Annotated in this window: 56 protein-coding genes and 1 pseudogene (1 of these 57 only partly in view); 9 read left to right on the top strand and 48 right to left on the bottom strand. The window is 68.2% G+C overall.

The window, feature by feature from the left end; translation table 11 throughout:
- The 4 genes from JOY88_RS02250 to JOY88_RS02235 form a co-directional block, all read left to right on the top strand.
- Positions 1–133 carry the 3' end of an Rne/Rng family ribonuclease gene (locus JOY88_RS02250; protein ID WP_293500024.1) on the top strand. Its footprint begins 2747 nt before the window's first position, so only the last 133 of its 2880 coding nucleotides appear in the window; its start codon lies off the left edge, out of view; the stop codon is at positions 131–133.
- Between the two features lie 80 nt (positions 134–213).
- Positions 214–1764: a POT-type proton-dependent oligopeptide transporter gene (locus tag JOY88_RS02245; RefSeq protein WP_293500022.1), complete on the top strand. Its 1551-nt coding sequence runs from the start codon at positions 214–216 to the stop codon at positions 1762–1764.
- Between the two features lie 124 nt (positions 1765–1888).
- Positions 1889–3556: a COG3904 family protein gene (locus tag JOY88_RS02240; RefSeq protein ID WP_293500020.1), complete on the top strand. Its 1668-nt coding sequence runs from the start codon at positions 1889–1891 to the stop codon at positions 3554–3556.
- Between the two features lie 36 nt (positions 3557–3592).
- Positions 3593–4567, top strand: a complete 975-nt coding sequence (locus JOY88_RS02235; RefSeq protein ID WP_293500018.1) for a hypothetical protein — start codon at positions 3593–3595, stop codon at positions 4565–4567.
- Here JOY88_RS02235 and acpS read toward each other — a convergent pair.
- From acpS to JOY88_RS02135, 20 genes are all read right to left on the bottom strand, one after another.
- Complete coding sequence (gene acpS, locus JOY88_RS02230; protein WP_293500016.1) at positions 4564–4956, bottom strand: holo-ACP synthase; 393 nt, start codon at positions 4954–4956, stop codon at positions 4564–4566. The two genes, JOY88_RS02235 and acpS, sit on opposite strands and share 4 nt — an antisense overlap.
- Positions 4953–5450: a GNAT family N-acetyltransferase gene (locus tag JOY88_RS02225; protein WP_293500014.1), complete on the bottom strand. Its 498-nt coding sequence runs from the start codon at positions 5448–5450 to the stop codon at positions 4953–4955. The genes acpS and JOY88_RS02225 overlap by 4 nt, the downstream gene beginning before the upstream one ends.
- On the bottom strand, positions 5447–6214 hold the full coding sequence (locus tag JOY88_RS02220; protein ID WP_293500012.1) for a pyridoxine 5'-phosphate synthase: 768 nt from the start codon (positions 6212–6214) through the stop codon (positions 5447–5449). The genes JOY88_RS02225 and JOY88_RS02220 overlap by 4 nt, the downstream gene beginning before the upstream one ends.
- A 4-nt stretch (positions 6215–6218) precedes the next feature.
- The gene (gene recO / locus JOY88_RS02215; protein WP_293500010.1) at positions 6219–6941 is read right to left on the bottom strand and encodes a DNA repair protein RecO; all 723 of its coding nucleotides are present in this window, start codon (positions 6939–6941) and stop codon (positions 6219–6221) included.
- Positions 6942–7053: 112 nt separating this feature from the next.
- Positions 7054–7962 (bottom strand): GTPase Era, encoded by a 909-nt coding sequence (gene era / locus JOY88_RS02210; protein ID WP_293500008.1) that lies wholly within the window; start codon positions 7960–7962, stop codon positions 7054–7056.
- Positions 7959–8651, bottom strand: a complete 693-nt coding sequence (gene rnc / locus JOY88_RS02205; protein WP_293500006.1) for a ribonuclease III — start codon at positions 8649–8651, stop codon at positions 7959–7961. The genes era and rnc overlap by 4 nt, the downstream gene beginning before the upstream one ends.
- A gap of 25 nt (positions 8652–8676) precedes the next feature.
- A complete protein-coding gene (locus JOY88_RS02200) occupies positions 8677–9069 on the bottom strand; it encodes a DUF4845 domain-containing protein (protein ID WP_293500004.1) in 393 nt (130 codons plus the stop codon).
- 5 nt (positions 9070–9074) lie between these two features.
- Positions 9075–10052, bottom strand: coding sequence for a signal peptidase I (gene lepB, locus JOY88_RS02195; protein WP_293500003.1), 978 nt, complete (start codon positions 10050–10052; stop codon positions 9075–9077).
- A 31-nt stretch (positions 10053–10083) separates the two neighbouring features.
- The gene (gene lepA, locus JOY88_RS02190; protein ID WP_293500002.1) at positions 10084–11892 is read right to left on the bottom strand and encodes a translation elongation factor 4; all 1809 of its coding nucleotides are present in this window, start codon (positions 11890–11892) and stop codon (positions 10084–10086) included.
- A 516-nt stretch (positions 11893–12408) separates the two neighbouring features.
- Positions 12409–13872 carry a DegQ family serine endoprotease gene (locus tag JOY88_RS02185; RefSeq protein ID WP_293500001.1) on the bottom strand — a complete coding sequence of 488 codons (1464 nt, stop codon included), beginning with the start codon at positions 13870–13872 and terminating at the stop codon, positions 12409–12411.
- 71 nt (positions 13873–13943) lie between these two features.
- Positions 13944–14456 (bottom strand): RseA family anti-sigma factor, encoded by a 513-nt coding sequence (locus JOY88_RS02180; RefSeq protein WP_293499999.1) that lies wholly within the window; start codon positions 14454–14456, stop codon positions 13944–13946.
- Positions 14450–15040 (bottom strand): sigma-70 family RNA polymerase sigma factor, encoded by a 591-nt coding sequence (locus tag JOY88_RS02175; protein ID WP_293499997.1) that lies wholly within the window; start codon positions 15038–15040, stop codon positions 14450–14452. Before JOY88_RS02175 ends, JOY88_RS02180 begins: the two co-directional genes overlap by 7 nt.
- A gap of 283 nt (positions 15041–15323) precedes the next feature.
- A complete protein-coding gene (gene fabF, locus JOY88_RS02170; RefSeq protein WP_293499995.1) occupies positions 15324–16568 on the bottom strand; it encodes a beta-ketoacyl-ACP synthase II in 1245 nt (414 codons plus the stop codon).
- Positions 16569–16610: 42 nt separating this feature from the next.
- Positions 16611–16850, bottom strand: a complete 240-nt coding sequence (gene acpP, locus JOY88_RS02165) for an acyl carrier protein (RefSeq protein WP_056204266.1) — start codon at positions 16848–16850, stop codon at positions 16611–16613.
- Between the two features lie 87 nt (positions 16851–16937).
- On the bottom strand, positions 16938–17681 hold the full coding sequence (fabG, locus tag JOY88_RS02160; RefSeq protein ID WP_293499992.1) for a 3-oxoacyl-ACP reductase FabG: 744 nt from the start codon (positions 17679–17681) through the stop codon (positions 16938–16940).
- A 1-nt stretch (position 17682) separates the two neighbouring features.
- Positions 17683–18630 (bottom strand): ACP S-malonyltransferase, encoded by a 948-nt coding sequence (fabD, locus tag JOY88_RS02155; protein ID WP_293499991.1) that lies wholly within the window; start codon positions 18628–18630, stop codon positions 17683–17685.
- Between the two features lie 57 nt (positions 18631–18687).
- Positions 18688–19686: a beta-ketoacyl-ACP synthase III gene (locus tag JOY88_RS02150; RefSeq protein ID WP_293499990.1), complete on the bottom strand. Its 999-nt coding sequence runs from the start codon at positions 19684–19686 to the stop codon at positions 18688–18690.
- Entirely contained in the window at positions 19683–20786 is a 1104-nt protein-coding gene (gene plsX / locus JOY88_RS02145; protein ID WP_293499989.1) for a phosphate acyltransferase PlsX, read from the bottom strand. The genes JOY88_RS02150 and plsX overlap by 4 nt, the downstream gene beginning before the upstream one ends.
- Positions 20787–20897: 111 nt before the next feature.
- Positions 20898–21083 carry a 50S ribosomal protein L32 gene (gene rpmF / locus JOY88_RS02140; RefSeq protein WP_056876082.1) on the bottom strand — a complete coding sequence of 62 codons (186 nt, stop codon included), beginning with the start codon at positions 21081–21083 and terminating at the stop codon, positions 20898–20900.
- Between the two features lie 173 nt (positions 21084–21256).
- Entirely contained in the window at positions 21257–21808 is a 552-nt protein-coding gene (locus JOY88_RS02135; protein ID WP_293499982.1) for a YceD family protein, read from the bottom strand.
- 32 nt (positions 21809–21840) lie between these two features.
- On the opposite strand from JOY88_RS02135, the gene JOY88_RS02130 reads away from it, so the two are divergent.
- Both JOY88_RS02130 and JOY88_RS02125 read left to right on the top strand, forming a co-directional pair.
- A complete protein-coding gene (locus JOY88_RS02130; protein ID WP_293499980.1) occupies positions 21841–22416 on the top strand; it encodes a Maf family nucleotide pyrophosphatase in 576 nt (191 codons plus the stop codon).
- Complete coding sequence (locus JOY88_RS02125) at positions 22413–23183, top strand: SAM-dependent methyltransferase (RefSeq protein ID WP_293499978.1); 771 nt, start codon at positions 22413–22415, stop codon at positions 23181–23183. Before JOY88_RS02130 ends, JOY88_RS02125 begins: the two co-directional genes overlap by 4 nt.
- On the opposite strand, the gene JOY88_RS02120 is transcribed toward JOY88_RS02125, so the two are convergent.
- The 15 genes from JOY88_RS02120 to JOY88_RS02050 all read right to left on the bottom strand — a co-directional run bounded on the left by JOY88_RS02120 (position 23180) and on the right by JOY88_RS02050 (position 41180).
- Complete coding sequence (locus JOY88_RS02120; protein ID WP_293499976.1) at positions 23180–24646, bottom strand: DEAD/DEAH box helicase; 1467 nt, start codon at positions 24644–24646, stop codon at positions 23180–23182. The two genes, JOY88_RS02125 and JOY88_RS02120, sit on opposite strands and share 4 nt — an antisense overlap.
- A 30-nt stretch (positions 24647–24676) precedes the next feature.
- Positions 24677–25759: an MraY family glycosyltransferase gene (locus tag JOY88_RS02115; RefSeq protein ID WP_293499975.1), complete on the bottom strand. Its 1083-nt coding sequence runs from the start codon at positions 25757–25759 to the stop codon at positions 24677–24679.
- 13 nt (positions 25760–25772) lie between these two features.
- Positions 25773–26924, bottom strand: a complete 1152-nt coding sequence (locus tag JOY88_RS02110) for a Wzz/FepE/Etk N-terminal domain-containing protein (RefSeq protein WP_293499974.1) — start codon at positions 26922–26924, stop codon at positions 25773–25775.
- Entirely contained in the window at positions 26924–28804 is a 1881-nt protein-coding gene (locus tag JOY88_RS02105) for an SLBB domain-containing protein (RefSeq protein WP_293499973.1), read from the bottom strand. Before JOY88_RS02105 ends, JOY88_RS02110 begins: the two co-directional genes overlap by 1 nt.
- Before the next feature lie 139 nt (positions 28805–28943).
- Positions 28944–30077 carry a non-hydrolyzing UDP-N-acetylglucosamine 2-epimerase gene (gene wecB, locus JOY88_RS02100; protein WP_293499972.1) on the bottom strand — a complete coding sequence of 378 codons (1134 nt, stop codon included), beginning with the start codon at positions 30075–30077 and terminating at the stop codon, positions 28944–28946.
- The gene (locus JOY88_RS02095; RefSeq protein ID WP_293499971.1) at positions 30070–31080 is read right to left on the bottom strand and encodes a polysaccharide biosynthesis protein; all 1011 of its coding nucleotides are present in this window, start codon (positions 31078–31080) and stop codon (positions 30070–30072) included. Before JOY88_RS02095 ends, wecB begins: the two co-directional genes overlap by 8 nt.
- Before the next feature lie 21 nt (positions 31081–31101).
- Positions 31102–31974, bottom strand: coding sequence for a dTDP-4-dehydrorhamnose reductase family protein (locus JOY88_RS02090; protein ID WP_293499969.1), 873 nt, complete (start codon positions 31972–31974; stop codon positions 31102–31104).
- Entirely contained in the window at positions 31971–33209 is a 1239-nt protein-coding gene (locus tag JOY88_RS02085) for a glycosyltransferase family 4 protein (RefSeq protein ID WP_293499967.1), read from the bottom strand. Before JOY88_RS02085 ends, JOY88_RS02090 begins: the two co-directional genes overlap by 4 nt.
- The gene (locus JOY88_RS02080; protein ID WP_293499965.1) at positions 33206–34246 is read right to left on the bottom strand and encodes a glycosyltransferase; all 1041 of its coding nucleotides are present in this window, start codon (positions 34244–34246) and stop codon (positions 33206–33208) included. The genes JOY88_RS02085 and JOY88_RS02080 overlap by 4 nt, the downstream gene beginning before the upstream one ends.
- Positions 34243–35061: a 2OG-Fe(II) oxygenase gene (locus JOY88_RS02075; RefSeq protein WP_293499963.1), complete on the bottom strand. Its 819-nt coding sequence runs from the start codon at positions 35059–35061 to the stop codon at positions 34243–34245. Before JOY88_RS02075 ends, JOY88_RS02080 begins: the two co-directional genes overlap by 4 nt.
- Positions 35062–35122: 61 nt before the next feature.
- Positions 35123–36322 (bottom strand): glycosyltransferase, encoded by a 1200-nt coding sequence (locus tag JOY88_RS02070; RefSeq protein WP_293499961.1) that lies wholly within the window; start codon positions 36320–36322, stop codon positions 35123–35125.
- Between the two features lie 11 nt (positions 36323–36333).
- Positions 36334–37593 carry an oligosaccharide flippase family protein gene (locus tag JOY88_RS02065; RefSeq protein ID WP_293499959.1) on the bottom strand — a complete coding sequence of 420 codons (1260 nt, stop codon included), beginning with the start codon at positions 37591–37593 and terminating at the stop codon, positions 36334–36336.
- A 14-nt stretch (positions 37594–37607) separates the two neighbouring features.
- Positions 37608–38885 carry a hypothetical protein gene (locus tag JOY88_RS02060; RefSeq protein ID WP_293499957.1) on the bottom strand — a complete coding sequence of 426 codons (1278 nt, stop codon included), beginning with the start codon at positions 38883–38885 and terminating at the stop codon, positions 37608–37610.
- Positions 38882–39811 (bottom strand): glycosyltransferase, encoded by a 930-nt coding sequence (locus JOY88_RS02055; protein ID WP_293499955.1) that lies wholly within the window; start codon positions 39809–39811, stop codon positions 38882–38884. The genes JOY88_RS02060 and JOY88_RS02055 overlap by 4 nt, the downstream gene beginning before the upstream one ends.
- 82 nt (positions 39812–39893) lie before the next feature.
- Positions 39894–41180, bottom strand: a complete 1287-nt coding sequence (locus JOY88_RS02050; RefSeq protein WP_293499953.1) for a flippase — start codon at positions 41178–41180, stop codon at positions 39894–39896.
- A gap of 139 nt (positions 41181–41319) precedes the next feature.
- Between JOY88_RS02050 and JOY88_RS02045 the strand changes: the two genes are divergently transcribed.
- From JOY88_RS02045 to JOY88_RS02035, 3 genes are read left to right on the top strand one after another with little or no spacing between them, the layout of a single operon-like run.
- Positions 41320–41523 (top strand): hypothetical protein, encoded by a 204-nt coding sequence (locus tag JOY88_RS02045; RefSeq protein ID WP_293499951.1) that lies wholly within the window; start codon positions 41320–41322, stop codon positions 41521–41523.
- Complete coding sequence (locus tag JOY88_RS02040) at positions 41523–42902, top strand: class I SAM-dependent methyltransferase (RefSeq protein WP_293499950.1); 1380 nt, start codon at positions 41523–41525, stop codon at positions 42900–42902. Before JOY88_RS02045 ends, JOY88_RS02040 begins: the two co-directional genes overlap by 1 nt.
- 6 nt (positions 42903–42908) lie before the next feature.
- A complete protein-coding gene (locus tag JOY88_RS02035) occupies positions 42909–44456 on the top strand; it encodes a sulfatase-like hydrolase/transferase (RefSeq protein WP_293499949.1) in 1548 nt (515 codons plus the stop codon).
- On the opposite strand, the gene JOY88_RS02030 is transcribed toward JOY88_RS02035, so the two are convergent.
- The 13 genes and pseudogenes from JOY88_RS02030 to JOY88_RS23165 form a co-directional block, all read right to left on the bottom strand.
- On the bottom strand, positions 44433–45647 hold the full coding sequence (locus JOY88_RS02030; protein ID WP_293499947.1) for a type II secretion system F family protein: 1215 nt from the start codon (positions 45645–45647) through the stop codon (positions 44433–44435). The genes JOY88_RS02035 and JOY88_RS02030 overlap by 24 nt on opposite strands.
- Positions 45647–47314, bottom strand: a complete 1668-nt coding sequence (locus JOY88_RS02025) for a GspE/PulE family protein (protein WP_293499946.1) — start codon at positions 47312–47314, stop codon at positions 45647–45649. The genes JOY88_RS02030 and JOY88_RS02025 overlap by 1 nt, the downstream gene beginning before the upstream one ends.
- Positions 47315–47318: 4 nt before the next feature.
- Positions 47319–49280 (bottom strand): secretin GspD/PilQ domain-containing protein, encoded by a 1962-nt coding sequence (locus JOY88_RS02020; protein WP_293499945.1) that lies wholly within the window; start codon positions 49278–49280, stop codon positions 47319–47321.
- A gap of 166 nt (positions 49281–49446) precedes the next feature.
- Positions 49447–49902, bottom strand: coding sequence for a hypothetical protein (locus JOY88_RS02015; protein WP_293499944.1), 456 nt, complete (start codon positions 49900–49902; stop codon positions 49447–49449).
- The gene (locus JOY88_RS02010) at positions 49899–50480 is read right to left on the bottom strand and encodes a GspMb/PilO family protein (protein ID WP_293499943.1); all 582 of its coding nucleotides are present in this window, start codon (positions 50478–50480) and stop codon (positions 49899–49901) included. The genes JOY88_RS02015 and JOY88_RS02010 overlap by 4 nt, the downstream gene beginning before the upstream one ends.
- On the bottom strand, positions 50477–51679 hold the full coding sequence (locus JOY88_RS02005; RefSeq protein WP_293499942.1) for a hypothetical protein: 1203 nt from the start codon (positions 51677–51679) through the stop codon (positions 50477–50479). The genes JOY88_RS02010 and JOY88_RS02005 overlap by 4 nt, the downstream gene beginning before the upstream one ends.
- Positions 51585–52607, bottom strand: coding sequence for a type II secretion system minor pseudopilin (locus JOY88_RS02000; protein WP_293499940.1), 1023 nt, complete (start codon positions 52605–52607; stop codon positions 51585–51587). The genes JOY88_RS02005 and JOY88_RS02000 overlap by 95 nt, the downstream gene beginning before the upstream one ends.
- A 56-nt stretch (positions 52608–52663) precedes the next feature.
- On the bottom strand, positions 52664–53260 hold the full coding sequence (locus JOY88_RS01995) for a prepilin-type N-terminal cleavage/methylation domain-containing protein (protein WP_293499938.1): 597 nt from the start codon (positions 53258–53260) through the stop codon (positions 52664–52666).
- Positions 53261–53277: 17 nt separating this feature from the next.
- Entirely contained in the window at positions 53278–53718 is a 441-nt protein-coding gene (locus JOY88_RS01990; protein ID WP_293499936.1) for a hypothetical protein, read from the bottom strand.
- A 14-nt stretch (positions 53719–53732) separates the two neighbouring features.
- Positions 53733–54122, bottom strand: coding sequence for a prepilin-type N-terminal cleavage/methylation domain-containing protein (locus JOY88_RS01985; RefSeq protein WP_293499934.1), 390 nt, complete (start codon positions 54120–54122; stop codon positions 53733–53735).
- Positions 54123–54159: 37 nt separating this feature from the next.
- Positions 54160–54657, bottom strand: a complete 498-nt coding sequence (gene gspG / locus JOY88_RS01980; RefSeq protein ID WP_367269779.1) for a type II secretion system major pseudopilin GspG — start codon at positions 54655–54657, stop codon at positions 54160–54162.
- Between the two features lie 102 nt (positions 54658–54759).
- Complete coding sequence (locus tag JOY88_RS01975; RefSeq protein ID WP_524539177.1) at positions 54760–55206, bottom strand: group II intron maturase-specific domain-containing protein; 447 nt, start codon at positions 55204–55206, stop codon at positions 54760–54762.
- A gap of 12 nt (positions 55207–55218) precedes the next feature.
- Positions 55219–55461: pseudogene (locus JOY88_RS23165) on the bottom strand (reverse transcriptase domain-containing protein); the annotation flags it as partial.
- Positions 55462–55653: the final 192 nt, after the last annotated feature.

The raw sequence follows: 55653 nt of genomic DNA, 5'->3' as shown, positions 1-55653 counted from the left end.
CATCGCCGCCGAGCCTGCGCCGGCCGCGCTGGGCCGCGAGCCGGCGCCGGTCGTCGTCGTCGACGAGGGCCCGCTGGTGCTCGTCGAGACCCGCAAGGATCTGAGCCAGGTCAAGCTGCCCTTCGAGGCATGACCCCTCAGGGTTGACCCCTAGAGCGCCGCCGGCCACAAGCCGGCGGCGTTTTGCTTTGTCGAGCTTCACCGAGGCCTTCCATGACCACGACTACCGCGAACCCCCACGCGAACACGGCGCCGGCCAAGATGCCGCCGCAGATCCCCTACATCATCGGCAACGAGGGGTGCGAGCGCTTCAGCTTCTACGGCATGCGCAACATCCTGACGGTGTTCATGATGACCAGCCTGCTGCTGGCCATCCCCGAGGAGATGCGCAAGGCCGAGGCCAAGGAGGTGTTCCACACCTTCGTCATCGGCGTCTACTTCTTCCCGCTGCTGGGCGGCTGGCTGGCCGACCGCTTCTTCGGCAAGTACCCCACCATCTTCTGGCTCAGCCTCGTCTACTGCGCAGGCCACGCCTGCCTGGCATTCTTCGAGAACAACATCCGCGGGTTCTACTTCGGCCTGTTCCTGATCTCGCTGGGCTCGGGCGGCATCAAGCCGCTGGTCAGCAGCTTCGTCGGCGACCAGTTCGACAAGGGCAACCGCTCGCTGGCGCAGAAGGTCTATGACGCGTTCTACTGGATCATCAACTTCGGCTCGTTCTTCGCGTCGCTGCTGATGCCCGTCATCCTCAAGACCTTCGGCGCCGGCGTGGCCTTCGGCCTGCCCGGCGTGCTGATGGGCCTGGCCACGCTGATCCTGTGGAGCGGCCGCAAGAAGTATGTGCACCAGCCGGCCCGCGGCGCCAACCCACACAGCTTCCTGAAGGTGGTGTGGACGGCGCTGAAGGGCGGCAGCCTGGGGCTGGGCGTCGCGGCGCTGGGCCTGGTCGGTGCGGCCTACAGCCTGAGCCAGATGGGCGGCCTGGGCTTTGTCGCCGCGGTCTGCCTGGCGCTGGTTCTGGTGATGGGCTTCGGTGGCGCGGGCGCCGCGCTGCAGCTGGAGCGCGCGCGCGGCATCCACTCCGACGAGGCCGTGGACGGCGCACGCGCCGTGCTGCGCGTGCTGGTGCTGTTCGCGCTGGTCACGCCGTTCTGGTCTCTGTTCGACCAGAAGGCCTCCACCTGGGTGCTGCAGGCCGACCAGATGGCCAAGCCCGAGTGGTTCCAGTCTTCCATGATGCAGGCACTGAATCCGGCGCTGGTGATGATCCTCATCCCCTTCAACAACATGGTGCTCTACCCGACGCTGGCACGCATGGGCCTGAAGGTGACGGCGCTGCGCCGCATGGGCGCGGGCATCGCGCTGGCCGGCGCGGCCTGGATCGTGGCCGGCGTGCTGCAGCTGTGGCTGGACGAGGGCGCCACCGTCAGCATCGTCTGGCAGATGCTGCCCTATGCGCTGCTGACGCTGGGCGAGGTGCTGGTCTCGGCCACCGGCCTGGAGTTCGCCTACAGCCAGGCCCCGCTGTCCATGAAAGGCACCATCATGAGCTTCTGGAGCCTGTCGGTGACGGTGGGCAACCTCTGGGTGCTGCTGTCCAACGTCAGCATCAAGAGCCCGGCGGCGCTGCAGGCCATCCATTCCACCGGCTACAGCGAGACGGCCTGCCTGATGTTCTTCTTCGCCGGCTTCGCACTGCTGGCCGCACTGCTGTTCGCGCTGGTGGCGCGGCGCTATCCGATGCAGAACAACTACCGCGGCTGACGCCCGCCCGCGGCGGCGGCCTGGGTGAAATTACCCGCGCCGCCCGCCGCATGGGGCCGCCCGCTACGCTCTACGATGCCGCCCGGTGCCCGCCGGGCGGCATTTCCTTTTTTGACGGCCCCTGATGACCCAGCGTCCCTACATCGACCCGACGTCTGCGGCGGCCGACGCGCGCACGCCCCCTCCGGAGGCTCAGGCGGCCTGGCAGCAGGCCTCGCATCGCCCGCGCCACGGGCCGGGCCGCCCGCCGCGAGCCGCCCCGGTGGACAGGCCGAGTTATTTCGCCAGCCATTGGCGCGGCGAGCAGAGCCTGCCGCGCAGCTACTGGCTGAACAACTTCCTCGTCGCCATGCCGCTGGCGCTGCTGCTGACCGGCCTGATGAGCTGGATCAGCGTCAAGGGCGATTCGCTGCAGGTCAGCGCCATCGTCTTGCTGCTGGGCTTCCCGCTGCTGGTGGCGCTGGACGTCTGGTGCCTGGTCGGCACCTGGCGCTCCGCCACGGCCTATCTGCACCGCCACGGCTCGCTGTTGTGGGGCTGGCTGGCCCGCATCACCCTGGTGGTGGGCAGCCTGCAACTGGCCGCCTCGGTGCTGTTCGGCTTCCTGCCCGGCCTGGGCGAGTTCTGGCAGATGGCGCGCGGCATCGACCCCATAGGCCAGGCCAGTTTCAGCTTCTCGGCCGATGGTCGCAGCCTGCGCCTGGATGGCGTCATCGGCATGGGCGACGGCGAGCGCCTGCGCACATTGCTGGACAGCGAGGCGGCGCGCGGTCTCAAGCGCGTGGAGCTCTCCTCCCCCGGCGGCCGCCTGCGCGAGGCCGAGCGCATGGCCGGCGCGCTGAAGGAGCACCGCCATGAGGCGCGTGCCGTGGGCACCTGCGCCAGCGCCTGCACGCTGGTCTTCCTCGCCGGCAACCCGCGCCACCTGGCGCCGGAGGGGCAGTTGGGTTTCCACCGCGCCTCGACCGGCACCTACAACCCGGTCTTCGAGGAACTGGCCAACCAGCAGTTGGCCAAGACCTACCGCGAGCTGGGCCTGCCGCAGAGCATGATCGAGAAGACGCTGCGCACCCCGTCGAACAGCATGTGGTTCGTATCACGCGACGAGTTGCAGGCCTATGCGCTGATCGCGCCCTCGCCGCGGACCCTGGCCATCCCGCTGCCACCTGCCGCGGCGCCCCTGGCCGACTACGACGACGCGCTGCGCTTGCACCCGGCCTGGGAGGCGCTCGAGAGGCGAGCGCCCGGCGCCATAGACGCCGTGGCCCGGCGCATGTCGGCAGCCCGCGCGGCTGGCGCCGCCGACGAGGATGTGCAGGCCACCGCACTGGCGCCGCTGGCGGAGCGCATGCCCGGCCTGGTCCACGGCGCGAGCACGGCGCTGCGCCGCCGCTATGTGCAGATCGTCGCCGATCAGCTGAAGGCGCTGCGCGCGCCGCCCCAGCCCGGCACCCGGCCGGCCTGCCGCGACCTGCTGGACGGCCGCCTCGGCGCGCGCCAGCAGATGCCGCAGGAGCTGCAGGTCCGCGAGACCAAGTGGCTGCTGGACGCGGCCAGCGACACGCCGCCACGCTGGCAGCCCAAGCCGCCCAGCGCCATCGAGATGGAGGTGCTGGCTCGCTCGGTGGGGTCGACCGCGCAGGGCATGCTGGCCCGGCTGTGGGCCGACACGCCCGACGGCCCCGGCGCCGGCACCGCCTGCGAGCCCGTCATTGCCATGCTGGACCGCCTGCCTGCCCAACCGCCGGCGCGACGCGAGCTGGCCGAGAGACTGCTGTTCCACGCCCGCTGAGAAGCGGCTAACTGTTTTCTGCATGGAGTTGCGCTGGTGACCCGCATTTGTCGTCTGCCCCTGCCCGGCGCCCTGCTGGCCCTGGGCCTCACGGCCCAAGCCGAGCCCACGGCCATCAGCTTCGACACCACGCCGAGCGCCGGCCAGCATCAGCGCCAGTTGATCGATCTGCAGGCCGTCATGCGCATGCGCGTCGAGGCCGGCCCCGATGCCACGGACGAACAACGCGCCAAGATCGCCAAGGCGGCCGAGCGCATGGGCCAGATGGGGTCGATGAAGATGGCCATGCAGATGGAGCAGACGCTGGAGGTCGGAGCGGCCGATGCCAGCGGCTGGCTGCCGTTGACCGTGACGGTCGCCGACAAGGGCGGCAACGTGGAGATGGGCGGCAAGACCATGCCACAGCCAAGGCCCCGGGCCGGGAACATGAGTTTCTCGGCCCGCTTCAATCCCAGGGACTTCGACTTCGAGATGCAGAAGCTCGAGGGCGGTTCGCCGGAGCTCAATGCGGCCGTGAAGCAGCAGGCCACGACCATGATCGGCGAGACGCTGCAGCTGCACAAGGCACTGAGCCAGCGGCCGCTGAAGGTCGGCGAGAGCGTGGAGGTGCCGTTCAGCATGCCCGTGCCCATGCCGAGCGGCGCGGGCCAGATGCAGAGCGCGCTGCGCTACACGCTCGTGCGTGTGACCCAGGGCGTGGCCCACTTCGACCTGAGCATGGACCTCAAGATGGACCTCAACGCCCCGCTGCCCCAGCCCGCGGCGTCCGCGGGCGGCACCGATGCGGCGGGCACCCCACCCAGGATGCTGCAGATGGTGGCCACCGGCCGCGGCAAGGGCACGAGCTCGCTGCGCCTGGCCGACCGGCTGCCGCTGGCCAGCCGCCTGGCAATGAACATGGAGATGACGATGAACGCCCCCGACAACGGCCTCATGCGCATCGCCATGGACATGGTCATGCAGTCCAAGGGCGAATCGCTGGCCGGGCCGGCGGCCCGGAACAAGCCTTAGAGCTTTTCGACGACGACGAAGCTGACTGCGTAGTCGCTCTCGTCGCTGAGCGTCACCTGCCCGCTCAGGCCGCGCGCGGCGAACCAGTCCGCCAGCGCGCCGGAGAGCCTCAGCACCGGCCGGCCGCTGGCCTCGTTGAGGATCTGGCAGTCGGGCAAGCGCATGGGCAGGTGCAGGCCCAGGCCGACGGCCTTGCTGAAGGCTTCCTTGGCGGAGAAGCGTGTCGCCAGGTAGCGCAGGCCCCGTGCCTCGGAGCGCGCGCGGCGGGCGCGGAAGACCTGCAGCTCGTCGGGCCCCAGCACCTTCTCGGCAAAGCGCTCGCCACGACGGGCCAGCGTGGCCTCGATGCGGCGGATATCGCAGATGTCGGTGCCAATGCCGTAGATCATGGGAAGGCGAACACCAGGTTGGGGATGGGCTGGCCGTCGAGCATGAAATCGGTCTCGCCGATGATGCGCCCGCCCTCTCGGCCGTAGAAGCGCCGGGCGCCCTCGTTGCCCGCCCAGACGCTGAGCCACAAGGCCTCGCCCGGCCAGGTGGCACGCGCGGCGGCCAGCAGCCGTGCGCCCAGGCCGCGCCCGGTACAGGGCGGAGCGACGTAGAGCCGCTCCAGCTCCACCCGAAGCGGCTCGGCCGCCGGTGCCGGCACGCCGTGCCTGAGCTGGGCAAAGCCTTGCAGGGCGCCCCCCTCGCCCTCCGTCAACCATAGGACCTGCAGCGGGTCGGCGATCAGTTGCTCGAACACGGCCGGCGTGAAGGACTCGGCCAGATAGGGCAGGAAGCGCGCCTCCACGCCGTCCGCGGCATAGCTGTCCAGCCACACCCATCGGGCCAGCGCCGCGAGGCGGGGCGCGTCGTCCGCGCGGGCACGGCGCGGGCTCACGCGTAGGCCGTCGCGATGACGCGCAGATAGGCCTTCACCGTCTCGGCGTAGCCCAGTTCAAGGGCGTCGGCGACGAGGGCGTGGCCGATGGAGGCCTCAAGCACGCCGGGCACATGGCGCAGGAAGACGCTAAGGTTGTCGCGATTCAGGTCGTGGCCGGCATTCAGCCCCAGGCCCACCTTCAGCGCGGCCGAAGCCGTGGCCGTGAAGCCGGCCAGCACCTCGGCCTGGCGCGGCGTACCGAAGGCGCTGGCGAAGGTCTCGGTGTAGAGCTCGATGCGGTCCGCGCCCAGCTCGGCCACGGCAGCCATCGCGGCGGGGTTGGGGTCCATGAACAGGCTGACGCGCACGCCCAGGTCCTGGGCCTCGCGGATCAGCGGCCGCAGGCGTTCGGCATCGGCCGGCAGCGTCCAGCCATGGTCGGACGTGAACTGGTCCTCGGCGTCTGGCACGAAGGTGACCTGATGCGGGCGGTGGCGACGCACGAAGTCCATCAGGTTCTGCGTCGGGTTGCCCTCGATGTTGAACTCGGCCTGCGGCCACTCGCGCAGGACGGCGGCCAGGTCGTCCACGTCGGCGCTGCGGATGTGGCGCGCATCGGGTCGCGGGTGCACCGTGATGCCTTGCGCGCCGGCCAGCAGGCACTGCTCGGCGGCGCGCAGCACGCTGGGGATGCCCAGGTGGCGGGTGTTGCGCAGCAGCGCGACCTTGTTGACGTTGACCGACAGGGCGCAACGGGCGCCGGCGTGGGCTAAGGGGTTCATGGCGTCACGAATCGAGCAGTTGTTGCACGTCCACCATCAGCGCACGGGTGCGCAGCGGCTGGTGGCCCAGATGGTAGTGAAGCAGGCCGCGCAGCGTGGTCTTCAAGGCCAGGGGCGCGGCGGCGCAGGCCTGGCGCAGCGCCGCCGGGCTGCCGTGCAGCAGCGCGGCCTGCAGCGAGATCAGCAGTGCGCCGGGCAGGCCGGCGTCGCCGGTGGGCGGGATCAGGCCTGACTCGGGCGAGAGCTGGTAGCGGCGCGCGGGGTCGACGGGCGCCTGGGTGGGCGTGACGACGCTGAGGTCGGGCAGCAGGCCCAGCTCGACCAGCAGCTTGAGCTCGAAGGCGCGCAGCGCGGTGTCGCCGTCGGCCAGGTGGGCCAGCGCGTCGGCGTAGGCGTCGAAGAGCTGCGGATGCGGGTCGTGGCGGGCCAGCAGCTTGAGCAGCAGTTCGTTCAGGTAGTAGCCGGAGAACAGCGCGGCGCCCGAAGGCAGCGTCGCTCCTCCGCCCCATTCGGCGCTGCGCAGCGTCTGCACCTCGCCGCCGTCGGCCGAAGCCGATTTCCCGGGCTTGCTCAGGCTGACGGTGATGCGCTGCAGGGGCAGCAGCACGGCGCGCAGCTGCGAGTAGGGTCGCTTGGCGCCCTTGGCCGCGACGGCGACGCGGCCGGACTCGCGCGTGAACAGGTCCAGGATCAGGCTGGACTCGCTCCAGTCGTGCTGGTGCAGCACATAGGCCGGCTGTCCTGGCGCCCCTCGCCCGACGGGTACGCCGGACGCCCCCCCCGGGGGACGCGGGCCGGCTTGGGAGCGGCCCGGCGCTCGGCCCGACGAAGCTGTCATGTCACTCGTAGCCGTAGCTGCGCAGATGCTCTTCCGTGTCCGCCCAGCCCGAGCGCACCTTGACCCACAGCTCCAGGAACACGCGGCCGTCCATCAGGTGCTCCAGCTCCTGGCGCGACTCGGAGCCGATGCGCTTCAGGCGTTCGCCGCCCTGGCCGATGATCATGCCCTTGTGGGCGTCGCGCTCGACGACGATGCTGGCGCTGATGCGGCGCAGCTCGCCCTCCTCTTCCCATTTGTCGATGACGACGGTGGAGGTGTAGGGCAGCTCGTCGCCCGTCAGGCGGAACAGCTTCTCGCGGATGATCTCGCTGGCGAGGAACTTCTCGCTGCGGTCGGTCAGCGCGTCCTCGTCGTAGAACCAGCCCTGCTCGGGCAGGTAGGGCTTGAGGATCTTGAAGAGGCGCGTCACGTCGGCCTCCTTCTTGGCCGACAGCGGCACGAACTCGGCGAAGTTGCGGCGCTCCTGCATGCCCTTGAGCCAGGGCGCCAGCTCGGCACGGCGGTGCACGGCGTCCAGCTTGTTGGCGATCAGCACGACCGGCTTGTCCGCCGGCAGCAGGCCCAGCACCTTGGCATCGTCCAGGCCGAAGCGGCCGGCCTCGACGACAAACAGCACCAGGTCCACGTCGCCCAGCACGCCGTGCACGGTGCGGTTGAGCGTGCGGTTCAGCGCGGCGTTGTGCTTGGTCTGGAAGCCCGGCGTGTCGACGAAGACGAACTGCGCCTCCTCCACCGTGCGCACGCCGGTGATGCGGTGGCGGGTGGTCTGCGCCTTGTCGGACGTGATGCTGACCTTCTGGCCCACGAGGGCATTGAGCAGCGTGGACTTGCCGACGTTCGGGCGGCCGACGATGGCAATGAGGCCACAGCGCTGCGGGAATTCGGTGGCGGGCTTGGTCTCGGTCATGGTTTGCCTCGTTCGGCGGTCAGTCTATCCAGCAGGCGGCGGGCGGCCTCCTGCTCGGCGGTGCGGCGGGAGCGGCCGACGCCCAGCTCGGCCGCATCGAGCGCCGGCACCGCGCATTCGACCTCGAAGGTCTGGGCATGGGCCTGGCCGCGCGTCGCGACGATACGGTAGCTCGGCACGGCGATGCGGCGGGCCTGCAGCCATTCTTGCAGCGCGGTCTTCGCGTCCTTGGCGAAGTCGCCGGCGCTGGTGGAGGTGGCGATGGTGTCGCCCAGCAGGCGGCGCACGATGCCGAGCGCGGCGTCATAGCCGGCGTCCATGTAGGCAGCGCCGAGCAGGGCCTCGACGGCATCGGCCAGGATGGAGGGGCGCTGCGCGCCACCGCCGCGGGCCTCGCCGTCGGACATCTTCAGCACGGCCGGCAGGCCCAGGGCCAGCGCCAGCTTGTGCAGGCTCTCCTCGCGCACCAGGTGGGCACGCACGCGCGTGAGGTCGCCCTCGTCGGAGCCGGCGTAGCGCTCGTAGAGCAGGCTGGAAACGGCCAGGCTCAGCACGGCGTCGCCGAGGAACTCCAGGCGCTCGTTGTGGTCGGCGCCGTAGCTGCGGTGGGTCAGCGCGCGCGCCAGCAGCTCGGTCCGCTGGAAGCGATGGCCGAGGCGGCGTTGCAGGTCTTCGAGCGCAGCGTTCATTGACGCGAGGCGGGCGTCAACACGGTCAACGCGATTTGCCCCGGTACTTGATCATCAGGTAGACCGGGCCGAAGAGGTCGATCTCCCGGTCCCAGGCGAACTCGATGACGACCTTGTCGTTGCCATCCTTGGTGACGACAAGATCGCTGCCGTTGATGCTCTGGATGGAGTACTCGACCTGCCTGGCCTTGTCGAACTCCTGGCGCACCTGGGGCACGGTGGCCGGATTGCCGGCCGCGATGCGGTCGACGACGCGCTGCACGGTGTAGTACTCGAGCACGGTCGGGAAGACCTTCATGCCGACGACGGCCACCACGGCGATGACGCCGCCCCAGAACAGCAGGCCGATCAGCGTGAGGCCGCGCTGGCGGCGCGGCGAAGCGAGGGAGGTGGCGCGAACGGGACGACGGTGGCTCATCTGCATCAATCGAAGAAGGTTCCGACGCGCTTGAGGTTACCGAAATTCATCCAGACCAAGAAGGCCTTGCCGACGATGTTCTCGTCGGGCACGAAACCCCAGAAGCGCGAGTCGCGCGAGTTGTCGCGGTTGTCGCCCAGCATGAAGTAGTGGCCGGCCGGCACCTTGCAGGTCACACCTTCGATGGTGTAGCGGCAGTTCTCGATGAAGGGGAACGGGCCGTCGGCGCGGTCGGCGCGGAAGAAGCGCTGCGCATCGGGTTGGACGAGGATCTGGTGCTCCCTGTCGCCCAGCTTCTCCAGGAAGCGCTGGCGGTAGACGCGGGCATCCTCGTCGTAGAAGTTGCCCTGGGGCTGGACGGGCGTGGCCTGGCCGTTGATGTAGAGCTTCTGGTTGATGTAGCTCACCTCGTCGCCCGGGATGCCGGCCACGCGCTTGATGAAGTCGGTGCTCGGGTCCTCGGGGTAGCGGAAGACCATCACGTCGCCGCGCTTGACGTCGTGGTTGGCGATGATCTTCTTGTTCAGCACCGGCAGGCGCACGCCGTAGTGGAACTTGTTGACGAGGATGAGGTCGCCCACCAGCAGCGTGGGCACCATGGAGCCCGACGGGATCTTGAACGGCTCGAACAGGAAGCTGCGCAGCAGGAAGACGACCAGGATCACCGGAAACAGCCCGGCGGTCCAGTCCAGCCACCAGGGCTGCTGCAGGATCTGCTGGCGGGCCGGCTCGATGTCGCCGTCCACATGCGCGATGCCCTGGGCGGCCAGCGCCTCGCGACGCTTGACGTCGTTGGCAGCCAGCGCATCGGCGGCGGCGCGGCGGGCCGGCGCGAAATGGAAGCGCTCGGCCAGCCAGTACAGCAGCGTGACCGCCGTCAGGATGAAGAGCAGCAGCGCGAAGTTGCCGTTCCATCGGCCGATGTACCAGCCGCCCAGATAGGCCACCAGGGCCGCGTACAAAACACCGGTCAGAGCGCTCATCAAGGAGGTTTTCAAGGCTGGATGGAGGAGTTCAGTCGTCGACTTGCAGGATGGCGAGGAAGGCTTCTTGCGGCACTTCCACGGAGCCGATCTGCTTCATGCGCTTCTTGCCGGCCTTCTGTTTTTCCAGCAGCTTGCGCTTGCGGGTGATGTCACCGCCGTAGCATTTTGCCAGCACGTTCTTGCGCAGCGCCTTGATGTTCTCGCGGGCGATGATGTTGGCGCCGATGGCGGCCTGGATGGCCACGTCGTACATCTGGCGCGGGATCTGCTCGCGCATCTTGGCCGCCACGGCGCGGCCGCGGTACTGGCTCTGGCTGCGGTGCACGATCATGGCCAGCGGGTCGACGCGGTCGCCGTTGATCATGATGTCGACCTTGACGACGTCGGCCGCGCGGTATTCCTTGAACTCGTAGTCCATGGACGCGTAGCCGCGCGAGGCGCTCTTGAGCTTGTCGAAGAAGTCCAGCACGATCTCGGCCAGCGGGATCTCGTAGGTCAGCATGACCTGCTTGCCGTGGTAGGCCATGTTGAGCTGGATGCCGCGCTTCTGGTTGGCCAGCGTCATGACGACGCCGACATAGTCCTGCGGCATGTAGAGGTGCACCGTGACGATGGGCTCGCGGATCTCGCGCATGCGGCCGATGTCGGGCATCTTGGACGGGTTTTCGACCTGGATCACCTCGCCGTCGTTCAGCTCCACCTCGTAGATGACGCTGGGCGCCGTCGTCACGAGGTCCTGGTCGAACTCGCGCTCCAGGCGCTCCTGCACGATCTCCATGTGCAGCAGGCCCAGGAAGCCGCAGCGGAAGCCGAAGCCCAGCGCCTGGCTGACCTCGGGCTCGTAGCGCAGCGAGGCGTCGTTGAGGCTGAGCTTCTCCAGCGCGTCGCGCAGCTGGTCGTACTCGCTGGCCTCGGTGGGGTACAGGCCCGCGAACACCTGCGGCTGGATCTCCTTGAAGCCCGGCAGCGCCTCGGTCGCCGGGCCGGCGTTGTTGGGCAGCTTCTTTTCCAGCGTGATGGTGTCGCCCACCTTGGCCGCGGCCAGTTCCTTGATGCCGCAGATGATGAAGCCCACCTCGCCGGCCTTCAGCGCGTCGCGGTTCTCGCTCTTGGGCGTGAACACGCCCAGGTGCTCGATGGGGTAGACCGCGTTGGTCGCCATCATGCGGATGCGCTCGTTCTTGCGCAGCTCGCCGTCGACCACCCGCACCAGCATGACGACGCCGACGTAGTTGTCGAACCAGGCGTCGATGATCATCGCGCGCGGCGCGCCCTGCGGGTTGCCGCGCGGCGGCGGCATGCGGGTGATGACGGCTTCCAGGATCTCGTCGATGCCCATGCCGGTCTTGGCCGAGCAGGGAATCGCGTCGTCCGCGTCGATGCCGATGACGTCCTCGATCTCGGCCTTGGCGTTGTCCGGGTCGGCCGACGGCAGGTCCATCTTGTTCAGCACCGGCACCACCTCGACGCCCAGGTCCAGCGCCGTGTAGCAGTTGGCCACCGTCTGGGCTTCCACGCCCTGCGACGCGTCGACCACCAGCAACGCGCCTTCACAGGCCGACAGCGAGCGGCTCACTTCATAGGAGAAGTCGACGTGGCCCGGCGTGTCGATGAGGTTGAGGTTGTAGACCTGGCCGTCCTTGGCCTTGTACTGCAGCGCCGCCGTCTGCGCCTTGATCGTGATGCCGCGCTCGCGCTCCAGGTCCATGGAGTCCAGCACCTGCGCCTCCATCTCGCGATCGCTCAGGCCTCCGCAGCGCTGGATGATGCGGTCGGCCAGGGTGCTTTTGCCATGGTCGATGTGGGCAATGATGGAGAAGTTGCGGATGTGGTTCATCTGATCTCGGCAGCGCAGTGCTGAAGGACACAACGGCTTGGGCCGTTGCGCCGCACGCTCACTTCACATGCGAAGTGAAGCGCGGTGAAGCCGCGCGGCGGTAGGCAAAAAAAAGGCACGTCGAAGAGGCGACGTGCCTTCCAACAAAAGGTATGGCAACTGCTTGTTGGGCTTTCATTGTAGCCAAAAGGCCCGGCCGGGAAACCGCACCAGCATTGGTTTTCCGGCCGTTGCAGGCTGCCAACAAGAGTTTTTAACCACAGCTTATCCACAAGATCCTGTGGATCGCCTGTGGATCAAATCAGGGCGTTGGCGGCGGGTATCGATTCCGCCGCCAGACGCCCATTCCTGGCCACGTCAGGCGCTGATTTTAGCCGTCTGCGCGAACAATCGAGCACATGTCCGAGAAGTTAGCCGGCGCCAACTTCGCGAAGCGGTGGACAACCTCGACCGCCGCCCGGTCGCGCCTTGTCGCATCGCGGAAAGTCCGAGCGGACAACCCTGGTTTGCGCCACATCAGCGCGTCGGCTTGAGCAGCACGAAGCTGACCACATCGTCGCGGCGCACCACCAGGTTGATGACCTTGGCCTTGTCCGCCTTGGCGATCTGAGCCTGGAAGACCTTGACCGAGGCCGCCTCGACGTTGTCCACCGACAGGATGAGGTCGCCCTCGCGCAGCCCGGCACGCGCCGCAACGCCGGTGGCGCTGTCCACCTTGACGCCGGACTTGAGCTTCATCTCCTTGCGCTGGGCCTCGGTGAGCTCGGACACCTTGAGCCCCAGGGCCGCGCTCGGCGCCGCCGCCGGGGCGGGTTCATTGCCGCCCTCGCTGCCGCCGCCCGGCTTCTTGCTGCGCTCGTCCTCGCCGATGGTGACGACGATGTCCTTGGTCACGCCGCGGCGGAACACGGTCAGCGTGGTCTTGGCGCCGGGCTTCACGGCGGCAACGAGGCGACGCAGGTCCGAGGCCTTGTCCACGGTCTTGCCGTCGACCTTGGTGACGACGTCGCCGCCCTCGATGCCGGCCTTCTCGGCCGGGCCGCCGGCGATGACGGAGCGGATCACCGCGCCCAGGGGCTTGCCAAGGCCGATGGCCTCGGCGACCTCCTTGGTGATGTCGTCCGGCAGCACGCCCAGGTAGCCGCGCACGACATGGCCGCCGGCACGCAGCTGGTCGGCCACGCGGATGGCCTCGTCGATCGGGATCGCGAACGCGATGCCCATGTAGCCGCCGCTCTGGCTGTAGATCTGCGAGTTGATGCCGATGACCTCGCCGCGCATGTTCACCAGCGGGCCGCCGGAGTTGCCGGGGTTGATGGCCACGTCGGTCTGGATCAGCGGCAGCAGGTCACCGGTGTCGCGCTGCTTGGCGCTGATGATGCCGGCCGTCACGGTGTTCTCCAGGCCGAAGGGCGAGCCTATGGCCATGACCCATTCGCCGACGCGGGCCTTGTTGCTGTCGCCGACCTTGACGACCGGCAGGCCCGTGGCCTCGACCTTCACGACGGCCACGTCGGAGCGCTGGTCGGCGCCGATGATCCTGGCCTTGAGCTCGCGCTTATCGGTCAGCGTGACGATGACCTCGTCGGCACCCTGCACGACGTGGGCGTTGGTCATCACATAGCCGTCGGCGCTGAGGATGAAGCCGGAGCCGACACCACGGCGCGTCGGGGCGTCGTCGTCAGGCGCACCGCCGCGCGGCGCACCACGGCGCTGGTTGGGCACCGGGATGCCGAAGCGTCGGAAGAACTCCTGCATCTGCTCGTTCATCTCGGCCTGGCCCTCGGGCAGCTTGACCTTCTCGGCGGTGCGGATGTTGACCACCGCCGGGCCGACGCGCTCCACGAGCTCGGTGAAATCCGGCAGCTCGCGCGGCTGCGCCGTGGCCGGTGTCTGGCCCAGGGCCAGCGCCAGCGCCAGCGTCGTGCTGGAAAGCAGGAAGCGCGCGCGCGCAGGATGGAAGCGGTTCTCAGCGTGCATGGTCGATTTCCAGGGATGCAATGAACAGAAGGCTGTAAGGGACAAGGCAGATGGGGCGGCGTGGCAGCGCTTCAAGGGAGGGGCCGCGAGGCGGCAGGCTCGGGCAAGGGCGGCCCCCAGTCGATCACCTCCGGCGGCGCGTCGCCCGGCAGGGTAAGCCCTGCGGCCGCCTGCGCAAAGCTTAGGCCGCTCAGCCCCTGCACGCGCGGCGCCGGCATGGGTGCCGCGGCAACGACGGCGTCCGGCGCGGGAACGGGCCGCAACGCGCCCATGCCCAGTGCCAGGGCCACGAAGCTGGCGGCGACGGCGAGGGGCGCCAGCCAGTCACGCCCGCGCGGTGCAGCCGCCGGGGCCGGCAACTGCGCATGCAAGGCCGTGAGCAAGGCCTCGGGCTCCCGATGCAGGCGAGGCAGTTCGGCACTGCGCAGGCCGTCGCCGGCGGCGTGCCAGAGTGCCCAGCGTTCGCGCAAGGCCGGGTCGCTCGCCCAGGCGGCATTCACGCGCGCCCAGTCCGCGGGCGTCGCACGCCCGTCCATGACCGCGGACATGGCCTCGGCCAGCATGTCGTCGGCGTGGCTCACCATCGCCGCCCTCCCCCGCCGCCCAGCAGCGGGCGCAGCCGCGCGGCGACGGCCTCGCGCGCCCGGAAGATGCGCGAGCGCACGGTGCCCGGCGGGCAGCCCATCAGATCGCCGATCTCGTCGTAGCTCAAGCCATCCACCTCTCGCAGCAGCAGCGCCCGGCGCTGGTCCTCGGCCAGGGCCCCGACCGCATCGTCCAGCTCGCGCGCCAACTGGCGGCCGGCGAGCAGGGCCTCCGGAGTCGCATCGTCGCTTGGAGTCGCGCCGGTTCCGAAAGTTCCCTCATCGCCGTCCAGGGATTCGACCGGGCGCTGGCGGGCACGGTTGCCGTGATGGCGCTTGGCGGCGTTGATCGCGATGCGGTAGATCCAGGTGTAGAAGGCACTCTCGCCGCGGAAGGCAGGCAGCGCGCGGTAGGCGGCCAGGAAGGTTTCCTGGCACAGGTCGGCCACGTCGGCGGGGTCGCGCACGCTGCGCGACAACAGGCGCTCGACGCGGCGCTGGTACTTCAGCACCAGCATGTCGAAGGCGGCGCGGCTGCCCTGCTGGGCCTCGCGGACCAACAACGCGTCGGCCTCCGCCGTCATCGCCGAGCCACGCCGCCCGGCGCGGCAAGGAGCGTTGTCCGCGGCGCACGCCAGGCCGGCTGCCCTGCGCGCGGTAGCGGCAGGCAGCGCGGTCCCGGGCTGGCGCTCAGCAGCAGCCAGCTGCCGAGGTCGATCAGCATGGCCGGCTGCACGGGGGACTCGCCGTCACGGCCGCCCTCGGCCAGCCACGAGGGGCCTGGTCGTCCCGGCGGCTGCGCGGCCGACTGAGGCAAGACGGCACGGCGACCGGCGGCGTGCGACGCATCGCCGGGCTGAGGCGTCGTCAGACGCGCTTGAAGATCAGCGTGCCGTTGGTGCCGCCGAAGCCGAAGTTGTTCTTCGCGGCGTACTCGATCTTCATCGGCCGCGCCTCGTTGGCGCAGTAGTCCAGGTCGCACTCGGGATCCTGGTTGAAGATGTTGATCGTCGGCGGGGCGACCTGGTCGCGGATGGCCAGCGCCGTGAAGACCGACTCGATGCCGCCCGCGCCGCCCAGCAGGTGGCCGGTCATGGACTTGGTCGAGCTGACGACCATGCGCTTGGCGTGGTCGCCGAAGGCCAGCTTGATCGCGTTGGTCTCGTTCACGTCACCCAGCGGCGTGGAGGTGCCGTGGGCGTTCATGTACTGGATCTGGTCGGGGTTGACACCCGCGTTGCGCAGCGCCGCGCGCATGGAGCGCTTGGGGCCGTCCACGTTGGGCGCGGTCATGTGGTACGCGTCCGCACCCATGCCGAAACCGGACAGTTCGCAGTAGATCTTGGCGCCACGCTTCTTGGCGTGTTCGTACTCCTCGAGCACCAGCACGCCGGCACCCTCGCCGAGCACGAAGCCGTCGCGGTCCTTGTCCCAGGGACGGGACGCGGTCGCGGGATCGTCGTTACGGGTGGAGAGCGCCCGGGCGGCGGCGAAACCGCCGATGCCCAGCGCCGACACCGCGCCCTCGGCGCCGCCCGCGACCATCACGTCGGCATCGCCGTACTCGATGAGGCGGCCCGCCTCGCCGATCGCGTGCAGGCCCGTGGTGCAGGCCGTCACGATCGCAAGGTTGGGACCCTGGAAGCCGAAGTTGATGGACACATGGCCCGAGATCATGTTGATGATCGAGGCCGGGATGAAGAACGGCGAGATGCGGCGCGGGCCGCGGTTCATCAGCTCGGTATGGGTGTCCTCGATCAGCGGCAGGCCGCCGATGCCGGAACCCACGAGCACGCCGATGCGCTCGGCCTGTTCTTCGGTCAGCTGATCCCCGGTCGGGATGCCGGAGTCCCGCACCGCCTGGAAGGCCGCCGCCAGGCCGTAATGGATGAATCCATCCATGTGCCGGGCTTCCTTGGCGGGGATGTAGTCCTCGATGTTGAAGCCCTTGACCTCACCCGCGAAATGGCATGCCAGGTTGCTGGCATCGAAGCGGGTGACGGTGGCGATGCCGGAACGTCCGGCGAGGATATTGGCCCAGCCTTCGGCAACAGTGTTGCCGACGGGACTGATCAGGCCAAGACCGGTGACGACGACGCGGCGACGGGTCATGCAGTGCGGATCAGGGATCAGAGTTGCGAGAGAGAAAAGGCCTCAGGCCTTCTGGTGCTTGACGGCGTAGTCGATCGCCAGCTGCACGGTGGTGATCTTCTCGGCTTCTTCGTCCGGGATCTCGATGCCAAACTCGTCTTCGAGGGCCATCACCAGTTCCACGGTGTCCAGAGAATCGGCGCCCAGGTCGGCAACGAAAGCCTTCTCGTTCGTAACGTCGGCTTCCGCCACGCCGAGTTGCTCGGCGATGATTTTCTTGACTCGTGCTTCGATATCGCTCATGACTCCTCCAGGAGGGGTTTGCAGAAAACAGCCCAGCATTCTACGGGCTCTAGATGGGCGCCCCTAAATCAGGGGGCCCGGCCCAAATCAGGCCATGTACATGCCGCCGTTGACGTGCAGCTCGGTGCCCGTGATGTAAGCACCGCCGGGTGACGCCAGGAAGACGACGGCCGCGGCGATTTCCTCAGGCGCGCCCAGGCGGCCCAGCGGGATCTGCGCCAGCAGCGCGGCCTTCTGGGCCTCGGGCAGCACCTCGGTCATGTCGGTGGCGATGAAGCCCGGCGCGATGCAGTTGACGGTGATGCCGCGGCTGCCCAGCTCTCGGGCCAGCGAGCGGGTCAGGCCGGCCACGCCGGCCTTGGCGGCGGCGTAGTTGGCCTGGCCGGCATTGCCGGAGGCGCCGACGACGGAGGTGATGTTGACGATGCGGCCGGCGCGCTGCTTCATCATCGGCTTGGTGGCGGCGCGGGCGAGGCGGAAGACCGCCTTCAGGTTGGTGTCGATGACGGCATCCCAGTCCTCGTCCTTCATGCGCATGGACAGCATGTCGCGCGTGATGCCGGCGTTGTTGACGAGCAGGTGCAGGCCACCGTCCTTGGCGACGATGTCGTCCACGGCGGCCTGGGCAGCGGCGCCGTCGGTGACGTTCAGCGCGATGCCGCGGCCGCCATGGGCCGCCAGCGCCTCGGTGATGCCGGCCGCGCCGGCTTCGGTCGTGGCGGTGCCGATGACGCGCCAGCCCTCTTTGGCGAGGCCCAGCGCAATGGCGCGGCCGATGCCGCGGCTGGCGCCGGTGACGAGGGCGACACCCTTGGATGCGGATTCAGTCATGTCAGCCACCTCCCAGCAGCGCACGGGCCTCGGCGAGCGAGGCGGGATCGAAGACGCAGGCGGCCTGCAGCTCGCCGTCGATGCGCTTGGCCATGCCGGTCAGCACCTTGCCGGGGCCGGCCTCAATGACGTGGCCCACGCCGCGGGCCTTGAGGGCCTGCACGACCTCCACCCAGCGCACCGGGCCGAAGGCCTGGCGGTACAGCGCGTCGCGCAGCGCGTCGGCGTTGTCGGTCACGGCCACGTCGATGTTGTTGACAACCGGGAAGGCAGCAGCCTGGAACCGCACGGTCGCGAGCCTCTCCTTGAGGCGCTCGGCGGCCGGCTTCATCAGGCTGGAGTGGAAGGGCGCGGACACCGGCAGCGGCAGCGCGCGCTTGGCGCCCGCAGCCTTCAGGATCTCGGCGGCCTTCTCGGCGCCGGCCTTGCTGCCGGCGATGACCGTCTGCTTGGGGTCGTTGAAGTTGACAGCCTCGATGGCCTCGCCGGTCTCGGCGGCGGCCTGGGCGCAGCCGGCGCGCACGGCGTCGCCGTCAAGGCCCAGGATGGCGTACATCGCACCGGCGCCCACCGGCACCGCCTCCTGCATGGCCTGGGCACGGAAGCGCACCAGCGGCAGCGCGTCGGCCAGGCTCAGCGCGCCGGACGCGACCAGCGCCGTGTACTCGCCCAGCGAATGGCCGGCCGCGGCGACGGGCACGGCGCCGGTCTCGGCGACGAAGGCGCGCCAGCAGGCGATGCCGGCCGTCAGCATGACGGGCTGGGTGTTGGTCGTCAGGTCCAGCTGGTCCTTGGGGCCGGCGTGGATCAGCGCGGCGATGTCCTCGCCGAGCGCGGTCGAGGCCTCTTCCAGCGTGCGGCGCACTTCCAGATGGTCGCCCCAGGCGTCGAGCATGCCGACGGCCTGCGAGCCTTGGCCGGGGAAGACAACGGCAAAAGGTGCAGTCATAGATTCAGTTCCAGTTCGATGGCGGCCCATGCCCGCCAACACGGCGGGCCCGGATCGCTAGTACTTCAACAGGGCCGCGCCCCAGGTGAAGCCGCCGCCCACGCCTTCCAGCATCAGGGTGTCGCCGCGCTGGATGCGGCCGCTGCGCACGGCCACGTCCAGGGCCAGCGGCACGGAGGCGGCCGAGGTGTTGCCATGCTCGTCGACGGTGACGATGAGCTTGTTCAGATCCATCTTCAGCTTCTTGGCCGTGCCCTGCATGATACGGATGTTGGCCTGGTGCGGGATCAGCCAGTCGAGGTCGGCATCCGTCATGCCGGCCCTGTCCAGCACCGAGCGCGCCACCTTCTCCAGCACGCCGACGGCGAGCTTGAAGACGGCCTGGCCGTCCATCTTCAGGAAGGGACTGCCGATCACCTGGCCGCCGGCAACGGTGCCGGGCGTGCAGAGGACGTCGACATGGCGCGAGTCGGCATGCAGCTCGGTCGCGAGGATGCCGGGCTCGCTGCTGGCCCCCAGCACGACGGCGCCGGCGCCGTCGCCGAACAGCACGCAGGTGGTGCGGTCCTTGAAGTCCAGGATGCGCGAGAACACCTCGGCGCCGACGACCAGGGCCTTGTTGGCGGCGCCGCTCTTGATCATGGCATCGGCCACGCTCAACGCGTAGACGAAGCCCGAGCAGACGGCCTGCACGTCGAAGGCCGCGCAGCCGTGCACGCCGAGCTTGCGCTGCAGCAGGCAGGCGGTGGACGGGAAGACCATGTCGGGCGTGGACGTCGCGACGATGATGAGGTCCAGCTCCTCGGCGACGATGCCGGCGGCGTCGAGCGCCGCCTGCGCAGCCGGGAAGGCCAGGTCGCTGGCGGCCTGGTCAGGCGCGGCGAAATGGCGCGCGCGGATGCCGGTGCGCTCGACGATCCAGTCGTCGGAGGTCTCGATGCCGTCGGCCGCGAGACGCGCGGCCAGGTCTTGGTTGGTCACCCGGTCGGCGGGCAGGAAGCTGCCGGTGCCGAGAACGCGGGAGTAGCGGGGAGTATGGATTCCAGTGGGGCTCATGCGGCCTGCGCGACGACGTTCGCCGCGTTGTCACCCGCATCGCCCGCCTTCGCTTGCAGCGTGGCGACGATGCGGTCGTGGACCCGGTCAAGCAGCCGGTTGCGGGCGGCATCATAAGCGCGCGCCAGCGCCTGCTCGAAGGCGAAGGCGTCGGCCGAGCCATGACTCTTGAAGACGAGACCGCGCAGGCCCAGCAGCGCGGCGCCGTTGAAGCGACGGTGGTCGACGCGGTGCTTGAAGGCCTTCAGCACCGGCAGCGCCATCACGGCCGCCGCCTTGGTGAGCAGGTTGCGGCTGAACTCCTCCTTGATGAAGGCGCCGATCATCGTCGCCAGGCCCTCGGAGGTCTTGAGCATGACGTTGCCGACGAAGCCGTCGCAGACGACGATGTCCGTCGTGCCCTTGTAGATGTCGTTGCCCTCGACGTTGCCGAAGAAGTTCAGCTGGCCCGCCGTGCCCGCCGCGCGCAACAGCTCGCCGGCCAGCTTGATGGTCTCGCTGCCCTTGATGGCTTCCTCGCCGATGTTGAGCAGGCCGACGCTGGGCTCCTCGATGCCCTCGACGGCGGAGACCAGTGCGCTGCCCATGACGGCGAACTGCAGCAGGTTCTCGGCCGAGGAGTCGACGTTGGCGCCGAGGTCCAGCACGGTCGTGAAGCGGCCCGCCGCGTTGGGCATGACAGCCGCGATGGCCGGACGGTCTATGCCCTCCAGCGTCTTGAGCAGCACCTTGGCCACCGCCATCAACGCGCCGGTGTTGCCGGCCGATACGCAGGCATGGGCCTGCGGCGCCGCGCCGTCACGCCCCTCCTTCAACTGCTGGATGGCGACGCGCATGGACGAATCGCGCTTGCGGCGCAGCGCCACCTCGATGGCGTCGTCCATCGTGACGACCTCGCTGGCCGCGACGATGCGGCAGCGCGGCCAGGCGGCCGCGGCCTTCAGCGCCTCGGGCTGGCCGACGAGGATGAGCTCGGCGCCGGCATGCTTGTCGAGAAAGGCACGGCAGGCAGGCAGCGTGACCGAGGGGCCATGGTCACCGCCCATGCAGTCGACGGCAAGGCGGATCGGTTCGGGCGATTCACGCAAGTGGGCGGTCATTTCAGTGGTTTTGGTGAGCCACAAAGACCAAACCCGGCCCTGCGCGATACGCAGGCCGGGTCGGCAGATTCATCGATGACTGGGCGCCGCGCCGGGCGGCACCGGACGCCATCAGGCCGCGTCGGCCTTGCTCTTCAGCACCTTGCGGCCACGGTAGAAGCCGGTGGGGCTGATGTGGTGACGCAGGTGCACTTCGCCAGTCGTCGGCTCGATGGCCGTGCCCGGGGTCACCAGGGCATTGTGGGAACGGTGCATGCCGCGCTTGGACGGCGACTTCTTGTTTTGCTGAACGGCCATGTGATTCTCCGAATTCTGCGGGACAGTGTGCGGGGTTTGGGGTTGCGACCCCGTGGAGTGAGATCAAGGCTCGAACTCCAGGCCGCAGAAAAGCCCATGAGTGTAGCACCGGATCGCCCATTCGCCAAACCGGGTCGATCAAAGGACGCGGAATGGCGGGCCTGGTCATGGCATCAGCCGTCGCTGCGCTTCAGCGCGGCCAGCTTGGCGAAGGGGTTGGGGCGCTCCGCGGCTTCGGGCTCCACCTCGTCGCCGGCATGGGTCAGCGGCTCCGGACAGACCTCGTGGCGCGGCACCAGCGGCAGTGCCAGCAGCATCTCGTCCTCGATCAGCTCACGGGCATCGAGGTGACGCGGCAGGGCCAGCACGTCGTCGTCACTGTCGACGTCCAGCGCGGCAGCCTCGGCCTCGGTGTCGACAAAGCGTATCCAGCGGTCGATGGCGATGTCCTCAAGCACCGGCTTCAGGCAGCGCTGGCAGGTCAGCGCCACCTGGCCGGAGGCGGTCAGGTGCAGCCAGGTCTGGGCCTTGGCGCCCTTGGGCTGGCGCTGCTCGCCGGCAAGGCTCCAGCGCAGTGCGGGCCAGCCGCTGGCGGGCGCCTCGGGCGCGGCCGAGCCGGCCAGGCGCTCCAGCAGGGCCACCGGCCATTCGCCGGCCAGGCTGGCGGCGTCGTGGGCCAGGGCCGCCACGTCGAGCTTCTCGGGAACAAAGGCACGCGATTTCATGGTCGTGAGTTTAGGCGGGGGAGAATGCCCCGATGCCCTCCTTGATCCTCGCCTCGACATCGCGCTACCGACGGGAATTGCTGACCCGGCTGCACCTGCCCTTCGAGGCCATCGCGCCCGCGGTCGACGAAGCCGCGCTGCCCGGCGAGGTGCCGGCGGCGCTGGCCGAGCGGCTGGCGCTGGCCAAGGCCCGTGCCGTCGCCGCACTGCGGCCTGACGCCGTCGTCATCGGCTCCGACCAGGTCGCCGACCTCGGCGGCGAGGCCATAGGCAAGCCGGGCACGCACGAGGCCGCGGCGGCGCAGCTGCGGCGCATGAGCGGCCGCGAGGTCGTCTTCCAGACCGCCGTGGCCGTCGTCGCACCGGGCCTCGCCGCCATCGAACGCGCCGAGGTGCGCGTGCGCTTTCGCGAACTGGACGACGCAGCCATCGAGGCCTATCTGCGCGCAGACCGGCCCTATGACTGCGCCGGCAGCGCCAAGGTTGAGAGCCTGGGCATCGCACTGCTGGAGGCGGTGGAGTCCGATGACCCGACGGCACTCGTCGGCCTGCCGCTGATCCGCACCTGCGCGCTGCTGCGCCGCGCCGGCCTGGAGCCGCTGGCATGACGCACGGCCGTTTGATCCTGATGCCCAACACGCTGGACTTCGGCGTCGACGATTCGCTGGACCTGCGCGAGGTACTGCCCCAGCGCGTCATCGAACAGGCCGCCCGGCTGGGCCATTGGGCGGCCGAGAACGCAAAGACGACGCGTGCGCTGCTCAAGCGCGTCGATGCAATCGCCCCGCTGGCGCAAGCGCTGCAGGCCGTACAGATCACCGAGTTGCCGCGCCCAGCCAAGGGGAGCAAGCCTGCAGGCGACGACGGTGCCGCCTGGCGCACACTGCTGGCCCCTGCCCTCGCTGGGCATGACCTGGGTCTGATTTCGGAGGCCGGCCTGCCCGCAGTGGCAGACCCGGGTGCGCGCCTGGTGGCGCTGGCGCACGAGGCTGGCATCGAGGTGGAGCCGCTGTCCGGCCCCAGCTCGCTGCTGCTGGCGCTGGCCGCCAGCGGACTGAACGGCCAGAGTTTCGCCTTCGTCGGCTATCTGCCAGTGGAGGCAGGCGGGCGCACTGCCCGCATCCGTGAGCTGGAGGCCCTGTCGGCCCGGGGCCAGCAGACCCAGTTGCTGATCGAGACGCCCTATCGCAACGAGGCATTGCGCCAGGCGCTGCTGGCGGCGCTGAAGCCGACGACGCGGCTGTCCATCAGCGTCGGCCTGACGCTGCCGGGCGGTTGGACGCGCACCGCGACGGTGGCGGACTGGAAGCGCAGCGACAACGCCGCCAGCGCCCTGCCCGACCGCATCCCGGCGGTGTTCGCGCTGCTCGCCTAGGTTTCTGCGGGCGCCGGCTTCTTGGCGCCGAACAGCGCGGCGACCTGCCGCTTGGGCTTGATGTAGCTGGACAGTCCCCCCTTGCCCACGCCGGCCGGCGCAGCCGCCTTGGCCTTCTCCCAGGCAGGAGCGGCGTCGCGCGCCCCGGCCTCGTAGGGCTTGTCGAAGAAGGGGTCGGCCGGCGGCGCCGGCGGGCGGAAGGCCGGGCGCGCGGGGCGCTGCGGCGCCTCCTCACGGTCCACCCCCTCGTCGCGGCGGCGGCGCTCGAAGCGCGGACGGTCGCTGCCGTCCAGCTCGAAGGCGTCGAGGTCGATCTTGCGCTTGATCAGCTTCTCGATGTCGGCGACGAGGCGGGCATCCGCCTTGGTGACCAGCGTGACCGCCAGGCCCGACGCGCCGGCGCGGCCGGTGCGGCCGATACGGTGGACATAGTCCTCGGCGTTGAAGGGCACGTCGTAGTTGAAGACGGCCGGCAGGTCGGCGATGTCCAGGCCGCGGGCCGCGACGTCGGTTGCCACCAGCACGTCCACCTCGCCGCGCTTGAAGGCGTCCAGCGACTTCAGGCGCTCGTCCTGCGACTTGTCGCCATGCAGGGCGGCCGTGCGCAGACCGTCGCGCTCGAAGGCGCGCGCCAGGCGAGCCACGCCCAGCTTGGAATTGCCGAAGACGATGGCCTGGCGGATGGCGCGATCCTTCAGGATCTGGCGAATGATGGCGCGCTTGTCGTCGTCGGTCGCGCTGTAGAAGCGCTGCTCGACGGTGGACGCGGTCTGGTTGGGCCGCGCCGTCTCGACGAGGATGGGATCCTGCAGATAGCTCTGGGCAAGGCGCTTGATCTCGGGCGAGAACGTGGCGGAGAACAGCAGCGTCTGGCGCGCCTTGGGCAGGAAGCTGAGGATGCGCTGCAGGTCGGGCAGGAAGCCGATGTCCAGCATGCGGTCGGCCTCGTCGAGCACGACGTACTCGACCTGGTTGAGCACGCAGTTCTTGGCCTCGATGTGGTCCAGCAGGCGGCCCGGCGTGGCGATCAGCACCTCGACGCCGGCCTTGAGCTGGGCGGTCTGCGGCTTCATGTCCACGCCGCCGAAGACGACGGCCGAGCGCAGCTGGGTGTGCTTGGCGTACTTCTTGACGTTGTCGGCCACCTGGTCGGCCAGCTCGCGCGTGGGCGCAAGCACCAGGGCGCGCACAGGGTGGCGGGCCGGCGAGACGCTGGCAGTCTCGTGCTTGAGCATGCGCTGCAGCAACGGGATGGAGAAGGCAGCCGTCTTGCCCGTGCCGGTCTGCGCGGCACCCATGACGTCGCGGCCCTCCAGGACGATGGGGATCGCCTTGGCCTGGATGGGCGTCATCGTCAGGTAGCCGGAGTCGGCGACCGCGCGGAGCAGCTTGGCGTCGAGGGGGAGAGTGTCGAAGCGGGCGGGAGGCGCCTCGGCGACTTCGGACGGGGTGGGTTCGGTCATACCAGGATTATCGCTGCCCCGTCAACACGGTCAGCGACGGGCCACCAGCCAGCGCGGAGTCCGGAAGCGCACGATGCGCCAGTACACGGCGACGTAAGCCAGCACATAGCCCCCCAGCGCCAGCGCCAGCATCGGCGTGTCGTCCCAAAACAGGACGGCAGGCAGCGTCGACAGCGAGCAGAGAATCCAGAGGTAGGGTGAGGTCAGCGAGTTGCGCCGCGTGATCACGCGGGTGTCCCGGCTGCGCTTGGCCCAGCGCATCAGACGCCGGTAGACGAGGCTGTGCAGGTGGACCCCGTCGGGCTGGCCCACGGGTCGCCCGCGCAGCACGCGGCGGCGGTACATGGAGAACACCGTTTCCACCACCGGATAGGCGCACAGCACCAGCGGGAACAGTGGCGAGACCTCCGGATGGCGGCCGATCAGCAGGATGCTGAGCTCGGCCAGCATGAAGCCGAGGAAATAGGCACCGCCATCGCCCAGGAAGACCAGGCCGCGCGGGTAGTTCCAGACGAAGAAGCCCATGGTCGCCGCAATGGTCAGCAGCGCGCTGCCCGCGATCCACCCATCGCCCACGTCGACGGCGACCGCTGCGACGCCAGCCAGCATGATCATGCTGCACATGGATGCCAGGCCGTTGAATCCGTCAATGATGTTGATCGAGTTGACCACGCCCGCGACGACGAAGATGGCCAGCAACACGGAGCCGAGGCCGAAACCCGCGATCCAGTCCAGGCCCGGGATGGCGGTGCGGTAAATGGCCGCGTCCAGCCACAGCGACGCGAGGCTCGCCGCCAGCACGATGGCCAGCATGCGCCGCAGCGGCGATACGCGCTTTGTCAGGTCCTCGATCAACCCGGCCGCGAAGGCCGGCACGCTGCAGGCCAGCAGCCACAGCGTGTCGTCACGCACCGAGGCGTTCTCGTGGGACCAGATGAGCGCAGCCAGCGCAAAGCCAGCGTAGATGGCCACGCCCCCAATGCGCGGCACCGGGCGAACGTGGAACTTCTGCGGGCCGGACAGGTCCGTGTCGCGCGAGCGCGCGCCAGCGAACTGCACGACGCACAGCGTCAACAACAGGGCGATCGCAAACCCGGCACAGAGAGCCAGCACCACCGCTCCGACCTCAGCCGCGCCCCAGCAGGGCGGACCAGAGCCGCCCCAGCTTCGCCGCTCCACCCTCGGGATCGCGGCGCGCCTGGAACCGCAGCGCCACGACGACGCACAACAACAGGCTCACGCCGAATGCCACGCCCACACCGATATAGGCGCGCTTGGGCTTGGCCTTCTTCTCTGGCACCTGGGCCTCGTCGACGACCTGGATCAGCCCGCCCTCACGGCTTTCGTCCACACGCGCCAACTCATACTGCTTGGCGAACAACTCAAACAACGTCTCGTTGTACTTGAACTCACGGTATTTGCCGATGTAGTCGGCGTCGCCGCCCACGTCGCCGCTGGACTCCACCTTGGCGAGTTGCGCCTTCAACGCCGCCAAGGCCGCCTGCTGCTGCTGCACCTCCGGCGACTGAGACGTCATGCTGCCCAGCAACACGCGCAGCTTCACCTCGGCCGCCGTGGCCTCGGCGCGCAGCTTGGCGTAACCCTCGGCCGCAGCCTTGGGCTCCGCCTTGATCGCTCCAGGGCTGATGCCACTGTTCTGGAGCGCCACCTGGGCGGCCGTCAGCTTGTCCTTGGCGGCCTTGAGCTGGCCTTCGAAGAACAACTTGCGCTGCTGGGCTTCGGTAATGGCCAGCGCGGTCGTCATGCGGCGGAACTCATCGACCATGGCACGTGCCATGTCAGCCGCTCGCTGCGGATCGTGGTCGTCCACCTCGATGGTGATCAGGCCGTCGCGGCGGCCTGCGGCCACGCGCAGGCGCTTCCAGAACACCGCACGCGCATCGATCAGCAGTTTCTCGTCATAGACCTCGCGCAGCTTGAAGCGCTCGATCATGTGGTCCGCAACGGTGGTGCTCTGCAGCAGCGCCACATATTGGTCCAGCGGGCTCTTGATGCCGCCGGCACCGCCTGCCAGGCCGGCCAATGCACCCAAGGACGACAGCGCCGAGGCCGCCAGCGACTGCTGCTGCTGCGGAGGCAGCACCAGCGTGGAGGAGGTGAACGTGGGCTTGATGAGGTAGCTGGCACCCACCGCCAGCGCGCCGGCCAGCAGGCCGCCCACCACGATGAACCGGGCCCGGCGGGCCAGTTCCAGCATCAGGTCCATGCCGTCGTTCGTGTCGGCGGCGAGACCCGCGTCGGGAGGCAGAGTCGTCATCAGCGGAAGCTCTTCAAGGCCACGGCACCCAGGCCGAATTGGTAAAGGATGGTCGACCAGTCCTTGAGCTCCTGCGAAGTCTCGAGGCGCAGGTTGTCTTCCGGCACGAACAGCGTGTCGCCCGGCAGCGCAGCCGTGGCTTCCACGAGACCGCCACCGAAGACCCAGCCGCTGCGGCCTGCGCGGTTGCTGACCACACTGCCGTTGGCACGCAGCACGAAGATGCTGCCCTTGTCGGCCGAACGTGCCGGGCCGCCGGCCTGGCTCAGGAAGAAGTCCAGCGAACGGCCGTTGTCGAAGGCATAGGTACCGGCGTTGAGCACGCTGCCATAGACGTTGATCGCGGTCGGCCGCGAGGGCACATAGATGCGGTCACCGTCCTCCACGGCCAGCGCCGGCAATACGGTGTCGGCCGGGCCCATCTGCAGCACGACGCGGCCGTTGGGCTGCAGGCCACGCAGCTTCTCCATCAGCTTGAGCTGCGCCATGTTGCGCGCGGCCTGGCCATCGCCCACCGTGGAGGGGCGTTCGCGCTGAGCGGCCGTGGTACGGGTGAAGTCGGTCTCGAGGTCGCGCAGCGCGCGCTCGTAGCTGTCGATCTGGGAGCGGCGCACCGACTCGCGGCTGAACTCCGTGCCGAACAGGAAGGCCTCGGGCGTGAGCCCCCCGGCTGCCTTGACGGCGTCGGTCAGCGTGCTGCCGGCCGGCATCAGGTAGTCACCGGGCTTCTGCACCTCGCCGTCCACGCGCACGCGCTTGTTCTGGCGCAGCATGGGGGCAGCCACATCGGCCAGGCTCAGCACGCGCAGCACGTCGCCGTTGTTCAACGGCTGCTTCAGATCCTTCCCGAGGTTGACGTCACGCACGGCCTGGCCGGTGCGGGCGTCAAGGCGGTGGATGACAGCGGTCTCGCGGTTGGCCACCGTCGACAAGCCACCGGCCATGGCCAGTGCATCCGCCAGCGTCTCGCCGGGCTTGGTCTCGAAGACCGCCGGCTTGTTCACGCTGCCGATGACGCCGATCTGCGCGCCCACTGCGGCCACATGCACCACGTCGTCGTTGCGCAGGACGAGGTCGCCGCCGCGGTCGCCATGCAGCAGCAGGTCGTAGAGGTCGAAGTTGGTCACCAAGGTCTTGCCGCGGCGCACCTGGATGGCACGGAAGCTGCCAACGGCGGTCGGGCCACCGGCCGCCATCAGCGCATGCAGCACCGTGGACAGGCCGCTGATGGACTGCGCGCCAGGGCGCTGAACGAAGCCGGTCACATAGACGCGGATGGCGCGCACCTGGCCCAGAGACACGGCGATGTCGAAGTTCTTAAACTGGACGGCCACGCGCTTGGCGATGGCCTGGCGCAGGTCGCCGTAGCGCAGCCCCTGCACGGCCACCGTGCCGATGCGCGGGATCGCGATACGGCCCAGGCTGTCCACCGTCAGGCGCAAGTTGGCCTCTACGCCACCCCACAGGCTCAGCAGCACCTCGTCGCCAGGCCCCACCAGGTAGTCATCGGGCACCAGGCTGGGGCCGTCGGCCACGGTGTCGCCATCGCGCCCCGGCGCGGCCGGCGTGACCAGCTCGGCGCCGAAACGGCGGATCAGTTGCTGATCCTCGTCAACCTTCTCGCCCAGCACGGGCTTGGTGACGCCGGCCAGTTGACGCACGAACAGCTCGAACTCGCTGGGCCGGTAGAACGGCTTCTCGGCCATCTCATCGAACATGTCGCGGCGGTTGCGGCTCTTGTCGGCCTTGTCGGCCTTGTCCTTCTTCAGCAACGGGTCGAGAGGCTGCTGCAGCTTCACCGCGGCGCCCGAGTTGGGCAACTGGTCGTAAGAGATGCCGTTGACGATCTGGGCCTGGGCCACAGGGGCCAGGCCACCCATCAAGCAGGCGCCTAGGACCAATCGCAGGACGAGTGCAGCGCGGGACACGTGTCGAATCATGGGAATTTCGGATGCGCGGCCATGCCGCGGGGCAAACCGCCCGTGTAGGGCCCGGAGTGGGCGGGATTCTAGGGGCGGCTCAGGCCGGCTTGCGCCAGACCCGGCGGTTCACGAAACCGGTGTAGCTGACGATGATGCGTAGTACCTTGTCGGAGACATTGGCCGGCGCATAGTCGTTGACGAGGCGTAGCAGGCGCTCGTCTCCGCGCGGCTGGGCCTCCAGGATGCGCAGGCCGTCCAGCACGCGCTCGACGTCGAAGCCCACCATCATCACGGCGCCTTCCTCGAAGCCCTCGGGGCGCTCATGCACCTCGCGCAGGTTCAGCGCCGGGAAGTTCAGGATCGACGATTCCTCGGTGATGGTGCCGCTGTCGGAGAGCACCGCCCGCGCGCCGCACTGCAGCTTGACGTAATCCAGAAAACCGAAAGGCTTCATGAACTGCACCCGCGGGTGCATCGTCTGCGCGGCCAGCAAGGCCTCCAGGCGCTTGCGGGTGCGCGGATGGGTGGAGACGATGACGGGCTCGTCATAGCGCTCGGCCAGCGCGTTCAGCAGCGCCAGCAGGCGCTGCAGGTTCTCCGGCGCGTCGACGTTCTCCTCGCGGTGCGAGCTGACGACGAAGTAGCGCCCCGCGGTCAGCCCCTGGCGCTGCAGCACATCCGAGGCCTCGATGCCGTGGCGGTAATGCTCGATGACCTCGCGCATGGGGCTGCCGGTCACGATGACCTGATCGGGCGGGAAGCCCTCACGCAGCAGGTAGTCGCGCGCGATCTGGCTGTAGCTGAGGTTGATGTCGGCCGTATGGTCGACGATGCGACGGTTGATCTCTTCCGGCACGCGGAAGTCGAAGCATCGGTTGCCGGCCTCCATGTGAAAGATCGGCACCTTGCGGCGCTTGGCTGCGATAGCCGCGAGGCAGCTGTTGGTGTCGCCGAGAATGAGCAGCGCATCGGGCCGGGCCTGCTCCAGCACCTTGTCGACGTTCTGGATCACGAGCGCGATGGTCTCGGCCGCGGTGGCACCGGCAGCCTCCAGGAAATGGTCTGGCTTGCGGATGCCAAGGTCGCTGAAGAAGACCTCGTTGAGCTCGTAGTCGTAGTTCTGGCCGGTGTGCACCAGCACATGCTCGCAGTGCCGGTCCAACTGCGCGATGACACGAGACAGCCGGATGATCTCCGGCCGCGTGCCCACGACGGTCATGACCTTAAGCATTTACCGCCTCCCGGATGAGGTCCAGTTGCAGCAGCACCCGCTTGACCTCGTCCACGCTGAGCCGCCTGGTGTTGTGCGAGGTGTAGTCATCGATCTCGGAAATGGTGGTCTCGCCCTCGACGAAATACTTGGCGTAGTTCAGGTCGCGCGAATCGGCGGGGATGCGGTAGTAGCCACCCAGGTCCTCGGAGCGGGCCATCTCCTCGCGCGAGACCAGGGACTCATAGAGCTTCTCGCCATGCCGCGTGCCGATGATCTTGAGCTCGTTGTCCTTCTTGAGCAGCTGGCGCATGGCCTCGGCCAGGTCCCCCACCGTTGAGGCCGGCGCCTTCTGCACGAAGATGTCGCCGGGGCGGGCATGTTCGAAGGCGTACAGCACCAGGTCCACCGACTCCTCCAGCGACATCAGGAAGCGCGTCATCGTCGGGTCCGTGATCGTCAGCGGCTTGCCGTCCTGCAACTGCTGCAGGAACAGCGGAATCACCGAGCCGCGCGACGCCATCACGTTGCCATAGCGCGTGGCCGACAGCACCGTCTTGGACGGGTCGCACAGCCGCGACTTGGCGACCATGACCTTCTCCATCATGGCCTTGGACATGCCCATCGCATTGATGGGATAGACGGCCTTGTCCGTGGACAGCACGACGACGCGGCTCACCCCCTGGGCAATGGCCGCGCGCATGACGTTCTCGGCTCCGACTACATTGGTCTTGACCGCCTCCATGGGATAGAACTCGCAGGACGGCACCTGCTTGAGTGCCGCCGCGTGGAAGACGTAGTCCACGCCGCTCAGAGCGTCATGCACGCTGTCGTAGTCGCGCACGTCGCCGATGTAGAACTTGACCTTGTCGCTCTTCAGGGCGATGCGCATGTCCTCCTGCTTCTTCTCGTCGCGGCTGAAGATGCGGATCTCGGCGAAGTCGGATTTCAGGAAGCGGCTCAGGACGGCGTTGCCGAAGCTGCCGGTGCCGCCCGTGATCAGCAGGACCTTGTCTTTGAACATGGGTATCTTTCTTGTGGAGTGTCAGCCAAAGGTGCGCATGCGGCGCACAAGCTCGGGCCAGGCCCGCGGCGCATAGCCCGTGGCGGCCCGGAAACGGCTGGAGTCGAGGGAGCGATCGATGACCAGCTTGTCATCGGGCGTGATGTCGTTGCTGCGGCCGTACTCCGCGGCCACGAGCTTGAGCAGGTTGTACTTGTCGATGGCGTCGGCCGACACATGCCAGGTGCCGCGCAGCGCGGGATGGGGTGCGACGAAGTCCTTCATCACCCGCGCCAGCTCCACGGTAGGCAGGCCCGAGAACACAGCCCTCGTGAAGCCGCGCACCGGCCCGGGCTGAGACAGGAACCAGCCCACCAGGCCATGCGCGCTGGCCAACTCGTGGCCGATGATGGACGTGCGCAGCGTGACGGCGTTGTCGTAGTCCACCTCGCCCATCAGCTTGCTGCGGCCATACAGGTCCTGCGCGTCGGATGGGTCCGTCTCCACATAGCCGCCCTGGGCGCCAGTGAAGACGCAGTCGGTGCTGACATGGATGAGCCGCGCGCCGGCCACCTGGGCCAGCCGGGCCAGCCGGTGAGGCAGCAGCGCGTTGATCGGGATGGCCGTCAACGGGTCGTCCGCCTCGGCCAGTTGCTTGACGATGCCGATGCAATTGACCACCAAGCTCGGTCGAACCTGCGCAAATAGACGCGTCAGGCTGTCCAGGCTCTCGACGTCCGCCCCGGCAACGAACTGCGCCGCAGGCGCCTTGGCCTGAAGCGTCGCGATGACGCCAGCGCTGCGCACCGAGCCGAACACCTCGTAGGCCGGATCGGCGGCGAACACGCGCAGCACCGCGTTGCCCAGCATGCCGCTGGCTCCGAGAACCAGCAGGCGTTGCTTGTTGCTACTCATTGCACCTTCTCTTCTTGCCTGTTGCGCGCCGCAACGGCGCCCTTCAAATGTTCTACCAGGACCTGGGCCAGCCGATCCGGCTCGTAGTGTTCCGCGTAAAAGTTCAGTCCAGCCTCACCCATGCGCTGCCGCTGTGCGGCCGGCATGGCTTGCAATGCCCGAGCCGCGGCGGCCAGCGCCTGGGCGTCTTCGGCGGCACAGGCCAGGCCCGCACCGGCGGCTTGCACGACGCGAGCGCCTTCGCCGTCCATGGAAGCGAGGATGGGTCGGCCGGCCGCCAAGTAAGCCTGTATTTTGCTTGGAACGGTACGGCTCAACGCCGGCCCGCCGGTCAGGCTGACCAGCAGCGCATCCGCCTGCGCGAACACCGCCGGCATCTGCTGCGGCGGCAGCCGGCCGGCCAGCGTGACTTGCGTGAGCCCGCGCCGAGCCACCTGTTCGGCCAGCCAGGCGTAGCGCGCGCCGCTGCCCACCAGCACCCACTGCATCCCGCTCTGTGGCCCCAGGCGCTCGGCCGCGTCCAACACGCAATCCAGCGACTGCACCGTGCCCAGGTTGCCGGCGAATACGATGTTGAACCGCGCGGGGTCCAGCCGCAACGCCGTGGGCTCGCCCGTGCCAGGCCGCGCGCGGTCACCGGGGTTCTCATGCACCCGCACAGGCGTGTGGCCGGCCATGGCCTGTACCGGCGCCACGAAGGCGGGCGACTGCACCAGCAGCAGGTCGCTGCGGCGGTAGATCCAGCGCACCACCGCGGCCACGGTCGCCAGCAGCCGCCGGCTCTTCACGAAGCCGGTGATCTCCAGGCTGTCGGGCCAAAGGTCTTGCACCCACACCACCAGCGCCGCGCCCTTGACCCACTTCAGCACGATAGCCGCGATGGCCTGCAGGATGGGGCTAGTGCCATAGACGAAGATGGCGTCGAAACGCCGGCCGCGCAGCGCCCAAGGGCCCTGCAGCGATGCGCAGAGCAGGAAGGACAGGTAGTTCAGCACCAGCTTCCTGGCGCCGCCCTCACCGCGAGGCAACAACGGCACGCGCACGATCTCGAAACCTGCGTGCCGCTCGCGCTGCACGCCGCCCAAGCGATAGCCGGGGAAGAGGTTCCCGTCCGGGTAGTTGGGTTTGCCGGTCAGCACGGTGACCTCGCAGCCCTGCTCGGAGAGCGACTGCGCCACCTCGTTAATACGGAAGGACTCGGGCCAAAAATGCTGGCTCAGCAGCAACACCTTCATGCGGCGGGGTCAAACAGGGCCTGCAGGAAGTCCGACGCCAGCGCCGGCTGCAGCGGCGGCTCCGGCGTGTCCAGGAAGCGGCGCACGGCGCGTGCGATGGACACGGCGGAGCGCACGTCGAAGGCCTGCACCGGCGTGCAGACATCGCGCACAAAGTCCATCTCGCCGGCCAGGATGGGCAGGCCGGCCTGACGAGCCTCGATCAGCGGCAGGCCGAAGGACTCACCACGAGAAGGGAACACCAGCGCGCGCGCCTGCGCGTAAAGCGCCAGCACCTCAGCATGCGGCAGCGGGCCCAGGTTGATGATGGCCAAGCCATGGGCTTGCGCCTGGGCCTGTACCCAATCAGCCAACGCGGTGTCGCGTGTCGACAGCGTTAGCGCCAGAGACGGGCGCAGGCCCTGCTCAGCCAGCAGTCGCCAGGCCTCCACCAGCAGCCGATGGTTTTTGTGCGCCTCGCCATCGGCCACATAGACAAAGTCCCAGCGTGGGACAGCCGGCACCGCAGGTGGCGGGGCTGGTGGCGCGAAAGGCAGTACGCGGATGTCGGCCGGCGTCAGCCCGTACCAGGCCTGTACGGCACGCGCCATGGACGGCGTCTGCACCCAGTAGCGGGCCACGCGGTGCCGCAGCCAACGGCTGATGGCTTGCTCGAAGCGCAGTCGCTGCCGCGTCTTCCAGCCGAAGGCCGCCAACGGCACTTGCCCAAGATAGTTGCGGTTCTGCTGGAACAGCCAGATCGGCGCCGCGTTGGGCAGTAGTGGCGGCAGTCCATGGAAGCACAGCAGCCGGTCTCGCATCGTGCCACTCGCTCGCAGCGCGAACTCCGCGCCCAGCCGCGCCCCCGGCGTGGCCCGCACCCAGTGAACCTTCGCACTGGTCGGCGGACTCAAGACGGCCTGCGCGCGCGCGTCCAACCAGGCCACCAGCGACCGCCCGACTGGCCACGCAGCCAGCAGCGACTGCAGCAGCACCAAACCGCCACCGGTGTGGACATTGGGCGCGTACAGCAGCAGGCGCCCGGCCTGCTTCGTCACGGCTTGCGGCCTTCGTAGACGTCCTTTTTGCCCACCCCCTGCGGCACGATAGCGCGAATGCCTCGGCGCAGGCCGTTGTCCACGCGCGCCAGCAAGCGCAACAGCGGCTGCCCTGGGCGGGCACTGAACGACGTCACGTTGAAATAATCCTGCCCCGTCGGCGAGCGCGGCGAGAAGTAATAGTTGGACACGCAACAGCGCGTGCCGTCCGCGACCACCGGGCTGACCGAGTGCCAAGATGTAGGCGTAGTCTCCATGATGGCCAGCCGGTTGAAGCGGCTGACGATGGTGACGTTCCTGCGCACGCGCTCGTCCCACAGTTCCAGGTTACCGCCGTTCTCGAGCGACCATCCCGGGGTCACGTAGTACAGCAGGTTGAGCGTACGGTAATGGCGGCGCGAGGCCTCGTGAGAGTTGTCGATGTGCGGACCAAGGTGATGGCCCTTCACCATGGCGCTCAGGCCGCCCGCGTACAGGCTGCCATCGGGGATCTGCTCGCGGATGCCCGTGATCTTCTCGACGACCTCGACGACCCGAGGATCCTGCACGGCAAAGGTGATGTCGGCCATCAGCGGATCGAACTGATCGAAGCTCTTGGACGTGTACTTGCACTCACGGAAGCTCTCCATGAGGCGCATGGCCGAGGGCTGAGGGAAGGCACGGTGGATGCGCTCTGCAAGTTCCTGCGGCAGGAGGTCGTCGACTGCGCAGTAACGCACTCCGACTTCGTTCTTGGAGGCCTCGAAAACCTTCTTCAGCGCTTCACAGTCAGCCGACAGACGGGCGACGATGAGTTCGACCAGTTGTTCCTTCATAGCTTCGCATTGTCTCATCGCGCCCTGGCAAGCACGGCCTGCACGACGCCAGCCGGCCCGATCAGCCCCCGCCCTCGGGCGTGCGAAACGGCTTCACAAGAGACGTGACCAAGCGCAATGCCGCCACTGAATCGTCAACGCCGCCGTAACGGCGAGCCCAACCACCGGCTCGGGGCGCCAGCAAGCGCGGCAGCACCCGCCGGACGGTGTGGCGCAGTTCCTCCAATACGGCGAGGCCCATCGCGAACGCGACACGCCCGACACCGAAGCGGTCGCGGGCCTGAGACACCGCGGCGAAGATGTCCTGCCTATAGCTGAAGCAATAGGCCAGGCAACGCACATGGATGCGCGCATACGTCAGCGCCGTGACCGGCAGGCCCGCCGCCTGCATGCCCTCCACCATGGAGTAGCCCCAGACGGTATAGGGCGAGAAAAAGCGCGGCACCAGCGGGTTCCAGCGCAGGCCCTTGAAACGATTCAGATATGGACTGTCATCAAAGGAGACACGGTCGGTGCGCGCCGCCCCCGACCCCGCCTCACTGCGCGGCGAAGCGCCCGGAATGAAGAAGGGGAAATCAAGGTGCACCACTCGCCGCGCGACCTTGGCGATCAGGATGGCGCTGTAGATGTCGGGACTCACGCCACCGAACAGCGCGCCAAAGCGCGCCTTCACCTCCATCAGCGTCGCGCGGCGCACCAGGCCATGGTAGATACGGGGCAGCAGCGCCAGTCCACGGCCGACATGCTGCTCGGCATGGCGCAGTTCGACCATGGGGTCGACCGCGCGGCTGTGGCCACTGGCGGACCAGACGAACACCTTGCCACTGTAGGCGTCGCCGAAGTACTTGGAATCCACACCGGGCCAGTAGTACGCCACGCCGAAACGGTTGCCGTAGGGCACGACCGCGTCGATGCCGGCGCGATGCGCCCAAGCGGCGACGTCTTCGATCTGCGGACCGACGAGGTCGTCATCCCCGACGAAGATGACGTACTCACCCACACAGTGCGTCAGCGCGAACTCGAAATTCTCGACAACGTTGGCGTCGCGCGGGCTGCGCCGGTAGTCGATGCTGCCGGTCTCCTGAAGCAGGCCGGCGACGTGCTGCTCAAGTTCGCCGCCATCGCTGGAGTCCGCGATCACGATCTGCGCCTGCGGCGCCGCCATCCGCGCCGCCGCAATGCAGGCACTCGCGCACTCGAAGCGGTTGCGCGTGGGAATGACGATGGAGAGCAGGCAGGAACTTGTCGAGGGAGGATTCATCACAGCGGCACTCATGCCTTGCCCATCAACGCTCGTTCGCACCAGAACGTCATGAGACAAAAATCGATCGCGCAGCGCAGCGCCCAGGCCATGGCCGCTCCCACCGCACCCAGTTGGCTGGACAACACGACGATCAACACCAGGAAGACGGGGAACTCGGCCGCATGGATCTGCGCCGCAACCTTCTGCCTACGCATGGCATGCAGGGCCGTGAAGGGCACGGCCGCGGCACCGCCAAACACCATGCCCACGCACAGGATAGACAACACCTGGTGGGAGGCGGCCGCAAACTCGTCACCCACCCACAGGGCGAGGATGGGGCGCGCCCAGACCCCCAGCACAGCGCAGATCGGCACGACGAGCAGCAAGACGAGCACCGCCGAGCGCCATAGCACCCGGCGCGCCGCAACGCCTTCAGCGTGCGCCTTCACCATGGAGGGAAAGGTGGCCGTCACGACACTAGTAGGAAAGATCCAGAGCTTGGTCACAATCTCCTGCGACACGGCGTAATACGCCACGATGGCCGGCGTGGCCACATAGGCCAGCACGAAGCGGTCCACATAGCCCATGAAGGCACTCAACAGGCTGCTCAGCGACATCCAACCGCCGGTCGTGGCCAGACCCTTGAGCACCTGGCGGTCACGCTGCGCCAGCCAGGCGCGCGGCGAGCAGGATTCACCGGAGGTCACCATGTAGGCCAGGAGGTTGACGACGCGCCCCAGCACCAGCACCAGAGAGATGCCCACCAGCGATGGCCCGAAGAAGACGCACACGGCCAGGGGTGCCGCAAACGTCCAGATGCCGATCGGCACTCGCACGGCATTGACCATGGAGAAGTGCCCATCGGCCTCCAGGATGCCCTTGAAGCCGTTGGACAGCACCAGGGCCGGAACGCCGAGCAACATGACGGCGCCCGCCCAGAGCGCGTCCCGCTTCCAGGGTAGGGGCTGGGCTTGAAAACCAGCGCCCACCAGCAGTACACCGGCGATGGCAATGATCAGCAGACTCAGCATCCCGAGCAGCAGCATGGCATTGCCCACGACAACCGGGCGAGGCAAGGCAGCGCGCCCGGGCGCCGGAGCAGACAGCTCCTGCGTCACCACCTTGCCCAACCCGAGGTCCAGCAGGCCCAAATAGCTGGCGACCGCCCAGAGCAATGTCAGCACACCAAAGCGGTCGGCGCCCAGGCCGTGGATGAGCTGGGGAATGCAGAAAAACGCTGCCACCAGCGGCAAGCCGAAGCCAAGCAGGTTGGTGGCGGAGTCGCGCAACAGGCGCCCACGGCTCAACATGGGGCCTCCGGTGGCGCCGCTAGGGGGGCCTCATCGGCGAGCACGCGCTGCAGGCACATGAGCGCGAAAAGCCCGGCCAGAAATGGACCGGAGAAGTAGCCGGTGCCGCGAATGAAGCTGCCCAGCAGCAGCACGGCGCACATCCCGACGAGCAGCGCCACGGTGACACGCCGCCCGGGCCTCACACCTCGCGCCAGCCGTCGCAGGAAGCGCACGAACACGATCAGCATGACCGCCCACATCGCCGCGCCCAGCCAACCGAGCTCGCTCAGCACTTTGGAGATGGTGAACGAACCATCGTTGTAGTTGGCGTCACCCAGGCCCATCAACTCGATGATGTCAGTCGTGTCCGTCACCGGACGAGGCTCGCATCCCATGCGATTGAAACCCAGTCCGAAACCACCGGTTACATTCAAGTTCTCGAGCGCGTGCTCCCAGCCCATCACGTAGATGATGCTGGAAGCGTTGGAGCCAACATCCGCCTCCTGCACGCCGGCTATGCGCGCCAGTGCATCGTCACGATAGGGGGACATCCACACCAAGGCCAGCACCGCCACGACCGGCAGCACCAACCGTGTCATCAAGGTCTTGACGCGACGGGCATGGCCCATGGCAAACGCCACGCAGCCCAGGGCGAGCAGCAACAGCACGATAAGCGTGGACGAACTGGACAGCAGCAGCAGCAGGCCAATGAACGCCAGCGCAAGCCCTGCGATCCCCCCCCGGCCACTGAAGCCCAGGGCAACCAGCGCCGGCGTGAGTGCCAACGCGAGGTGGCTGGGTTCAGGGAAGATGCCACTGGCTCGCTCATACGTGGTGCGGCCGCTCATCAACAGCACCATGTGGTGAACAACGACGGCCAGCGTCACGACGGCCGAGAGCGCCACCAGCGTGCTTAAGATGTGGCGGTCATCGAGATCGACGGCTTGCGCCAGCACGGCCAATCCCCAGACCACTCCGATGAACAAGACAAAGCTGCCCATCGACTTGCCACCCAGATCCTGACATGGCGTGCTGAACAGCGACCCCAGGAAATGCAGACTCAGCAAAAGACATGCTGCGGCCGCCATTCGCCAGGAACGCCCCGGCGCAAAGCCGACGCTCAACGCCCAGCCGGTCAGCAGCAGGATGAACAACACGTGGGGCCCCACGGAGGAGCCGTATCCCTCGCCGGCTGCATAAGGCCCCAGCGCGAAGATCCAAAGCAGCGCGCCCAGCAGCCACGACCGATGACGCGGCGCTGCCTTCACCGACAAGGCGGCAGCCGTCATCCCTGGGCCCTCCGAAAACGCCGGACGACCGACACGATGCCGAAGCAGCGGAAGGCCAGCCCGAAGAGGAACGGACGCCAGCTCTGGGCGGATGCCATCAACCGCGGCGCCAAGCGGAACGCCTGCATCAGCCGGGCCGCCCCCCGCAGCGGGCGCCCGGCCTGCGCATGGTTCTTCGCCGCGATGCACAGCGACTTGGCCATCGCCAGATCCGCCTCACCCCCTGGCCGGGTTCGCCAGTGATCGCGCATGACGCCGCAGATCTCCTCGGCACAGGCTACAGGCATGGCCCGAAATGATGCCGAACGGTCATGGATGCGGTACTGGGCGAGAGGTTCGGCCACGCGAAGGAAGTGCCCGCGCCCGGCCGCCCGCAGCCAGAACTCGAAGTCAGGCACCTGACGTAGCTCGGCCCGCCAACCACCCGTGGCTTCAAAAGCAGACCTGCGAAAAAACGCCCCGGGGCCGGGCTGGCAGACCAAGTCCACGCACAGCCGACGCAGGTCGAAGTCCTCGGTACGTACCGTCCGGATGGGCGTTCCGCGATTGTCGATCAGCTCGAAATCGCAATACACCACCACCACATCGGGGCGTGCGTTCAACGCCCGGACCATACAGGTCACGGCCTGCGGCGAGAGACAGTCGTCAGAACTGAGGTAGGCGAGGATGCTGCCCTGCGACACCGCCCAGCCGCGATTGAGGCTGGACGCCTGGCCCGCGTTGGCTTGAGTCAGGACGGTGACCCGCCCCGGGAACCGGTCGGCCACCTGCCGAGCGACCACCAGGGAGTCGTCCGTCGACCCGTCATCGATGACGATGTACTCCAGCGCGGCATAGTCCTGATGCAGCACGCTGAGCATGGTCGCCTCCAGGTATTCCGCCTGGTTGAAGACCGACGTGACGATGCTGACGAGGGGCTGGGGCATGTAAGGGCTGCTCGCAAGGCGCCTCACGCCTCAGAGATGGGATCGCGACTCAGGCGATCAATGAACGAGGGCGACATTGTATTCACTCGCTACGCGCCGCCGCCCTGGCTCGCCGCACGGGCTCGCACAGCCAGAAGAGGACCACGGCGTCGATGCCGATGCGCAGCAGCCAGGCCCAGGCGGCGCCTTTCGCCCCCCATTGCTGCGTCAGCAACCACAGCGCAGAAACGAACAACGGCAGCTCCACGCAATGCAACAGCGCAGGCGCTCGCGAATGCCCAGCGGCCTGCAACCAGGTGTAGGGCACATGCGCCAGACAGTTGATGAGGATGCCCACAGCGAACACCTGCAACAGCGGCGCGCCATGGCCTGCCAGATCGGGGCCAAGCCACCAGCCGAGCAAAGGTCGGGCAAATAGGGCCAACGCTGAGGTGATAGGCAGCAACACCGCGAACAGGATGCCGACCGCTCGCCAGAAGAGCTGCCGCGCTTGCTCGTCCTCGCGAGCTGCCTGTGCAGCAAACATGGGGAAAAGCACCGAGGTCAGCGCGCCGGGGATGATCCAGAGCTTGGTAACGACCTCCAGCGGTGTCACGTAGTAGGCCACTGCGGCCGCCGACACCGTCGCACCGATGACGAATCGGTCCACGTAGCCCATCAGTGGGCCGACCACATTGCCGACTGTCATCCAGCTGCCTGAAACCACCAGGGGCCGCAGCCACTCGCGCCCCCAGCGAAGCCGCCCCCGCAACTGTGGCAAGGCACGCCATGCGAGCCAGGCGTGCGCCAGGGCACCCACCACGCGTCCCGCGGCAAGGGCGATCGTGATCGCGAGCAGGTCTGGCCCCACCCAGCGCAGTACCAGCCAAGGGCCGGCGAACGTCCAGATGCCGGTGGGCAGGCGCACATAGTTCAACACCTCGAAGGCATGACAAGCCTCCAGCATGCCGCGCAGGCCTGCCGTGACGACGATGAATGGCACGGCCAGCCCCATGACCCAGCAGGCGGCGATGGCTTCGGTACGGTCGGGTAGCGCCCGGATCAAGTCGACACCCCAAGGTGCCACCAGGGCCATCGCGGAGCCCGCCACCAGGCCCAACATAGCCATCAGGGCAAGGGCCGTGGCGCTCAGCCGACCCACGAGGCCGTCGTCGCCACGGTCGAGCACGATGGCCAGTTGTTGCGTGAGTGCACGCCCGAGGCCAAGGTCAAACAACCCGAAGTAGCTCGTCACCGCCCACACGAGCGTCAGCAGACCGAATCGATCGGCACCTAGGCCCGCCATCAGGACGGGGATCGAGAACAGCGCCACCAGCAGCGGGGCGCCAAGGCCAAGCAGGTTGAAGAAGGTATGTCGGGCGAGTTTCAAGGCCAGGACCACCCGGAGATGCGGAAGATGCGCGGGGCCAAAAGTCTAGGGCTGGATGGGCCGACGCTCTGCAGACGCCCCGCTGTTAACATCTCGCCCAGTGAACCAGCGCTGTCGGCGCGCTTTCTTAGCACTCTCCATGGTCGTTCTTCGTCAAGCCCTGCTGGTCCTGCTCGTGTTCGCAGCCACAACGGGCCATGCGCACGCCTACATCGATGGCGGCTCCGCGCATCTGTTGATCCAGGGCCTGATTGCTGGGGCCATCGGGGTTCTCTACTACCTGCGCAACCCCAAGCAGATCTGGCTGGCGATCAAGCGACGCTTCAAACGCGACCGCTCCTGATGCGCCGGAGTTTTCGCGACCCGGCCGGCCAACTGGAAGACGACGGCCGGCAAGTTCGTCGCATCGTCCACCCGGCGGCCCGCGAGGCCACCGAGGTGCTGCTTGCCTCGCCGCTGTATGCCGAGCTCGTGCGCGACGGGCTGCTGATCCCCGCAAGCCAGGTCGCCCCGTCGCCCGATGGCGGCCTGCTCATCGAGCACCCGCGCATTGAAATTCCCAGCTACCCCTTCGAGTGGACGCCGGCCATGCTGTTGGACGCGGCCCTGCTCACGCTGGACGTGCAGGCGCGCGCGTGGGTGGCTGGCTGGACGTTGAAGGATGCCGCGGCGAACAACGTGCTGTTCGATGGCACGCGGCCGGTGCTCTGCGACCTGCTGTCCCTGCAGAAACGCACACCCGACGACACGCCGGGGTGGCTGGCCTATGGCCAATTCGTGCGGCACTTCGTGCTGCCTCTGCTTGCCATCGCCGAGCAAGGCCGCACGCCCCGCGACATCTTCCTGGCGCACCGTGACGGCCTCAGAGCCGCTGAACTCGCGCCCTTCATTCCATGGCACTCGCAGTTCGGCCTGGCCATGTGGTTGCACGTTCGGCTGCCGGCCCGGCTGGAGCGCCGACGCATTGCTAGCAACACCGCCAAGCCCGGCAGCGGGCAGCCCGACGCACGCCGCCCGGCGGCCGACGGCACGCCCTGGTTGATCGGCAACCTGCGTGCTTTTGTGCAGCGGCTGGGGCGGGGCGGCACCGCGGTGTCGACGTGGAGCGCCTACACCGGCAATCGCGACCACTACGCCGATGCCGAGCTGAACGCCAAACGCGGGGCGGTCCAAGCCCTGGTAGATCGGCTCGCGCCACGGCGTGTGCTGGATATTGGAGCCAACAGCGGCGAGTTCTCGCTGCTCGCCGCACGTGCGGGCGCCCAGGTGCTGGCCCTGGACGACGACATCAACGCGCTGGACGAATTGCACCGCGGCCTGCGCGGCCAGAACACGTCTATCCAGTGCCTGCACGCCAACTTCGCACGCCCCACGCCGGCCACCGGCTGGCGCCTGGCGGAAACACTCTCCCTGCCGGCCCGCCTGGAAGGGCGCTTCGATCTCGTGCTGATGCTGGCCGTCATCCATCACCTCGCCGTGACGGAGCGCGTGCCGCTGGTGCAGTTGTTCGAGTCCCTCGCCGACTGCTGTAGCGGCATGCTGTTGCTGGAGTTCGTCCCGCGTGACGACCCGCGATTCGTCGAGATCGCAGGCGCCAATGCTGCGCTCTACCAGGACTGGAGCAGAGAGAATCTGCTGGACGCTGCGGCGCCTTGGTTCGGCTTGCAGAGCGAGACGACCATCTCCTCGCACCGCACCCTGCTGCAACTGCTGCGGCGCTGACCCGACATGGCAGCCCTCCTGCGCATCGCCACGCAAGCGGCTCGCTATGCAACGCTGACCCTGATCGCACTGGCCAGTGCCGCACTGGGCGACAGCCTGCTGCAGAGCCCGTCGGCCGTGTACGTCGCCTTCGAGCCCGCCCTCTTCCTGCGCGATGGTGGCGCCTTGGCCATCTTGCTTGCCCTGGCTGCAATCGCCGGCGGCACCCTGGACCAACCCGACCGGCCTCGCTGGCTTGCCGGCGCCACCCGGGCCCTGCTACTGGCCTTGCTGTTCGTTGCCCTCTTCCAGATCCTGCGCCGCCCGCTGGCGGCGGCCTTGTCGTTGGGCTTTGCGCTGAAGGCCGGGCTTCTACTCACTTGCTTGGTGACCGCCGGCTGGTTGGTCTGGCGCGCCGAGGTCGCCTCCCAGTGGCGAGTCGCCACGGCCAGTGGGCTCGCGCTGGTCGCGATGTACCTGCTGCAGCCCGGCATGCCGGGTTATCTGGCGCGGATTGCCTTCGGCCATCTCCCAGCCCTTGCCCCCGCGCCAGCGCCTCACTCAGTCGAAGCCGGCGTGCGCCGGACTCTCGTCGTGATCCTCGATGAATGGGACCAGGAGATCTCAGCCCGCGAAGGCCTCTTCGGGACGCCCTCATTCCACGAACTCCTCGGCCAGAGCTTTGTCGCCACCCAAGCCATGCCGGCCGGGCCCAGTACGCTGAGTTCGGTGCCCGGCATGATGACGGGGCGGCGCTTCGGCCCCGTCGACCGAGGTGGCGCAGGCTACCTGGTGGCTGCCAACGGGACGCGGTTCGATGCCGGAGCATCCAGCCTGTTCAGCGACCTGCAGGCGCGCGGCCACAGCTACGCGGTTGTCGGCTTCTATCACGACTACTGTGCGGTGATACCGGCACCGCGCCGCTGCCATGCGGAGCCGGTGAGGTTCTTCCCCGGATGGCGCACCTCACTGGCTCGCGCCTTCAAGCAACAGCGTGATTTCGACAACCCGTACACCGACTTCCTGCGCCAATGGAGCGGCACCTATGCCCGCCTGCAAGAGGCCGCGCTCGAAGTCGCGCAGGACCCGGGCAACACCGTGGTCTGGCTCCACCTGAACGTACCGCACCCGCCCATCGCTGTGGCGGGCGCCACCCCCAACACCCTGGTCGAGGACTACCGCGCCAACCTGGTTGAGATGACGCGGCTGCTCAGTGAGTTGCGCGCCGCCGTACTGAAGGCCGGCCCCGCATCAGCCATGGTCATCACGTCAGATCACTGGCTGCGTGAGAAGGAGCTTTGGTCGGCCATCTACGAGCAGCAGCGCGGACCAGGCGCCGGCCGTGCCGGCAAGACAGCTGACCAGCACGTGCCCTTCATCGTCTGGTTCAGTGATGCAACCAGCCCCGCCACCCTGGACCAGCCCATCAGCACCACTGCCGTGCGCGACTTGGTACCTGCGCTGGTAGAGCGCCGCATCCAGACACCCGCCGACGTGGCGACCTTCTTCCGATCGCGCGGCGGCGACCCGATCACCCCGTTTCGCGCTGCCTCAGACAGCTCCGGCGTTCATTGACGTGATGGCCATCATCACGGAGACCATCAGCACACCGATCACCGCACCGATCAGCAGGATGGCAACCGGCTCGATCAGCGTCAGGGCCTGCTTCTGCTTCTGACTCGCACTGTGGCTCTGGATCTCGCCCAGTGACGAGAGCATGGCGTCGAGCGTGCCCGCACGCTCGCCGACCCGGATCAGATTCAGCCGCGACGCCGGAATCCAGTGCGAATGGCGCAGGCACTCGTGCAGACTGCGGCCCTGCTCCAGCTCCCGCGCCGCGGACGCAATCAGCACGCCGAAGTCCGTCAGGCGGATCGTGCCGCGCGACAGCTGCAGCGCCTGCAGCAGCGGCACACGGCTCGCCAGCATCGTGCCCATCAGCGAGGCCCAGCGCCCCACCTCGGCATCGCGCAGCCAGGGCCCGACGGCCGGCGCACGCGCGAGGGCATCCATCATTGCCTGCCGGAACGTGGCGCGGCTGAACACCACCACCACCAGCATCATCACGCCGGCGCCCGTGAGGCCCACGGCCAGCAGATGGGTCTTCAGGAACAGTGCCGACCCGATCACCCACTGCGAGAACTCGGGCACCTCGGCGCGACTGCTGCGCAGCAGCGGTGCAAATCGGGGGATCACGCCAATGAAGATGATCAGCACGGCGAGCAAGCCCGCCCCCACCAGCACGACCGGGTAGATCAGCGCGTTGCGGAGCTCCTGCAGCGAACGTCGGCTGCTCTCGAGCTGAGCCGCTGCGGCTGCCAGCGACGCAGCGAGCTGGCCGCTCGCTTCGCCCACCTTGACGAGGGTCAACAGATGCTCTGGCAAGGCCAGGCCGCTGGCCACCAATCCGTCGTGAACCGACTGTCCCGCGCGCACCGCCAGCAGGGCGCGTTGCAGGGCGGCCCCCATCGCTGAGGCCGCATGCCCCTGGGACATGGACAGCAGCGCCTCATCCAGTGGCACGCCCGCCTTGACCAGTGTCGACAGCTCGCTCAACACCACCACCTGATCAGCACTGCCGATGCGGGTCCGGCGCCTGAGTGCCGGCGTGGCCTGGACTGCGGTCGCGACGACCGGCACCAGCTCCGTCAATCGCAGGCCTTGGCGCAGCAGCTCACGGGCTGCCTGAGCTTCGTCACGCGCGGTCACCTGACCGCTTAGCGCGCGACCGCCGACGTCCAGGGCACGATAGGTGAAGGTCTGCATCAGTCGGAGGCGCTGGCCGCGCGCAGCACTTCATCGAAGGTGGTCAGGCCGGCAGCCACCTTGATCAAGCCATCCTCGACCATGGTGCGCCGCCCGGCAGCCTGCGCCAAAGCGACCAGCCGCTCCATCGGTGCCCCCTGCGCAATCTCATGCTGCATGGCAGTCGAGATGGTCACGAGTTCATACACGCCAACGCGGCCGCGATAGCCGGTCTCGCCGCACTGCGCGCAGCCGGTCGCCGCGCGCCAGCCCGGGCGGGCCGGCAGGTCGGGCAGGCCTGTCAGGCGCGGGCGCAACTCGTCCCAACGCTGCTGAAGCGGTTGATCGTCCGCGTGCGGGTGATTGCAGGCCGGACACAGTCGCCGCACCAAGCGCTGCGCCATGACGGCACGCAGCGCCGCGGCGACGAGGTAGGGCTCCAGGCCCATGTCCACCAGGCGGTTGACGGCGGAGAGCGCGTCGTTGGTGTGCACCGTGGCCAGCACCAGGTGGCCCGTCAAGGCCGCCTGCATGGCAATCTCTGCCGTTTCGCGATCGCGGATTTCGCCGACCATGATGACGTCCGGGTCGTGCCGCAGGATGGAACGCAGCGCGCGGGCGAAGGTGTAGCCGATCTCGGCCTGGGTCTGGATCTGCACCAGCCCCGGCAGGCGCAGCTCGACCGGATCCTCCACCGTGATGAGCTTGCGTACGCCGTCGTTGATGTGTGCGAGGGCCGAGTACAGCGTCGTGCTCTTGCCCGAGCCGGTCGGGCCGGTCACCAGCACCAGACCGTTGGGCCATTGCAGCCACTGCTCGAACAGCGCGCGATGGTCGGCCTCCATGCCGATGCGGTGCATGCCGACGTCGCCACGTTCCTTGGGCAGCAGCCGCAGCACCAGCGATTCGCCATGCACGGCCGGGATGGAGGAGATGCGGATATCGATCTCGCGGCCGGCCACTCGCGTGGAGATGCGTCCGTCCTGCGGCAGGCGGCGCTCGGCGATGTCCAGCCCGCCGATCAGCTTCATGCGCGAGGCGATCGCCGGATATCGGTCCATGGAGAGCGTGCTGCGAGTCTGCAGCACGCCGTCGACGCGGAAGCGCAGCACGCACTCCCGCTCGCCCGGCTCCACGTGCACGTCCGACGCGCGCGCCTCCAAGGCCTGGGCCAGCGTGTTGTTGACGAAGGCCACCACGGGGGCGTCCTCGGCCAGCTCCCGCAGCGTGCGCGCATCGAGGCCGGCGGGCGCGGCATGCGCGCGCAGGCGCGCTGCGGCGCTTTCTGCATCGGCGGGCAGCAGGAGGTGCCAGCGCACCTGGGCCACATGCGGCTCGTCGGCAATGGCTTCGCGGACGTCCACATCCAGCGGGTCGGCGCTAGCAGCGCACAGCGCATCTGGCTCGGCCCAGAGCAGCACACCGCGATCCAGCCACCAGTCCATGCCTGGCCGCGTCTGGCCCAGTGTCAGCCTGATGGCCTCCTCGTCGAGCTGCGCCGCATCCAACAGGGGACTGCCCAGCTGCTCGGCCAGCACGCCATACAAGGCCTGGGTCGAGACGGCGCCCAGGCGTACCAGGATATCGCCCAGTCGGCCGCCCTGGGCCTCCTGCACGCGCAAGCCGGCCTCCACATCGGCCGGCTTGACGAGCCCCGCCGCCGCCAGCAACTCACCGAGCTTGGCCATGGTGTCAGTTGCCCGATTTGACGGGCGTGCCCACAGGCTGCGCCCAGGGGCCGAGCATGCGGCGGAAGGCGTCGGTCACGCTCTCCGCGTCATGGTTGTCGCTCAGGATGTAGGGCGTGATCAGCACCACCAGCTCGCGGCGCGTCCCGGTCTTTGTCTGCGTCTTGAAGAGGTTGCCGACAACCGGAATGTCCTTGAGCAGGGGGATGCCTGCCGAGCCCTCGGAGCCATCATTGGAGATCAGGCCGCCCATCAGCACGGTCGAGCCGTTCTTCAGCGTGAGCTTGGTCTCCAGCTTGCGCGTGCTGAAGGTGGGCGACGTGTTGACGCCCGTATTGGTCTGGGCCGCGGCGCTCACCTCCTGCTGCACCTCCAGATCAATCTGGTCGCCAGAATGGATCACGGGCTTGACTCTCAGGATCACGCCGGTCGTACGGTATTGCACGGTCTGCAGCACCTGATTGCCCCCACTGCCCGTCGCCGAAGCCAGCTGGCCGGTGTTGAGCTGGCTGGTGATGATGGGCACCTCCTGGCCGACCTGCATGGTGGCCATCTCGCCATTGCGGGCCTGTATTCGCGGGCTGGACAGGATGGTGGCCTGGTTGTTGGACGCGAGTGCATTCAAAGTGGCGCGAACGCCGCCGACCGTGTCAAGCACGCGGAAGGTCGCGCCCCCGGAGCCGATGGACAACCCGCCCGCCGTGCCGCCGATCACGGTCGCCCCGCTGGACAACAACTTTGTAGCCAGCCATTCGACACCGAGCTGGCTGGTGTCCGTCAGGGACAGCTCCGCCACGGTCACCTCGATCAGCGCCGCCTTGGCCGGGCGGTCCAGCGTCTGCAGCAACGCACCGATCTGCGAGTACTCGTCCGCATCGACTTGGAAGATCAGCATGTTCGAGGCCTGGTCCACGACAACCGACGTCGGCCGTGACGACTGGCCTGAACCGGCTGCCGCCGCGCCGGCGGCAGCGCCCGTGGCGGCGGCTCCGCCACTCTTGAGGCGGTTGCCCGACAGCAGTTGCTCCAGCGTCTTGGCGAGCTCGGCCGCGTCCTTGTGCTTCACCTGGTAGGTGAAATAGTTCTTGCCGATGCCGCGCTCGTTGGGGCGGTCCAGCGTGCGTGCCCAGGTGGTGACGTGCTGGAGCACCTCGTCGGAGCCGGCAAAGACGTAGACCTGGTTCACGCCCGACACCGGCAGCAGCACCACCGGATAGCGGATACCGCCCTGCTGCCCCAGCTGGCCCAGCGGCGCCACGGCATAGCCCTGTGCCGTCAACACCTCGTTGAGGCGGCGCGCCAAGTCGTCCGCCGACCAATACGCGGGCGAGAGCGCCACGCTCTTGCGGCCGGCCATCAACGGCTGGTCCAGCACGCGCAAGGCCTCGAGGGCGGCCTCGACGTTATCGGGCGTGCCACTCAGCAACAACGCATTCCTGCCGATGTCCTCCTGCACCTGCACCCGCCCGCCGAAGAGCGTCTTGAGCCAGCCGGCCACGTCGGTCTGCCGCACGGCCTGCAACTCGATCAGGTAGAAGACCGGGCGCAGCGGCAACGGCGACGTCGGCGCCGCATCCGTGCGGCGGATCTCCGGCAGGTTGCCCAGCTGCGCGTTGTCGGGCAGCACACGCACCAGCCCGCCCACGTCCACCACGGCAATACCGTAGCTCTTGAGCAGCAGCGTGGCCGCCTGCTGCATCTGCACGGCCGGCTGGGCCGTGCCGCTGCGGAACGTCACGAGGTCCTTGCGGGCCAGCACGGCAGCGTCCACATTGACATTGCGCTTCAGGATCTCGGCAAACACCACCTGCACGAAGGTCCCCAGGGGCACCTGCTGGAGGTTGATGGCGGCAATCTCCTCATTGGCTGCTGCCGTTTCCTTCTGGGCCCGATCCTGTGCGTCGCGCTGCAGGCTCTTGGCCGACGGCGGCTTGATGGGCGGCTGCGGCAGTGGCGTGACCGTCAACTCCCCTGCCCGCCCCGCGCCGGCCTCCGCGGCAGAGGCCGCCTGGGCAGACGCTGGCAAAGGCAGACTGGGCGGGATGCTGGGCTCCGGCACGGTTGTGCAAGCCGTCAACAAGCCGGCCAACGCGGTGACCAGCGCGACACGCGGCGTAATGGGAAAAGGGACTCTATTCACGGGATTCGACTCCAATCAGGGAGCGCTTCTTCTTGTCGCGCACGGCGACTTGATTGCCTTCGATGGCTTCGATCACCTGCCCATCGGGTAGCTTGTCGCCCACCTTCAGGCGCTGGGGCAGCTTCTGCGGGTCTTCGAACAGCACCAGCACACCACCTTGGCGCCCCTTGCCGTACAAACCCGCCAGACGCCAGCGCAAGTCCTCGGGCGGCGCCTCGGCGGCCTTCTTGAGCTCATCCGGCCCCCACATCGGCGCACCGGCAAGCTGCGCCGCCAGCGTGACCTGATCGCTCGGCCTGGGCAACGCAGGCAGTGCCCAGGCATCGCTGCGGACCTGCACCACGGCAGGCACGTCCGGCGCAGGGGGGGCGGCGAGCCAGCCCACACCAACGGCGGTCAGGACAGTCAGGCCGAAACGGCGCCCATCAGCAAACCAGGCGGCGATCAAGGCTTGCGCTCCTCTGGCCTGAACAAGACCTTGATCTCCAGTTCGGCCCGCGCCGGCTGAGCCTGCGACTTGATGTGCAGCGATTCGACCATCATCAGCTTGGGCGAGTGATTGATTTCCGACAGCAGGCCCATCAGGGCCAGCCGGTTGAAGTCCACCGTCAGGCGCACCCTCAGCACCGAGACCCCGGGGAGGCCCGATTCACCTGGCGCGCCCAATGCAAGCTCTCGCACGGGCAGACCTGCCTTCTCGCACCACTGGCGCAGGATGTCCTGCAGGTCGGCCTCCAGCAGACCCTGGCTGGAGGCAGACCACACCATGGACTGCGCGGCCTCCAGATGCTTGCGGGCGTCATCGGCACGCTGTGTCCATTGCGTCGCCGCGCGCAGCGGCTTGATCCGCAGCAGCTCCTGTTGAGCGACATCGGTTTCCACACGCCACTCGGCCGCCTGATCCTGCAACACCAACAGGCCCCACAGCCACAACACCGCCACGACGGCGACGACGCCAATGCGCAAGCGCGCATTGGCGCGCCACTCCTCGCGGGCCTGTCGCCAGGCCGTCAGCAGCGGGCTCAAGGCTTGCCCCCGCGCGGTGCGGAGCCTGCCGCCCCGGGGAGCAGGCCCAGGTCGATCGACGGAGGGCCTGCCGGCACATCGCCGGCGGAGCGCGTGAGGCCGGCATCCATGCCGGCGCGATCAGGAGGCCGAGGCCCGCTGAGCTTCATTTCGAGCACGACACCCCCACGGCCGGCGCCATCCTTCACCTCGGCGACCTGCGTGAACCAGCCTCCCGCCTCCAGGTCCCCGACCAGCTTCGCCCGGGTCACGTCGGGCGGCAGGTCCAACCCCAGCTTGACCAAGCCCGCGCGAAGCTCGAATTCCTTGAGCCGCCCTGCCGGCGGCAACAACTGATTCAGTTGGCCCAGCACCTCGAGCGGCGATGGTGCCTGCAATTGGCGCACGAGGGCCGCGGCGCGATCGGCGTCTGCCAGCGCCCGGTCACGTGCTGCTAGCACCGGCGCCACGTCATCCCTGACCGCCTGCAGTTCGGCTTGCCCCGAATCCCGCGCCTGGAACGCATCCCAGGCCCCATGTGCCACCACGGCCGAGCCTCCCGCGAGCGCCACTGCCAGCGCCCCGCCAATCAGCCGCTCCTGACCTTGCAAACGCTGCTGGAGCCCATCCAGCGTAGCCAGCGCACGCCGCGGACGCTGCCAGGGCAGCTCCTGCACCTCCGGCACCGACATGCATTCGGCCTGTGCCTGCCTCGCAAAGTCTTGCCACTCGGCATCCACTGGCCGGGCCGCCCACCAGCGGCTGCTGTGCAGCACGCCGGCGCGCCAGCACTGGCCTTCGACGCCCTCCAGGCAGGCAACCAATCTCAGGCCGTCATCACCCACCGGATGCAGCAGCGTTTCCGGCCAGAGTGCCCGAGCCTGGGGCAGGCTCTCACGCGCCTCCCGGCTCAACGCGAACACCTGGGCCTGCCCGCCATTCATGTCGATGAGATAGTCGCTGGCGGGAAACGGCTGCCAGGCCGTCAGTTGCGCACGCAAGGCACTGACGCGATCCGCCGTCGGCACGCCGGCGAGGTCAATGCATCGATAGCGGGAGACACTGCGAGCCACGATCCAGGCAGCCGAACGCCCGATGCGCAGACCGTCGGGAACGCTGGGGCCTTCACGGCGCAGGCTGGGTGCCTTTTCCGGGGACAGCGACGGCCCGGCTGGGAGTCGGAAACGGCGTTGCAGTGCTGACAGCAGTGGCGAAGGCATCTATACGTTCGGAGCCGTTTTCGGGCTGCCCCGCGACCGGCACGAGGCTTTGGGAAAAGCGGATTTCGTGAATCCACCACGGCGCGTAATTCCCCGCCGGCATAAGCAGCACATTGTACTCAAGGGCCTGCGGAAGACCGGGCGCGCGCACCGTGATTCGGACCGCATTACTTGCATGGAACAACAGGTTCTCGGCCGCCGTGAAAGGGATGCCAGTCGCCGCGGTAGCCGCGGCGGCATCGGCAAACGGCCCCTGACGACGCAGCGTCTGAAACAGGGTCCATTGGTCGGCGCCGACCTGGGGCCAGATCGCCTGGAGCAGCTCCAGCGGCGCGGTATTGGGATTGAAGAGCGGGTCCCGGCGCACACTCAGCCAGGGTTTCATGCGTTGGCGCACGTCCGGTAGCCTGCGCCACACCAGCATTCGCTCAACCTCATCCACCGACAGCAGCCAATCGTTGCGCGGCGGCTGCAGGCCCAGCGCCAGGTAGTCAGCCGCCTCGGCCCCGTTGAGGCGGCGCAGGTTGTCGATGTCGGTGTAGTCCTCCAGCACGTCGATCATGGCCGCCGCATCGTCCGGCGAAGCGCCGGCCGAACGCAGCGCGTTCGTCCAGGCCGCATGATCCGGCGCATTGGCGGACAGCAGGCCGCGAGCATCCTGCACCTGCACCTGCACGCCACCGGACAGACCGTAGGGCCGGCCGTCCAGCACCAACGGCGCCTCATCCAGAAACCCCGCACTGGCCAGCCCAATCGGCCTTGTGCTCAGCCAATAGAGGGCCATCGATCGCGCACTCACAGCCGCCACCCTGGCTTCCGCATAGCCCTGCAGACTCGCCGCCTGCTCTCGCAATGCCTCGATGCGCAACGCAAACCGGGCCGCCACCAGCGCAATCACCGCCAGCGACACCGTCACGAACAGCAGCACATACCCACGCTCGCCACGGCGACCACCGCACCTCATGACCGGCCTCACGCCCGCCCTCATGGCAGCCGGTCCTTGTCCAGCCGCCGCCCCAGGGCTTCGCCTGGCGCCGCCAAGGTCGCCAGCACGACGAGATCGTCGCCACGGTCCAACGCAATCGCCCTGGGCAGCGCCGGGGCAGCGCCCAGCGCCGGCGGCCAGGTCTGTTGCCATTCGCCCGCCTCGTCCAGGTATAGCCACCGCCCCCGGTCCCCAGGCCAGTGCAACAACACCAGCGCAGACGCGGCCGCGGGGTCGAGCGCCGGAAAACCGAGCAGCAACTCAGTCTCGTCCCGGTCAGGCGCGCGGCGCAGTCGCAGTTCGACGAGTTGCGGGCCGTCAGCCAGCGCCCGGGGCGCCAAGCTACTAAGCCCCTGTAGTTCGCGCGCGCCCCCCCGGAAGCGCTCGGATGAATCCTTGGCGCCGGCCTGCATCCCTTCCAGCGTCTCCTGCAGCCAGATCTCGCGCAAACGCGAGGTCTGCGCCATCAACTGTCCGTTGCCAAGGCGCTGTTCGAGCCGACCCAGCTGGTAGAGCGCCTCGAACAGCACACCCGCAACCAGCGCCACCAACACCAGCGTGACCAGCGTCTCCAGCAGCGTGAAACCCCGCTGCAAGCCAAGCCCCCCTCGCGTCATGGCCCAGCCACCGCGGGACTGGTCGCACTGGCCTTGGCCAGATCCTCCAGGCCCGGCAGCATCACCTCGAAATCCACGCTGGCCCCCGTCGCCACCTGTCGGGCATGAGCTTTCACGCGGTAGAGCGCCACCTTCCAACGCAAAGGCTCCATCGCCTGCGTCGGCACACTCGGACGCCGCAGCTCGGTCTGCTCTGACGTCCAACGCAACTGCAACCCGGCAATGGCGCGCTCGCCCTGCGGATCGACCTGCGGGTTGACGGACTCCAGCAGCGCCAGCGCCTGGAGCCGCAGCGCAGCACGCGCCCGCGCCTCTTCCAGCCGGGACGCGTCGCGGGTGTTCTGGCCGATCCAGGCAAACAACGCCGCCCCCGTGCCGGCCAGCAGCACCAGTGCAACCAGCGCCTCCAGTAGGCCAAACCCGCGCGCAGCGCGCACATGCCGAGTCAGCCTCATGGCGCAATGACCCGCCCCGTGCCCGCCTCGATGCGCCAGACGCTGACGCGGCCCTGGGCATCGCGCAGGCGCACTTCGGCCGGCTCGGCCAGGCCGCGCGCGCTGTAGATCAGCGGCGCACTGAGCTCCACGGCCAAGTCTGCCGGCATGTCGGCGACAAGGGCCCGCACGTCCTTGGCCTCAAGCCGCGTCGGGCGGCCCTGTCGGAACGCCGCCAACGGCAGTGCCGTCAGGGAGGCGTGCAACTCCTGCCGCCAGCCGCGCTCGCGCACCGCATCCAGCCAACGCCCCGCGGCGGGCAGCGAGACGCCGGCAACGAGGCCAATCAGGGCCAGCACCACCAACAGTTCGAGCAGCGTAAAACCGCGCTGATGTTGCCGCGGCATGGGATGGGATCGGAAAGCCCCAACGCTCAGCGCGGCATCAGGGCTGGCTGGCCGGGAGGACACCAATATCGGCCGCATCGCCACTGCCACCACGTTTGCCATCGGCACCAAAGGAATACAGCGCAAATGGCTGGCCATCAGCACCCGGCACGGCATATTGATAGGGATGACCCCAAGGATCCTCGGGCAAGGCGCCATCGAGATACGGGCCGCGCCAACGCGCCGCCAGCGCGGCATCGGCCGGCGCTTTGGACAGCAGGCTCAGCCCCTCCTCGGGCGTGGGGTAGCGGCCTATGTCCAGCCTAAGACTCTCCACAGCGCCACGAAGCATCTTGACCTGGGTGGTGGTCGTCGTGACCTTGGACTGATCCACCTTGGAGAACAGGCGCGGGCCAACCAGGCCGGCCAGCAGGCCAATGATGACCAGCACCACCAGCATTTCAAGCAGGGTGAAGCCGGCAGCCCGGCGCATCAGGAAGGGTCGATCGCTTGACAGAGGCATATTCCAGTCTTTGACTTTCAGGGCAGCCGGCATTGTAGGCAACACACCCCCCTAAGTTGCGCCGGATCGAGTCGGGTGAGGGGTGCCCCCTCAGCCCGCTCACACCACCGGACGTGCGGGTCCGCATCCGGCGGCTCAAGTACGACACTGGAGTTGCTGGTGGAGGGCCACCAGCGAGACCAGCCCCATGTTGGCGAGGTGCTTCGGCGGCATTGCGGCCACCATGTGTTTAGCCCCGGCGTTCCACCACGGCCCGCGCCCATTGACGCTCGACTTCCACGCGCGGTGCGCGTCCAAGCCGAGCGCGCGCAAGCGCGATGCCCGTGTGCCTGGGCGCTTCCACTGTCTCCAGGCAATGACACGCATCCGGCGCCTCACCCATATGTCCAGCTCTTCGAGTGCGCGTCGTCCCTGCGTGTGCTGGAAGTAGTTCATCCAACCCCGCAGGACCGGTCGGAGCTGCTCGATGGTCCGCTCCAGTCGTTGCCCGCGCCCTTTCAGACACAGGTCTGTGACCCGTGCCCGCAGGTGTGCAAGGCTTTCCGGTGCGATCCTCAGACGGGTCTCCTTGTGCGCGGTCACGCTGTAGCCCAGGAACTTGCGCTCCCAGGGCCGCGCAACCGCGCTTTTGGCCGCATTCACGGTGGGCTTCAGTTGTTCCCACCGGAACTTCGTCATCCCGGCCATGATGCGTAGCCCCGCCCGCTCGCTCGACACATAGATGTTGCAGTCGTCCGCGTACCGGCAGAAGTCCAGTCCGCGCCGCTCCAGTTCGCGGTCCAGAACGGTCAACAGGATGTTCGACAGCAGCGGCGACAGCGGCCCGCCTTGCGGCGTGCCCTGAGAGCCATCCCTTTCAAGGTCTTTTCCCGAGGGCTAGTTTGAGCACACGGGCGGTGGAGACATGGGAGCGAGCAATGGAGCCTTCGACATAGCCCCTGGCTTGTGCCGCCTTGGGCGCGCGCTTGGAAGTGGCCAGTTGCTTGGGGCTCATGCGCTCGGCCAGCAGCAGCAGGCGCTCGACAAGCT

Source organism: Roseateles sp. (assembly GCF_019237615.1).
Lineage (GTDB): Bacteria > Pseudomonadota > Gammaproteobacteria > Burkholderiales > Burkholderiaceae_C > Pelomonas.
This window is presented reverse-complemented; position numbering and strand designations above follow the sequence as displayed.

What these genes read in the sequence shown, in the direction of transcription:
- JOY88_RS02240 (WP_293500020.1), top strand. Translation starts at nt 1,889, where the DNA reads ATGACCCAGCGTCCCTACATCGACCCGACGTCTGCGGCGGCCGACGCG.
- JOY88_RS02040 (WP_293499950.1), top strand. Translation starts at nt 41,523, where the DNA reads ATGCGCCGGAGTTTTCGCGACCCGGCCGGCCAACTGGAAGACGACGGC.
- JOY88_RS02135 (WP_293499982.1), bottom strand. Translation starts at nt 21,808, where the DNA reads ATGAAATCGCGTGCCTTTGTTCCCGAGAAGCTCGACGTGGCGGCCCTG.
- JOY88_RS02200 (WP_293500004.1), bottom strand. Translation starts at nt 9,069, where the DNA reads ATGAGCCACCGTCGTCCCGTTCGCGCCACCTCCCTCGCTTCGCCGCGC.
- era (WP_293500008.1), bottom strand. Translation starts at nt 7,962, where the DNA reads ATGACCGAGACCAAGCCCGCCACCGAATTCCCGCAGCGCTGTGGCCTC.
- JOY88_RS02110 (WP_293499974.1), bottom strand. Translation starts at nt 26,924, where the DNA reads ATGACGACTCTGCCTCCCGACGCGGGTCTCGCCGCCGACACGAACGAC.
- gspG (WP_367269779.1), bottom strand. Translation starts at nt 54,657, where the DNA reads ATGCCGGCTGCCCTGAAAGTCAAAGACTGGAATATGCCTCTGTCAAGC.
- fabD (WP_293499991.1), bottom strand. Translation starts at nt 18,630, where the DNA reads ATGACTGCACCTTTTGCCGTTGTCTTCCCCGGCCAAGGCTCGCAGGCC.
- JOY88_RS02125 (WP_293499978.1), top strand. Translation starts at nt 22,413, where the DNA reads ATGACGCACGGCCGTTTGATCCTGATGCCCAACACGCTGGACTTCGGC.
- JOY88_RS02085 (WP_293499967.1), bottom strand. Translation starts at nt 33,209, where the DNA reads ATGAAGGTGTTGCTGCTGAGCCAGCATTTTTGGCCCGAGTCCTTCCGT.
- acpS (WP_293500016.1), bottom strand. Translation starts at nt 4,956, where the DNA reads ATGATCTACGGCATTGGCACCGACATCTGCGATATCCGCCGCATCGAG.
- fabF (WP_293499995.1), bottom strand. Translation starts at nt 16,568, where the DNA reads ATGACCCGTCGCCGCGTCGTCGTCACCGGTCTTGGCCTGATCAGTCCC.
- JOY88_RS02175 (WP_293499997.1), bottom strand. Translation starts at nt 15,040, where the DNA reads ATGACGGCGGAGGCCGACGCGTTGTTGGTCCGCGAGGCCCAGCAGGGC.
- wecB (WP_293499972.1), bottom strand. Translation starts at nt 30,077, where the DNA reads ATGCTTAAGGTCATGACCGTCGTGGGCACGCGGCCGGAGATCATCCGG.
- JOY88_RS02090 (WP_293499969.1), bottom strand. Translation starts at nt 31,974, where the DNA reads ATGAGTAGCAACAAGCAACGCCTGCTGGTTCTCGGAGCCAGCGGCATG.
- JOY88_RS02055 (WP_293499955.1), bottom strand. Translation starts at nt 39,811, where the DNA reads ATGCCCCAGCCCCTCGTCAGCATCGTCACGTCGGTCTTCAACCAGGCG.
- rnc (WP_293500006.1), bottom strand. Translation starts at nt 8,651, where the DNA reads ATGAACGCTGCGCTCGAAGACCTGCAACGCCGCCTCGGCCATCGCTTC.
- JOY88_RS02060 (WP_293499957.1), bottom strand. Translation starts at nt 38,885, where the DNA reads ATGACGGCTGCCGCCTTGTCGGTGAAGGCAGCGCCGCGTCATCGGTCG.
- lepB (WP_293500003.1), bottom strand. Translation starts at nt 10,052, where the DNA reads ATGAGCGCTCTGACCGGTGTTTTGTACGCGGCCCTGGTGGCCTATCTG.
- JOY88_RS01985 (WP_293499934.1), bottom strand. Translation starts at nt 54,122, where the DNA reads ATGCCGCGGCAACATCAGCGCGGTTTTACGCTGCTCGAACTGTTGGTG.
- JOY88_RS02025 (WP_293499946.1), bottom strand. Translation starts at nt 47,314, where the DNA reads ATGGCCAAGCTCGGTGAGTTGCTGGCGGCGGCGGGGCTCGTCAAGCCG.
- JOY88_RS02150 (WP_293499990.1), bottom strand. Translation starts at nt 19,686, where the DNA reads ATGAGCCCCACTGGAATCCATACTCCCCGCTACTCCCGCGTTCTCGGC.
- JOY88_RS02220 (WP_293500012.1), bottom strand. Translation starts at nt 6,214, where the DNA reads ATGAACCCCTTAGCCCACGCCGGCGCCCGTTGCGCCCTGTCGGTCAAC.
- JOY88_RS02130 (WP_293499980.1), top strand. Translation starts at nt 21,841, where the DNA reads ATGCCCTCCTTGATCCTCGCCTCGACATCGCGCTACCGACGGGAATTG.
- JOY88_RS02180 (WP_293499999.1), bottom strand. Translation starts at nt 14,456, where the DNA reads ATGGTGAGCCACGCCGACGACATGCTGGCCGAGGCCATGTCCGCGGTC.
- JOY88_RS02185 (WP_293500001.1), bottom strand. Translation starts at nt 13,872, where the DNA reads ATGCACGCTGAGAACCGCTTCCATCCTGCGCGCGCGCGCTTCCTGCTT.
- JOY88_RS02245 (WP_293500022.1), top strand. Translation starts at nt 214, where the DNA reads ATGACCACGACTACCGCGAACCCCCACGCGAACACGGCGCCGGCCAAG.
- JOY88_RS02035 (WP_293499949.1), top strand. Translation starts at nt 42,909, where the DNA reads ATGGCAGCCCTCCTGCGCATCGCCACGCAAGCGGCTCGCTATGCAACG.
- JOY88_RS02070 (WP_293499961.1), bottom strand. Translation starts at nt 36,322, where the DNA reads ATGAATCCTCCCTCGACAAGTTCCTGCCTGCTCTCCATCGTCATTCCC.
- JOY88_RS02095 (WP_293499971.1), bottom strand. Translation starts at nt 31,080, where the DNA reads ATGTTCAAAGACAAGGTCCTGCTGATCACGGGCGGCACCGGCAGCTTC.
- lepA (WP_293500002.1), bottom strand. Translation starts at nt 11,892, where the DNA reads ATGAACCACATCCGCAACTTCTCCATCATTGCCCACATCGACCATGGC.
- JOY88_RS02030 (WP_293499947.1), bottom strand. Translation starts at nt 45,647, where the DNA reads ATGCAGACCTTCACCTATCGTGCCCTGGACGTCGGCGGTCGCGCGCTA.
- rpmF (WP_056876082.1), bottom strand. Translation starts at nt 21,083, where the DNA reads ATGGCCGTTCAGCAAAACAAGAAGTCGCCGTCCAAGCGCGGCATGCAC.
- JOY88_RS02105 (WP_293499973.1), bottom strand. Translation starts at nt 28,804, where the DNA reads ATGGGTGGCCTGGCCCCTGTGGCCCAGGCCCAGATCGTCAACGGCATC.
- JOY88_RS02120 (WP_293499976.1), bottom strand. Translation starts at nt 24,646, where the DNA reads ATGACCGAACCCACCCCGTCCGAAGTCGCCGAGGCGCCTCCCGCCCGC.
- fabG (WP_293499992.1), bottom strand. Translation starts at nt 17,681, where the DNA reads ATGACTGAATCCGCATCCAAGGGTGTCGCCCTCGTCACCGGCGCCAGC.
- JOY88_RS02045 (WP_293499951.1), top strand. Translation starts at nt 41,320, where the DNA reads ATGGTCGTTCTTCGTCAAGCCCTGCTGGTCCTGCTCGTGTTCGCAGCC.
- plsX (WP_293499989.1), bottom strand. Translation starts at nt 20,786, where the DNA reads ATGACCGCCCACTTGCGTGAATCGCCCGAACCGATCCGCCTTGCCGTC.
- JOY88_RS02075 (WP_293499963.1), bottom strand. Translation starts at nt 35,061, where the DNA reads ATGAAGGAACAACTGGTCGAACTCATCGTCGCCCGTCTGTCGGCTGAC.
- acpP (WP_056204266.1), bottom strand. Translation starts at nt 16,850, where the DNA reads ATGAGCGATATCGAAGCACGAGTCAAGAAAATCATCGCCGAGCAACTC.
- JOY88_RS02005 (WP_293499942.1), bottom strand. Translation starts at nt 51,679, where the DNA reads ATGCCTTCGCCACTGCTGTCAGCACTGCAACGCCGTTTCCGACTCCCA.